This window comes from Burkholderia sp. FL-7-2-10-S1-D7 (assembly GCF_001524185.1).
Classification (GTDB): domain Bacteria; phylum Pseudomonadota; class Gammaproteobacteria; order Burkholderiales; family Burkholderiaceae; genus Burkholderia; species Burkholderia diffusa.
This window is the reverse complement of sequence record NZ_LOWY01000062.1, coordinates 1-56,310: the sequence shown is the minus strand read 5'-3', so window position 1 is coordinate 56,310 and position 56,310 is coordinate 1. Positions and strand designations below refer to the sequence as shown.

Below are 56,310 nucleotides of genomic sequence, written 5' to 3'. Positions count from 1 at the left end.
GTAGGTAATCGTCAGGCTCCCTAAGCCAGAAACCCCCGCCCGAAAGGCGGGGGTTTTTGCATTTGAGCGGCGGAAATACGAGCGGAATGGCGAGTGCAAGGCGACAGGAACTGGCATCCAGCAATAGTGCCGTGATGGTCGATGATGAGCGACATTGATCGATGATCGTCGAAAAATGTCACTTTCCGGCAAAATGCGCCCGAATTGATGTTCCCGTCCCTCGCCGTGTCGTGCTGACCTGATCACGTATGCCATTCGGTGACTGCAGCACGATATCGCTATAAAAATCTATGCGCATAAAGTCCATTCGCGCGCATGCCCGGCAGAGCGGACCAGCAGCCCTTCAGGGTACTATCACCATTCATCCCGATTCCCGGCGTTCATCTGCATAGCCGGCACTCGGTGTCCTTCGTACTTCGTTTCCCGCACCATTCATGATTGATAGCCCTGCCTACGGTGGTAGGACGACCGACTTCTTGCCGTATCTGGTCGCTGCAACATTCTTCATGGAGTATCTCGACACGACCGTGATCGCGACCGCGCTGCCGCAGATGGCACGCTCGTTCGGCGTCGGGCCGAACGCGCTGAGCCTCGGGATGACGGCCTACATGTTGGCGCTCGCGGTGTTCATCCCGATCAGCGGCTGGATTGCGGATCGTTACGGCTCGCGAACGGTGTTTGCCACCGCCATCTTCGTATTTACCGGCGCGTCGGTGCTGTGCGGGCTGTCCGAGGGCGTGATGACGTTCACGGCCGCGCGCCTGCTGCAGGGTGTCGGCGGGGCGATGATGGTGCCGGTCGGACGGCTGATCGTCGTTCGCAGCACCGAGAAGGCCCAGTTGATGCGCGCAATCGCGACGATCACGTGGCCGGGCATCGTCGCGCCGGTCGTCGGGCCGCCCATCGGCGGCTTCATCACGACCTACGCGTCTTGGCGATGGATCTTCCTGCTGAATGTCCCGTTCGGCATTGCTGCGCTCGTCTGTACCTGGCTGATCGTCCGGAACACGCGTGCCGACGAGCAACGACCGCTCGACTGGGTCGGCTTCGTGCTGGCAGGCGCTGCGCTGACCTGTCTGCTGATCGGTACCGAAGCGGCCGGCCAGCAGGACGTCGACTTCACGCGCGCGGGTATTCTGGTGGGCGCGAGCGTGCTGTTCGGCATCGCCGCGTGGATGCACGGGCAACGCTGTGCGCATCCGCTGCTCGATTTCTCGACGCTGAAAGTGCCGACATTCTCGGTGACGGTGATCACCGGCTCCATCACGCGGATGGCGCTCAACGCCGTGCCGTATCTGCTGCCGCTGCTGTTCCAGATCGGCTTCGGGCTGTCGCCATTCCAGTCCGGCCTGCTGCTGCTCGCGAGCGCGCTTGGCAATCTCGGGATGAAGGCGGGAACGTCGTGGATCCTCGACCGATTCGGTTTCCGGCGCGTTGCGCTCGTCGACGTGACGATCGCAGGTCTTTTCACGATCGCGTGTGGCTGGCTGACAGCGTCGACGCCGCTGGCGGTCACGCTGTTCGTCGTATTCGTCTACGGGCTCACGCGGTCGATGCAGTTCACGACGCTCGCGACGCTGGCATATGCTGACATTCCGGCTCGACAGACGAGCGCGGCCAGCACGCTGTGGAGCGCGGCGCAACAGATGACGATCGGGATGGGGATTGCATTCGGTGCGTTGTCGCTGCGGTTGGCGGCGTTGGTGCGTGGCGACGCGGCCGGCATGCATTACGTGCTCGACGATTTTCGCTGGGCGTTCGTTGCGGCGGGCGTGCTCGCGCTGCTGACGTTGCCCGGCTATGCGCGGCTGGCTTCCAATGCTGGCGATCACCTCCGGGCAAATGCGGCCCGCAGGTAAGCAGGATTTCTCATTGCATTGGCGTCGCGACGGGTGCGGGCTTCAGTTTATTGTCGCTCACTCGAAACGTCGATCCGTCATGGCGACGATCGTCTGAAGGACAGTGCGCCCCGTCGTCCGTTACCGCCGATGATGCGCAGACCGTGTGGCGGCGGCACGGCACAACGATCCTTGCGCAATGATGCGCGGTGCCTGTGGCGCAAACTCATTCGCATGCCGAATGGCGCGACAACATCACGTTGCACCCCGCAGGCCGTCACTGGGCGTTATGGAAGATGATGCCGATCGTATGGCGATGGCCGCTTCGGATTCTGCTCACGCCATGGCGCAAGTTGACGCGATAGACGCCGCGCGTTCCCTGCACGGGCCTGCCGTGGACGGCGAAGATCACCGCGTCGCCTTGCGTCAGCGGCACCACTTCCGCGCGTGACTGCATGCGTGGTCGCTGTTCCGTCAGCACGAACTCGCCGCCCGTGAAATCCCGATCAGGTACCGACAGCAGGATAGCGACCTGAAGCGGAAAGACATGCTCGCCGTACAGGTCCTGATGGAGGCAATTGTAGTCGTCGGGACCGTATTGCAGGATCAGCGGCGTCGGTCGCGTCTGTCCCGCCGCGTGGCAGCGATCGAGGAACGTCCGGTGCTCTTTCGGATAGCGGACGTTGATCCCAAGTGCCTGGTTCCAGCGATTGGCGATCGGCGCAAGATGCGGGTAGAGCGTCATGCGCAGCGCGGCGATGACCCCAGGCAGCGGATACGCGAAGTACTTGTATTCGCCGCGCCCGAAGCCGTGCCGTGCCATCACGATGCGCGAACGATAGAGCGCATCCCGCGGATAGAGCGAGGCGAGCGCATCGCACTCGCTTGCAGAAATCAGGCCCGGCACTCGCGCACATCCGTAGCGATCGAGCTCGACATCGACGGTCGGCCAGTCGATTGTATCGACGCGTTGCGCGATGTCCGTCGATTCGACGGCAGGTTGCAGATTGGCGATATTCACGGGCCTACCTCGGTTCGTCAGCGATGTGGCGCCGTACGGTCGCGCGGAATATTCGCACGCGTCGCATGCACGGTTGAAGCCACGATGAAAGTTGATGAACCCAGTCTAGCGGCGTCCGCGTGCCGGCGCGCTCCAGATCTTGCGCTTCAATCCGGAAAGGCGGAAAAAGCGAGGACGTGGCACGAACCCATCGAATGCCGAGAAGTGTCGAAGCGGAGAAGCGGAGAAGCGGAGAAGCGGAGAAGCGACGGCGAAATCTTCCACGGCAGGCGACCGGCTCTCACCGGCCACCCACCGTTCGCCCGATCACGCCACTGACCGGAACAACCAGTAGAGCCCGCCTGCCAGCACGATCGACGCGGGCAGCGTCAGCACCCACGCGAGCACGAGGCTGCGCACCGTGCTCCACTGCAGCCCGGATCCGTTCGCGGCCATCGTGCCCGCGACGCCCGACGACAGCACGTGCGTCGTCGACACGGGCAGCCCGTACACGTCGGCCGCACCGATCGTCAGCATCGCGACGAGTTCGGCCGACGCACCCTGCCCATACGTCAAATGCTGCTTGCCGATCTTCTCGCCGACGGTCACGACGATCCGCTTCCAGCCGACCATCGTGCCGAGGCCAAGTGCGATCGCGACGGCGACTTTCACCCACGTCGGAATGAACTTGGTCGCGTGGTCGAGTTGCTTGCGATAGTTGTCGATCGCGAGTTTGTCGTCGTCGGCGAGCGCGGGCTGCCCCGACTTCTCGATCAGGCGAATCGCTTCGGATACCAGATACATCGTGTTGCGCACATTGTCGACGTCGCGTTGCGGCACCGCCGCCATCGACCCCGAGGCGCCGACCGAGGTCGCGAGCAACGTGGACAGCTGTTGCACGGCAGGCAGCACGGCGGGCGTTAGTTCACGATGCTGCACGTAGTGTTCGACGTCGGCGCGCGGGTTCGCGGACGGCGCGACGCCGTTCGTATACTTCCCGAACGTCGCGGCAGCCTGGTTCGCGACGGCGACGAACGTCTGCGTTTCGGCCGGCGTGACGGCCTTGTTCAGCGCATACGCGGTCGGCACGGTGCCGATCAGGATCAGCATGATGAGGCCCATCCCTTTCTGCCCGTCGTTCGATCCGTGCGCGAACGACACGCCCGTGCAGGTCAAGATCAGCAGGCAGCGAATCCAGAACGGCGGCGGCTGATCCTTCGGCGGCTCCTTGTACAGATCGGGAATCCGCACGAGCGCCTTCAGCACGAGCAGCAGCAGTGCCGCGCACAGGAAGCCGACGATCGGCGAGAACAGCAGCGACTTGCCGACACCGAGCGCCTGGCCCCAGTCGACGCCGCTTGTGCCGGACGGCCCGTGCATCAACTGGTTCATCAGACCGACGCCGATGATCGACCCGATCAGCGTATGCGAGCTCGACGACGGTAGCCCGAAATACCAGGTCGCGAGGTTCCACACGATCGCGGCGATCAGCAGCGCGAACACCATCGCGAAGCCCGCGCCGCTACCGACCTGCAGGATCAGTTCGACCGGCAGCAACTGCAGGATGCCGAACGCGACGGCGCCGCTCGAGACCATCACGCCGAGGAAGTTCCACATGCCGGACCAGATCACCGCGACGTTGGGCGTCAGCGAGTGGGTATAGATCACGGTGGCCACCGCGTTCGCGGTGTCGTGGAAGCCGTTGACGAATTCGAAGCCGAGCGCGATCAGCAGCGCGGCGCCGAGCATGAGGTACGGGAACAGCGACCCTTCGCGGACCGGCGACAGATCGGCGATCAGGTGCGTGGCGATATACGCGGCGCCGAACGCGAGCACCAGCAGGAACACGGCATAGCCGACCTGCCTGGTGCGTTCGACTGAACCCGAATTGTTCTGTGCGGACGAAGCAGGATGATTCATGACGGCATCTCGTAATGGAACCGCGTCCGATCCTAGCTTTCGCTAGCAGTCAGTTTGATGACAGTACGGAGGGCGAATCATGGTCTTACGGCTGTGTAAGGGGGCGGTGCCGTAACGTCGTGACGCAACATGTCGTGCACGGCTCGCGTCGTTGTCCATATAGTGAACACCAGCCTGCGCACCGACATGCGGACTGCCGGAAGTGCATAGTGTGCGAGCTCGGCTAGCGCAGCATGCGTGGCGCGCTCCACGTCGATTCGCGCGCCAGCGCGACGAATGCGGCCAGATAGTCGATCGACGCATCCGCCTCGCGGATGCCGAGGAAGATCTGTTTCGCAATGCCCTTCTTGCCGAGCTTGACCGGCACGACCGGCATCCGGTCCGCATATTCATCGGCAAGCCACCTCGGCAGCGCGGCCACGCCCCGCCCGCTCGCCACCATCTGCAGCATGATGTCGGTCGTCTCGATCGACTTGTGGCGCCGCGGCACGATGCCGGCCGGCGTCAGGAACTGGTTGTAGATGTCGAGCCGGTCGGTTTCGACCGGGTAGGTGATAAGAACCTCGTCGGTCAGCTGCTCGGGCGTCACGTAGTCGGCGTTCGCAAACCGATGCGCATCCGCGACCACGAGCACCTGCTCGTAATCGAACACGGGATCGAATCGCAGCCCCGGCCTGTTGAGCGGGTCGGGCGTCACGAGCACGTCGATGTCATGGCCGAACAGCGCGCCGATGCCGCCGAACTGGAAGCGCTGCTTCACGTCCACGTCGACGTCCGGCCAGCGCGAGAGATACGGTGACACGACCTTCAGCAGCCACTGGTAGCACGGATGGCACTCCATCCCGATGCGCAGCGTGCCGCGCTCGCCCTTCGCGTACTGCTTCATCCGCTCCTCGGCGAGTTCGAACTGCGGCAGCAGTCGGTTCGCCAGCTTCAGCAGATACTGCCCGCCCTGCGTGAGCCGCAGGCCGCGTCCTTCCCGGTCCCAGATCGGCGTGCCGAGCTGCTGCTCGATTTTCCGGACGGTATGGCTGAGCGCCGATTGCGTGAGATGCAGCGCATTGGCGGCCGCGGTCAGCGAGCCCTGGCGCTCGACTTCGCGGATCACGACGAGATGGAATCGTTCCAGCATGGAGATCGTTCACCCAACAGATACATGAACAACTTTAATGGATGAATGAAATAATGCCATTTTATTTCATGAGATGAAATCCCTATGATGGCTGCCGGATCTTCAATTTCTTCTGGATGGCAGCTTCATGGTTACGACACACAACCTCGGTTTTCCGCGCATCGGCGCGAAGCGCGAACTCAAGTTCGGTCTCGAACGCTACTGGAAGGGCGAATCGTCGCGCGACGAACTGAAAGCCCTCGGCGCCGAACTTCGCCAACGCCACTGGAGCGACCAGCGCGACCTCGATCTCGTACCGATCGGCGATTTCGCGTTCTACGATCAGGTGCTCGACATGAGCTTCACGCTCGGCAACTTGCCGAAGCGCGTGCAGGACTTCCATGGCGACGCGCTCGACAACTATTTCCGCGTCGCGCGCGGCCGTTCGGCGCAGTCGGCGGAAGAACACGCGGCATGCTGCGGCGGTGTCGCGGCCGGTGAAATGACGAAGTGGTTCGACACGAACTATCACTACATCGTGCCGGAGTTCCACGCGGACACGAACTTCTCGCTCGATCCGTCGCGCCTGCTCCAGCAACTGGCGGAAGCGCAGGCGCAGGGCGTCGCCGCGAAGCCGGTGATTCTCGGCCCCGTCACGTATCTGTGGCTCGGCAAGGCGAAGGACGATTCCGATCGCCTCGCGCTGCTGCCGAAGCTGCTGCCGGTATATGGCGCGCTGCTCGACACGCTGACCGCGCAGGGTGTCGAATGGGTGCAGATCGACGAACCGATCCTCGTCACCGAGCTCGACGCCGAATGGCGCCTGGCGCTGCGCACCGCGTACGACACGCTCGAGACGCGCCGCATCAAGCTGCTGCTCGCGACGTACTTCGGCCAGCTTCAGGACAACCTGACGCTCGCGGCCTCGCTGCCGGTCGACGGCCTGCATATCGATGCGATCAACGCCCGCGACGAAATCGACGCGCTCGTGCGCGAACTGCCGGCCGACCGCATCCTGTCGGTGGGCGTGATCAACGGCCGCAACATCTGGAAGACGGACCTGAACGCGACGCTCGACTGGCTCGAACCGCTCGCGAAGCAACTGGGCGACCGCTTGTGGCTCGCACCGTCGTGCTCGCTGCTGCATGTGCCGGTCGATCTCGCGAGCGAGGAGAAGCTCGACGCGGAGATCCGTGCATGGCTTGCGTTCGCGCTGCAGAAGCTCGACGAACTGAAGGTGCTCGCGACCGCGCTGAACGAAGGCCGCGACAAGGTGGCCGACGCGCTCGCCGCGAATGCCGCCGCGATCGATGCGCGCCGTCGCTCGCCGCGCGTGAACAACCCGGCGGTGAAGGCCGCGATCGCATGCATCGACGCGCAACTCGGCAACCGCGCGAGCCCGTACACGCAGCGCGCGCCGAAACAGTCGGCGCGCCTGAATCTGCCGGCGTTCCCGACGACGACGATCGGCTCGTTTCCACAGACCGCCGAGATTCGCCTCGCGCGTAGCCAGTTCAAGGCGGGCGCGCTGGATGAAGCCGGCTACCGCAAGGCGATGCAGGCGGAAATCGAGCGCAGCGTGCGCGAGCAGGAGTCGCTCGAGCTCGACGTGCTGGTGCACGGTGAAGCCGAACGCAACGACATGGTCGAGTACTTCGGCGAGCAGCTCGACGGCTATGTGTTCAGCCAGTTCGGCTGGGTGCAGTCGTACGGTTCGCGCTGCGTGAAGCCGCCGATCCTGTTCGGCGACATCAGCCGCCCGAAGGCGATGACGGTCGAATGGATCGCGTATGCGCAGTCGCTGACGAACAAGCCGATGAAGGGCATGCTGACCGGCCCGGTGACGATCCTGAACTGGTCGTTCGTGCGCGACGACCAGCCGCGTTCGGTGTCGTGCTACCAGCTCGCGCTGGCGATCCGCGACGAAGTGCTCGATCTCGAGAAGGCCGGCGTGCGCGTGATCCAGATCGACGAGGCCGCGCTGCGCGAAGGGCTGCCGCTGCGCCGCGCGCAATGGGGCGAGTACCTGCGGTGGGCGGTCGAGTCGTTCCGCATCGCCGCGAACGGCGTGCAGGACGATACGCAGATCCATACGCACATGTGCTATTCGGAGTTCAACGACATCATCGCGTCGATCGCCGACATGGACGCGGACGTGATCACGATCGAGACGTCGCGCTCGGACATGGAGCTGCTCGACGCGTTCGACAGCTTCAGGTATCCGAACGAGATCGGGCCGGGCGTGTACGACATCCACTCGCCGAACATCCCGACGCAGGACCACATCGTCGGCCTGATGAAGAAGGCGGCCGAGCGGATTCCGGCGGAGCGCCTGTGGGTGAACCCGGACTGCGGGCTGAAGACGCGCCAGTGGGCGGAAGTGATTCCGGCGCTGACGAACATGGTCGCCGCCGCGAAGACGCTGCGCAGCCAGGTGCGATAACGCGCGAACGCTGGGCGTATGCCGTCGCGATCGACGATCGGATGGCAACAAGCGGCCCGCATGTGTGGGCCGCTTGTTCGGCGGGGCGGGGACGTTGCGGCGTACCGCGATACGCGCACCGCAAACGGGCAGGCGATGCCGCCTGCCCGCTGCGTGAGGTTACGCGGTGCGTGCGCCGCGCGGCAGCGCTTCGTCGGCCTTGCCGGGCGCGCCGGCATCGTCGATGCTGACGCGGCGCGAGATCAGCCACACGCACACCGACGACAGCACGGCGGCGCTCGTATACTGGATCGCGAGCGGCCACCATTGCGGCGCGGTGTTTTGTGCGATCAGCGTGGCGACGAGCGGCGTGAGACCGCCGGCGATCGCGCCGCACACTTGGTACGCGATCGAGATCGCCGTGTAGCGGATGCGCGCGATGAAGATGCCGCTGACGAAACCTGCGACCACCGAGTAGTAGCCCGATTCCGCGAGCGTCGCGAGGCCGACGCCGACCGTGATCGACAGCGGCGTGCCCATGTGCACGAGCGGCAGCATCACGAACGGCACGATCGCGGCCCACGCGCCGGTGATCAGCAGCACGCGCGTCGTGCCGAAGCGCTGCGCGATGAACGCGGCCGCGAGCTGCACGCCGAACTGCAGCACGGCGACGATCGTCATGCAATGCAGCACCATCGACCGGTCGAGCGACAGGAACTGCGTCGCGTAGCTGATCATGAAGATGTTGCTGAAATACACGCCGGCGATCCCGTACACGTTCGCGCCGATCGCGAGCAGCAGCAGCGGCCAGTACTTGAGCGCCTCGCGCACCGGGTTTTGCGCGGTGTTGCCGCTCTTCCTGACTTCCTCGAACTCGGGCGACTCGGACACGCTCGCGCGGATCACGAAGCCGACGGCCAGCAGCACGGCGCTCGCGAGGAACGGCACGCGCCAGCCCCAGCTCATCATGTCGTCCTTCGACAGCGTGCTGATCGCGCCGAACGCGAGCATCGACAGGATCAGGCCGCTCGCGCTGCCGAGTTGCGCGAACGACGCGAAGAACGTGCGCTTGCCTTCGGGCGCATGCTCGCCGGCGAGCAGCACCGCGCCGCCCCATTCGCCGCCGACCGCGATACCTTGCAGCACGCGCATCAGAACCAGCAGGATCGGTGCGATCACGCCAGCTTGCGCATGGGTCGGCAGCAGGCCGATCGCGACCGTCGACACGGCCATCAGCATCAGCGTCGCGAGCAGCGAGCGCTTGCGGCCGAAGCGGTCTCCGAGATAGCCGAACATCACGCCGCCGAGCGGCCGCGCGAAGAAGCCGACCGCGAACGAGCCGAACGACGCGAGCAGGCTGACGAAACGGCTTTCGCCGGGAAAGAACAGCGGCCCGAACACGATGGCGGCGGCGGTCGCGTAGCTATAGAAGTCGTACCATTCGATCGTGGTGCCGACGAACGAAGCGAGCGCCGCCCGCTTCGGTTGCTTGATGGCAGTCCCCATCTGTTATGTGCTCCTCTGGAATCCTCTGATTTTGAATAGGTTGTGCGCCGGGATCAGTCGCGGTACGCGACGCCGGGCAGCACGCACAGCAACTCGTACGCGAGATTCGCGCCGAGCAGGGCCGTGGTGCCGAATGGGTCGTACGGCGGCGCGACTTCGACGAGATCGCAACCGACGATGTTCAGCCCCTTCGCGCCGCGGATGATCTCGAGCGCCTGCGGCACCGTGAGGCCGGCGATTTCCGGCGTGCCGGTGCCCGGTGCGTAGGCCGGGTCGATGCCGTCGATGTCGAAGGTGATGTAGACGGGCGTGTCGCCGATGCGCGCGCGCACTTCTTCCATCAGCGGCGCGAGCGACTTGTTCCAGCATTCCTCGGCCTGGACCACGCGGAAGCCCTGCTCGCGGCACCAGTCGAAATCCTCGGCGGCGTAGCCGGTGCCGCGCAGGCCGATCTGGGTGACCTTGTCGCCGTGCAGCAGGCCTTCCTCGACCGCGCGGCGGAACGGCGTGCCGTGCGCGATCTTTTCGCCCATCATCGTATCGTTCACGTCGGCGTGTGCATCGACGTGGATCAATGCAACCTTGCCGTGCTTGCGGTGGATCGCGCGCAGGATCGGCAGCGCGATCGTGTGGTCGCCGCCGAGCGTGATCGGCTTGCAGTCGTGCGCGAGAATCGCGTCGTACGCGGTCTCGATGCGCGCGATGGAATCGTGCAGGTTGTACGGGTTGATCGCGACGTCGCCGATGTCGGCGATCTGCAGCGAATCGAACGGCGCGGCGCGCGTGGCCATGTTGTATGGGCGCAGCAGCACGGATTCCGTGCGGATCTGGCGCGGGCCGAAGCGTGCGCCGGTGCGATTGGAGGTGCCGAGGTCGAACGGCACGCCGACGAAACACGCGTCGAGGCCGGCGGCGCTCGCCACGTGCGGCAGGCGCATCATCGTTGCGATGCCGCCGCTGCGCGGCATTTCATTGCCGCCGAGCGGCTGGAAATGGGTGTGGTCGTTCATGGGCTTGTCTCTTCCGATGTGGGGTTGCCGTATCATTCGACGCGGCTTGGCGCATAGTTTTACGCGTCCGGCGGGAAAGAAGAATGCGAAGATATCGACGTAAACATCGATTTTCATCGATGTATGGAAGGGGAATAGCGTGCTGGGGAATCTGTCGACCCTCGATCTGCGGTTGATCCGCGTGTTTCTCGCGGTCACGGATGCGGGCGGCGTGTCGGCCGCGCAGGCGATGCTGAACGTCGGCCAGTCGACGATCAGCGCGCAACTGTCGTCGCTCGAGACGCGGCTCGGCTACCGGCTCTGCGAGCGCGGCCGCAGCGGCTTCCGGCTCACGCCGAAGGGCGAGCGGTTCCACGCGATGAGCCGCAAGCTGCTCGCCGCCCTCGACGAATTCGGGATGGCCGCGCGGCACATGGACCGCCAGCTGGTCGGTACGCTGAGTATCGGCCTGATCGGCCATACGCCGGTCAGCCAGAACGCGCGGATCGCGGAGGCGATCGCCGCGTTCCGCACACGCGACGAGGCCGTGCGCTTCTCGATCTCGGTGCGTGCGCCGGGCGATCTCGAGGAGAAACTGCTGAGCGGCGAGATCCAGATCGCGGTTGGCTACTTCTGGCATCGCGTGCCGACGCTGCACTACACGCCGCTGTTCATCGAGCGGCAGGTCGCGTACTGCGGTCGCGGCCATCCGCTGTTCGAACGCGCCGGCACGCTGACGCCGGCCGACGTCGCGGGATTCGAATGGGCCTGGCGCTCGTATCCGCTGCCGGAGGCGCAGATGTCGACGACGCCCGATCGCGTGAGCGCGACCGCCGACAACATGGAGGCGGTCGCGCTGCTGATCCTGTCAGGCCATCACCTCGGCTACCTCCCGCAGCACTTCGCGGCGCCGTATGTCGCGCAGGGGCTCCTCGCGCCGCTCAACCCGGAACAGCTGCAATACGAGGTCACGTTCCACATGGTCGTGGCGCGCGACGGGCGCGGCGATCCGCTCGTCGAAGCGTTCCTCGAGGATCTCGAGCGCGCGCACCAGTCTCCCGACGTCGTGTGAGGCCGGACAACGCCGGCAATGTGGACGAGCGTTACGCCGGAGCGAGCCGCTGTTCGCATCACGGCACCGGCAACCCCGCGTCGTGTTTCACCTCCCGCAGCGACAGCGCCGATTCGATCGACGTGACGCCAGGCAGCATCCGCAGCGAGTCGCGCAGGAACGTGCCGTAGTCGTCGAGATCGCGCGCGACCACTTGCAGCAGGTAGTCGGCCGTGCCCGCGACGTTGTGGCACGCGAGGATCCGCTCGATGCCGAGCACTTCCCGTTCGAACCGGTCGGCGACCTTGCGATCGTGCGTCGCGAACCGAACCAGCACGAACGCGACGACGCCGAAGCCGAGCGCCTGGCGTGACAACTGCGCGCGGTAGCGCTCGATGTAGCCGTCGTTTTCGAGACGTTTCAGGCGCCGCGCGCACGGCGTTTCGGACAGGCCGACGGAATCGGCGAGACGCGCGATCGGCAGGCGGCCGTCGCGCTGCACCGCGGCGAGAATCGCGCGATCGGTTTTGTCGAGTTCGGTCATGTTGGCGGAATCCTTGTCTAGATTCGGTGATTGTGGCGGATTCCGCTATGAATCGCTAATCCTGAGCCAAAGATGGCCAGTAATCCCTCTACCTTCAGCGGCAACATATCGTCATTGAAGGACGGGGGCAGACCATGATTTCCACGCATTTGCTGTTGATTTATCTCGCCGCGCTGGCGGCCATCTATGCGGTGCCCGGGCCCGACATGGCGCTCGTGCTGCAGACCAGCATCGGCCGTGGCGTGCGCCCGGGCATGGCGGCGGCCGCCGGCCTTTCGCTGTCGCGCACCGCGCACGTGACGCTCTCCGCGTGCGGCGTCGCGGCACTGATCCGCAGCGCGCCGTGGCTGTACGAAGCGATCCGTTACGGCGGCGCGCTTTATCTCGCGTACGTCGCGATCCAGGTGTTCCGCTCCCCCGTGTTCGCACTCGGCGACGGCGACGAGGCGGCCCCGGGCGAACTGCGGCAGTCGTTCTTCAAGGGTCTGCTGACGAACCTGCTGAATCCGAAGGCGCTGCTGTTCTGCTCGGTGCTGCTGCCGCAGTTCGTGCGTCCCGAGGCCGGGCCCGTCGTGTGGCAGATGTTCGAGCTCGGCGCGCTGCTGGTCGCGGCCGGCGTGTGCTTCGACCTCGCATGCGTGTTCGGCGCGTCGCACATCGCGGCGTGGATGCGCGCGCATCCGCTCGCGCAGACGGTCCAGCGCTGGACGTTTTCCGCTGCGCTCATCGGGTTCGCGCTGCGGCTGTCGATGGATTGAGCCGCATCGTCACGTCGCTGCGGCTCGGCAGCGACGTGACGATCGACAGAGGCCGCGTGCGATGCCGGCCGTCGTGGCCATGCCCCGCCGCAGAAGGGCGTGCGCGCAAATCGTCTGACTGATCTAAACTCCCTTTAACTCCGCGCATTCGCGAACCGACTGACCGAACGGAACCGACTTCCGCCGGCTATGTCCGATTTCCTGGCTGTTCCGTGCAACGCGGTACCAAGGAGGGTCTGAACATGGCAAGGCATCTTCACGCCGACCGTGAACCCCGAATCGTCGCCGAGTCCAAGTGCCTCGGCCCGTGCGATCCGGCAGAACGCATCCACGTCACGATCATGTTGCGGCGGCAGGAAGAAGGGCAACTCGATACGTTGGTCCACCAGCTCGCCGCCGGCGACGCGCAAGCGAAACCGGTGTCGCGCGAAACCTTCGCGCAACGCTTTTCCGCCAATCCCGACGACATTCGCAAGGCCGAGGACTTCGCGCGTCATCACCAACTGACGGTCGATCGCGTCGATCCCGTTGAAAGCGTCGTCGTGCTGTCCGGCACGATCCAGCAGTTCGAAGCCGCGTTCGGCGTCAAGCTCGAGCGCTTCGAGCATCAGTCGATCGGCCAGTATCGCGGCCGCTCCGGCCCGATCGCGCTGCCCGACGATCTCGGCGATGTCGTCACGGCTGTGCTCGGTCTCGACAGCCGCCCGCAGGCGCGGCCGCACTTCCGGCTGCGACCGCCGTTCAAGCCCGCACGCGGCGGCGCGGCGGGCGTCACGTTCACCCCGATCCAGCTGGCGTCGCTGTACGGCTTCCCGGCTGGCGACGGCGCCGGGCAGTGCATCGCGATCATCGAGCTCGGCGGTGGCTACCGCGCGGCCGACATCCAGCAGTATTTCCACGGGCTCGGCATCAAGACGCCACCGACGCTCGTCGACGTGAACGTCGGCACCGGCCGCAACACACCGACCGGCGACCCGAGCGGCCCGGACGGCGAAGTCGCGCTCGACATCGAGATTGCCGGCGCAATCGCGCCGGCCGCGAAGATTGCCGTGTACTTCGCGCCGAACAGCGACGCGGGCTTCATCCAGGCCGTCAACGCGGCCGTCAGCGACAGGACCAACAAGCCGTCGGTGATCTCGATCAGCTGGGGCGGCCCGGAGGCGATCTGGCAGGCGCAGTCCGCGCAGGCGTTCAACCGCGTGCTACAGGCAGCGGCTGCGCAGGGCATCACGGTATGCGCGGCATCCGGTGACAGCGGCTCGGGCGACGGGCTGCAGGACGGCGCCGATCATGTCGACTTCCCCGCATCGAGCCCGTATGTGCTCGGCTGCGGCGGCACGCAGCTCGATGCGTTGCCCGGGCAGGGCATTCGCAGCGAGGTCACGTGGAACGACGAGGCGGCCGGTGGCGGCGCGGGCGGGGGCGGTGTCAGCACGCTGTTCGACCTGCCGGCGTGGCAGCAGGGGCTGACCGTCACGCGCGCCGATGGCAGCAGCGCACCGCTCGCGAAGCGCGGCGTGCCGGACGTCGCCGGCGACGCGTCGCCGCAGACGGGCTACGAAGTGTCGATCGCGGGCACGGCCACGGTGATGGGCGGCACGAGCGCGGTCGCGCCACTGTGGGCCGCGCTGATCGCACGGATCAATGCGGCGGCGGGCGGTGCGACGGCCGGCTGGGTCAACCCGGTGCTGTACAAGAACCCGGGTGCGCTGCGCGACATCACGCAGGGCTCGAACGGCACGTATGCGGCCGCGCCGGGCTGGGATGCGTGCACGGGCCTCGGCAGCCCGAACGGCGCGCAGCTCGCGGCGATCCTGACGCGCAAGCCGTCGAGCTGACGGCCGCGGTACACGGCTTTTCGTATGGCGCGGGCTTCCGGCCCGCGCCTTTTTCTCACCTCCAGGAGCAGCACGATGGGCATCGATTCCGCATCCTCCGGCGGCGTGTATCCGCTGCATCACGGCGACCACAATTCGCATGGCGTGCCGCCGACCATCAATCCGGTCGCGCTGAGCCACGGCCGCGACCAGCCGTTCTTCGATCCGGTCGCGTACGGCAACGGCCCCGACGACTCGGTCACCGACACGACCGAAGCGGCCGCGATCACGCACCACACGATCCTGATCGACGGCAAGCGAATCGCGTACACGGCGACGGCCGGCCATCTGGTGACGGTCGACCCGAGCAGTTCGCAGCCGGCCGCGAAGATCTTCTACGTCGCGTTCACGGCCGACGGCGCGAAGGAGGAAACGCGGCCCGTCACGTTCTTCTACAACGGCGGCCCCGGGTCGTCGTCGGTGTTCGTGCTGCTCGGCTCGTTCGCGCCGAAGCGCATCAAGACCTCGATGCCGGGGTTCACGCCGCCTGCGCCGTACCAGATGGAAGACAATCCGGACAGCATGATCGACCACAGCGACCTGGTGTTCATCAACCCCGTCGGCACCGGCTATTCGGCGGCCGTCGCGCCGAACCGGAACCGCAATTTCTGGGGCGTCGACCAGGATGCGAATTCGCTGAAGCAGTTCATCAAGCGCTACCTGACAAAGAACAACCGCTGGAATTCGCCGAAATACCTGTTCGGCGAGTCGTACGGCACCGCGCGCAGCTGCGTGCTCGCGTACAAGCTGCACGAGGACGGCGTCGACCTGAACGGCATCACGCTGCAGTCGTCGATCCTCGACTACCGGCAGGCCGGCAACCCGGTCGGCGCGTTGCCGACCGCGGCCGCCGACGCGTGGTATCACAAGAAGCTCGGCGTCACGCCCGCGCCGACCGATCTCGGCACGTTCGTCGAGGAAGTCGCGCAGTTCGCGCGTACCGACTACCTGACCGCACTGCGCAACGTGCCGCATGCCGATCCGGCCGCCGTGCGGAAGCTGTCGGACTACACGGGCATCGACACCGCGACGCTGCAGACCTGGGGGCTCGACATCGCGGGCTACGACGCGCGTGGCAATTCGCTGTTCCTGACGACGCTGTTGCACGCGCAGGGGCTCGCGCTCGGTTCGTACGACGGCCGCGTGACCGGGATCTCGTCGGGCATCGCCGGCAAGATCGATCCGAACTCGGGCGGCAACGACCCGACGATGACGGCCGTCACGGGTGTCTACACGGCGATGTGGAACAGCTACCTGAACGAGCAGTTGAAGTTCACGTCGAATTCCGCGTTCACGGACCTGAACGACCAGGCGTTCCAGAACTGGGACTTCAGTCATATCGATCCGACCGGCGCGCAGCAGGGCATCGATGCGAAGGGGAACGTGATCCTCTATACGGCCGGCGATCTCGCCGCGGTGATGGCGCTGAACGTCGACCTGAAGGTGCTGTCGGCGAACGGCCTCTACGATTTCGTCACGCCGTTCTACCAGACCGTGATCGACCTGCAGCAGATGCCGCTCGAGGATCAGAAGGTGCGGCAGAACCTGTCCGCGCGCTTTTATCCGTCGGGGCACATGGTGTATCTCGACGGCGGTTCGCGCACCGCGCTCAAGCGCGATCTCGCGACGATGTACGACGCGACGGTCAGCGATACGGGTGCGCGGATGCGGATTCGCGCACTGCAAGCGAAGAAGACGGGCGGGCACGCGTAGCGTTGCCCGTCGTGCATGCGCCGCGCGTAACCGCCAGGTTCCGCGCGGCGCGGCAGGGTGTTGCGGCGACGGGGCCGGCTTACGCGGCCGGCCAGTCGAACGGCGTGTACGGCAGCGCGCGCTTGTGGCGCGAGCCGTCGTAGAAGCGCAGCACCGTTTCGTACACGCTGTCGGCCACGGGCTTGCCTTCGAGGAAATCGTCGATCTCGTCGTAGGTGACGCCATACGCGTGCTCGTCGGGGCGCAGCGGACGCAGTTCCTCGAGGTCAGCCGTCGGCACCTTCATCACGATCAGTTCGTCACCGCCGAGCGCGCGGGCGACCGCACGCACGCGGCGCTTGCTCAGGCCGGCGAGCGGCAGCACGTCCGCGCCGCCGTCGCCGAATTTCGTGAAGAAACCCATCAGCGATTCGGCCGCGTGGTCGGTGCCGATCACGATGCCGCGCCGCGCGCCGGCGACCGCGTACTGCGCGATCATGCGCTCGCGTGCCTTGATGTTGCCGTGCACGAAGTCCTGCTGTGCCGGGTTTTCGAACGCGTGGCCGGAGGCGATGAGCGATGCGAGCATCGCGTCGGCGGCCGGCTTCACGTCGACCGTGAACGTCTCGTCCGCGCGCACGAACGCGAGCGCGCGCTGTGCATCGGCTTCGTCGTTCTGCACGCCGTTCGGCAAGCGCATCGCGATGAAGCGGGCGTCGTAGTCGTCGGCGCGCAGCTGTTCGACCGCCAACTGTGCGAGCCGTCCGGCCGTCGAGGAATCGACGCCGCCGCTGATGCCGAGCACGTAGGTCCGCAGGCCGGTCGAACGAAGGTACTGCGCGAGGAAGTCGACGCGTCGGGCGATCTCGGCATCGACGTCGAAGTGCGGGGTGACGTTCAGTTCGGCGATGATCGCGCGTTGGCGGCTGGCGTAATCGGCGGATGTCATGGAGGGTGGTTCCGGAACGAAATGCAAGGCGCCCATCATAAGCGCAATCGCGGTCCGGCGCCGCGCCGGGCATGCGATCCGGCGACCGCGCGTTGCATCGGCGAGACGCGCTGCATCGTCATGGGGCAGCGCGCGGGGCGCGTCGACTCCGACGTGCACACGGATGCTTCGTTTCGGTGCGTGGAAGGGGCGCGGTGACGGACGCTTCCTGCTTTCGCTCGCCCGCGTCAGCGCCGCGCGAGCACGACGCCCGCCAGCGCGAGCCCGAAGCCGGCGAGCTGGACGGCCGCGAGCGTTTCGCCAAACAGCAGATAGCCCTGCAGGGCGGCGAGCGGCGGCGCGAGGAACAGCAACGACGTCGCGCGCGCGGCGTTGCCGCGCCGCAGCATCCACATCAGCATCGTGACCGCGCCGCCGGACAGGAACACGACGCCCCACACGAGCGATATCCACACCGCCGGCGCGCCGATCCAGCGCGTTTCGTGCAGCAGCGCGACGAAGACGGCCGCGATGATCGCCGCGCCGAGGTTCTGCACGGCGACGGCCGTGCGCAGGTCGTTCTGCGCGAGCTTGCCCTTCTGATAGAGCGAGCCGGCGGTGATCGAGCCGACCGACAGGATCGACACGGCCACGACGAACCACGCGGGCGCGGCGCCCGGTGGCGACGCGACGCCGCCCGCGACCTTTGGCGCGAGCACGAGCGCGACGCCGGCGAGCCCGAGCGCCATCCCGAGCCAGCCGCGCGCGGGCAGGCGCTCATTGAACAGCGGCACTGCGAGCACGGCGGTGGCGAGCGGCTGCAGCGCGCCGAGCAACGCCATCACGCCCGCATTCAGTCCCTGCGCGACGGCCCAGTAGCTGGCGCCGAGATAGACGCCTTGCAGCAGCGCGCCCGCGATCAGGTGGCGCGGCCATTCGCGGCGGGCCGGCCACGGCGCGCGCGCGGCGAGCGCCACCGCGCCGAACAGCACGGCCGTGCCGGCGAAACGTGCGAGCAGGAACAGGTTCGGATCGGCGTAGGGCTTGATTGCCCGTGCGACGATGAAGCCGGTGGACCACAGCGCGACGAACGCCGCGGCGACGAGCGAAGTAAACATGCGTGGCGGGCCGCGATACGGCCGGACGAATCGTGAAGTCGGCCAGTATCGGTCGAGCCGATGCCGCCGTCTTGTCGGATTCTGCACTTACTCGTGGCGCGTGCGCGCTGCATGCGGTTGCCATGTGCGGCGCGTTGGCCGCGGGCGTGACGTGCCGCGAGCGCGGCGGCGCGCCGGCCATTCCGTTACCGGCCGGCCAGAGGAAGGTGCTGCGGCATGAAAGCGCGCCGTGGCGCGCGGAAAGGATGGGCGATCAGTCGAGCGAGAACGTGTCGAGCGGCTGGTTCGCGCGCGCGTCGGTCGCGAAGCGCGCGGCGAGCTGTTCGTACAGCCGGCGCGCCTCGTCGAGCGTCAGGTCGATCCAGTATGGATCGCCCGCTCCATCGTTGAGTCGTTCCGGCGAAAACTGGATTTCGAGCACACTGCCTTTGCGATACATTCCCCAAGCCCCTTTATGGTCTGTCGTTCGGCGAAGCGCAAAGTGTAGCAACCGCTTGCCGTGCCGATTCGCGCGCATCGGGCAATACAGAATTTCGCTTTCGTGAAACGCGGCGACCGCCAGCCGCACCGCCGTCAAATGGCGGTCAAGCGGCCGTAATACAATGGTCAGCTTACCCATTACCAGTCGCCTCGGGCGCATTGCGATGCTGGCGGAACAACGTCATCAATACATTCTGTCGGAGCTCGGACGATCGGGCGCGCTGTCCGTAGCCGAACTCGTGCGCTCGCTCGACGTATCGCGCGAGACGATCCGGCGCGACCTGAATGCGCTCGCGGCGCGCGGCCTGCTCGTGATGACGCACGGCGGCGCGCTGGCGGCGGACCGCCGCGAGCCGAGCCTGTCCGAGCGTGAAGCGGCGAACGCCGAAGCGAAGCGCACGATCGGGCGGCGCGCGGCCGAATTCGTGCCCGACGACGCATCGGTGCTGATCGACTCGGGCAGCACGCCGCATGCGGTCGCGCTCGCGCTGGCCGACCGGCACCGGCTGTCGATCTACACGAACGACTGGCGCACGGCGTTCGTGCTCGCGCGGCGCAACGGCAATCGCGTGACGCTGCTCGGCGGCGAACTGTCCGACGACGAGGACGCGACGTTCGGGCTCGATACGATCCAGCAACTCGCGCAATACCATGTCGATTTCGCGTTCGTCGGCGCGGGCGGCATCACGGCCGACGGCGACTGCACCGACTACTCGCGGCTCGCCGCCGAAGTGCGCAGCCGGATGATCGCGGCCGCCGGCACGGCGATCATCGTTGCCGACCATTCGAAGTTCGGCCGCGTGACGCCGGTGCGGATCAACGGCACGTCGGCCGCGCGCTACCTCGTCACCGAGCGCGCGCCGGACAAGGCCGTGCGCCGCGCGCTGACCGCACGCGGCATCGAGCTGCTCGTGTGCGACTGACGCACGTCCGACATACAAGGTTCATCGAACCGTCATCGCACGGGAAGAACCACCGTCAACACTGACTCATTCATCTCGACCGGCCCGCCCGGCAGGAGCAACGAATGACTGTCAGCGTACGCAGCTATCTTTCTCCGACCTTGGTCCTGCTGGCCTTCGACTGGCCCGACGCGGCGTCGCGCACCGACTTCCTCGGCTTCGCGATCCGGCGCACGCCGGGTTTCTGGACGGCCGACGGCAAGACGCGGGCGCCGAACAGCTGGCTGCCGAACCGGCTCACGTTCGACGGCCCGGCCGCCGACACGCAGGGCGACGCACCGACCGACCAGGCGCCGATCCAGAAATTCATGTGGTGGGACGCGCGCATCGATCCGCAGGACCGCGATGCGTCATTCCGCTATGACGTCTATCCGGTCGTCGGCACGCCGGAGCACCTGCAGGTGCTCGATGCGGAGGCCGGCGTGTGCGAGGTCGTGTTGCCCGCTCATGTCGTGGATGGTGTCGGTACGTGGTTCAACCGTGCGGTCGTCAGCTCGCAGGCGTTCGCGAAGCAGGTCGCGGCACTGGGTCTCGCGCCGGATGCGGCGCCGAGCGCGGACCAGGCACTGAAGCTGCGCACGTGGCTCGCGAACGACATGGAACAGGTGTTCGCGGCGATGCTCGACCCCGCGTCGCGCGCGGTGTCGGCCGTCTATCATCTGACGGACACGCTGTGGGCGCTGCCCGCATTCGAGGCGTTCGGACGGCAACATGGCGAAGCGTCGCTCGCGATCGTCTACGACGCGCACGAGACCGCGCGCAAGGGCAAGCCGCCGCTGCCGTCGCCGAACCAGCCGGCCGTCGACGCGCTGCAGGGTCTCGCGACGCTCGCGCCGCGCGACCGGACGCACATCATGCACGACAAGTTCATCGTGACCGACGCACCGGCGAATTTGGTCACTGCGGTGACGCCCACGCGCGTGCTGACCGGTTCCGCGAACTTCACGACCGAAGGGCTGACGGAGCAGGCGAACGTGCTGCACGCATTCGACTCGCCGGCGCTCGCGGCGCTGTACAACGCGCGTGCGCACGCGCTGGCCGCGAATCCGACGATCGCGGAGACGGCGAAATTGTCGGCGGGCTGGTCGGCGCCGGTGACGATCGGCAGCGCGCAGGTGCGCGTCGCGTTTTCGCCGGAGCCGGCGGGGCAGCGCACCGAGATCGATACGATCGTCGCCGCGATCGCGGCCGCGAAACATTCGGTGTCGTTCTGCCTGTTCATGCCGACCGACGCAGCGCTGCGCGACGCATGCTTTGCAGCCGGCGACCGCGGCCTGATGATGTTCGGCCTGGTGAACCGCATCAACGTCGGTAGCGCGACGAAGGCTGATGCCGCGCAGCACGACGGGCAGTCGCTCGATGCGGCGACGCTCGCGAACCTCGAGCTTTACCATCGCCGGCGCGATCGGCGCGACGTGATCGATGCCGCCTATTTTTCGCCGGCAACGGTGCCGAAGGGTTTCGAGCCGGAGCTGCGCCTCTTTCCGGGCGAGCCGGCGCCGGCGTACCCGCCGGTCGTGATCCACCACAAGTTCATCGTGATCGATGCGGAAGGCGCGAACCCGATCGTCTATACGGGCTCGGCGAACATGAGCCGCAACTCCGAGCAGTACAACGACGAGAACCTGCTCGAGATTCGCGACACGCGGATCGCGGCGATCTATCTCGCGGAATTCCTGCGGCTCTACGAGCACTACCGCGCACGGGCGCTGTCGATCGAAACGAAACGGCATGGCGCCGGTGCGCAGCGACAGCTCGCGCTCGCACCGGACTCGAGCTGGGCGAAGAAATATTTCGTGGCGGGTAGCCCGGAAGCGAAGGCGCGGATCGCGCTGGCGTCGACCGTGCCGACGGACTCGCCCGCGACGCACGCGCAGCGTGAGGTGGCTTGAAGCAGCGCGCGGCGTGCGGTCGGCTCATGCCGGTTGCAGGCGGCGCGGCGACGTTCGGGAGGTGTGCCGGACGGCGAGCGGAATGCTCGCCAGCCGGCCTTCGGGCGGAATCGCGCGGTGCGCCTACGCGGCGACGTAGCGCAGCACGGAGTCGGTGATCGTCTCGCGATGTCGCGCGCGCAGTCGCGGCGCCGACGGATCGCGGCCGAACGCGGCGCCGAACGTATAACGGTTCGACACGCGGTGGAAGCAGAACGAGCTGATCAGCAGATGCAGGTCGAACGCGTCGATGTCCTTGCGGAAGGCGCCGCTCGCCGCACCGCGCTCGAGCAGTTCCTCGAGCGTCTTGATGATGCTGACGTTGCGGTTCTTGAACGACTTCAGCTGTTCGAGATACTTCGCGCCGTGGATGTTCTCGATCGACACGAGGCGGACGAAATCGCGGTGCTTGTCGTGATAGTCGAACGTGAATTCGACGAGCCGGCGCATGCCTTCGCGCGGCTCCATGTCGCCGACGTGCAGTTCCTGCTCGAGCGCGCGGATGTCGCCGTACACCTTCTCCAGCACGGCCTCGTACAGGCCTTCCTTGCTTTCGAAGTAGTAGTACAGCATGCGCTTCGTCGTGTTCGTACGCTCGGCGATCGCGTCGACGCGCGCACCCGCGAGGCCCATCGCGGAAAACTCCTGCGTGGCGACGTCGAGGATGTTGCGCTTGGTTTGCTCGGGATCGTATTTGCGCCGCGCATCGGTCGCAAGTGCGCGGCTTTCGGACGTGGCGGCCTTGCTTCCAGCTTTCATGTGACTTTGTTGTGGGTTCGCGGCGGCATGAAAAATCCATTCTAGCATGCGGGAAATGCCCGCCCGGCCGACCTTTCGTTCTAATCGGCCGTGCGGTTTCGGCTGCTGCCGCCGCTCAGCGCCGGCACGACGCGAGCGCGTCGCGGGCCTGGTACGCGGTATACGTGAGCTGCGCGGCGGCGAGACCCGCAAGCCCGAACGTGCGCGTGAGCCCGAACGCGGCGAAGCCCTCCGGCACGGGTCGCTCCCCGGCCAGCGCGGCGGCGAGCGCTTCGCCCGCGACGGTGGTGGGCGCCATCCCGTGACCGCCGAATGCGATCGCGTGCCACACGCCGTCCGCGTCGCGGCCGATCTGCGGCATCTTGTGCCGCGCGTAGCTCATCAGCCCACCCCAGGCGTAGTCGACCTTCACGCCTTCGAGCTGCGGATACACGCGCAAAAGGTCGCGTCGCAGCAGCCGCGCGATCGCGTCGGGGCCGCGGTCGAGCACCGAGATCCGGCCGCCCCACAGAATGCGCGTGTCCTTCAGCGGGCGGTAGTAGTCGAACGCAAACCGCGTATCGTAGATCGCGTACGGCGCGTCGATCGCGTCGGGCAGGCGCGTGCCGAGCGGTTCGGTCGCGATCACGTAGGTCGCGATCGGCAGCACCGCGCGCTCGATGCGCGGCGACACGCCGCGCGCATAGCCGCCACCGGCGAACACGACGTCCTTCGCGCGCACCGTGCCCTGCGCCGTGCGCACGACGTAGCCGGCGCCTTCGCGCGCGATGCCGAGCGCGGCCGAGCGTTCGTACACGCGCGCGCCGCCGCGCGATGCGGCCGCCGCGACGCCGAGCACGTACTTGAGCGGATGGAAGTGAAACGCGTTCGGCTCGAACAGGCCGCCGTAATAGCGCTGCGTCTTCAGCCGCGCGCGCAGCGCGTCCGTCGAAACGGGTTCCCAGTCGACGTTGAATTCCTGCTTCATCAGCGTGCGCACGCCGTCGAGCCGCGATGGATCGTCGAACCAGTTCGCGAGCATCACGCCTTGGTCGACGATGTCGCAGTCGATGCCGTAGCGGGCGATCCGCGCGCGGATCAGGTCGACCGCATCGACGGTGAGCCGGTACAGGCGGCGGCCTTCGTCGCGGCCGAGCGTGCGCAGCAGGTCGGCGTTGTCGAGGCTGTAGCCGCCGAACACGAAGCCGCCGTTGCGGCCCGATGCGCCGAAGCCGACCCGCTCTCCGTCGAGCACGACGACGTCCCGCACGCCGCGCTCGACGAGGCCGAGCGCCGTGCACAGGCCGGCGAGGCCGCCGCCGACGATGCAGACCTGCGTGTCGATGGTGCCGGTCAGTTGCGGGTAGGGCTGGCGGGTAACGGTGGCTTCGTAGAAGTTCTGCATGCGTTTTCGGTGATTCGTCACGACGGAAAAACGGACGGCGCGCGTCGATCTTGCCTGAACGCGCGCGTCGCGTCGAATGGGTTTTTCAGTGCAACGGCCGTGGCGGTCGGGCGGCGGCCGTTGCACGACCGGGCGTCAGGCACCCGGCGTCGGGTTGGGCGGGGCGGCAACATAGGCCGGATAGCCGGTACGGGCCTTTACCGCCGCTTCGGGCGTCGCGTTGCGCTCGATCCACGGCGCGATCTCCATGTCCTCGTAGCGGACGAGGCGGCATTTGCGCACCAGCGCGTAGCCGAGCCAGATCGCGAGGAAGAACGGCAGGCCGATGTAGGTCGCGGCGATGCCGGCCCAGTCGATCCTGTCGGCGAGGAACGCCTGGTAGTCCTGGCCGAGTGCGACGACCGCGCACAACGCGAATGCGAACAGCGGGCCGAACGGAAACCACTTCGACCGGTATGGCAGCTGGTCGAGCCGATAGCCCTGCTTGAGGAAGCCCTTGCGGAACCGGTAGTGGCTGACCGCGATGCCGAGCCAGGTGATGAAGCCGGCCATGCCCGACGTGTTCAGCAGCCACAGGTAGACGGTTTTGTCGCCGAACAGCGACGTGAGGAAGCACAGCGCGCCGACGGCGGTCGTCGCGTACAGCGCGTTGCGCGGCACGCCGCCCGGCGACAGCTTTGCGAACAGCTTCGGCGCGCGGCCTTCGACCGAGAGGTTGTAGAGCATCCGCGTCGACGCGTACATGCCCGAGTTGCCGGCCGACAGCACGGCCGTCAGGATCACCGCGTTCATCACGCCGGCCGCGAACGCGAGGCCCGCATGACGGAACACGAGCGTAAACGGGCTCACGCCCACGTCGGTGACGTCGCTCTTCAGCAGGCTCGGGTCGGTGTACGGAACCAGCACGCCGATCACGAAGATCGCGAACACGTAGAACAGCAGGATGCGCCAGAAGATCTGGCTGACCGCGCGCGGGATCGTCGTGCGCGGGTTCTCCGATTCGCCGGCCGCGACGCCGATCATTTCGGTGCCCTGGAACGAGAAGCCCGCGATCATCGCGACGCCGAGCATCGTTGCCCAACCGCCCACGAAAGGCGCGTCGCCGATCGTGAAGTTGCCCCAGCCCGCGCTCGGGCCGCCTTGCATGATCCCGAAGATCATCAGCAGGCCGACGCCAACGAACGCGAGCACCGTCAGCACCTTGATCAGCGCGAACCAGTATTCGGCTTCCCCGAAGCCGCGCACCGACAGCGCGTTGAGCGCGAAGATCAGCGCGAGGAAGATCGCGCTCCACCAGACGCCTGGCACGTGCGGAAACCAGTAGTGCATCACGAGCTGCGCGGCGACGAGTTCGACCGCGAGCGTCACGGCCCAGCTGTACCAGTAGTTCCAGCCGAGCGCGAAGCCGAAGCCCTCGTCGACGAATTTCGCGCCGTAGGTCGCGAACGAGCCGGACACCGGCATGAACGCGGCCATTTCGCCGAGGCTCGTCATCAGGAAGTAGACCATCAGGCCGATCACCATGTACGCGAGCATCGCGCCACCGGGGCCGGCTTGCGAGATCGACGCGCCGGACGCGACGAACAGGCCCGTGCCGATCGAGCCGCCGATCGCGATCATCCGCAGATGGCGCGCCTGCAGTGCGCGGTGGAGGGACGGCCTCGCGGGCGGCGAGCCGGACGGATGGGGCGAGTCGGGGCGGGCATCTGAATGCATGGCGGGTGCTGGGCGCTGTCTCCAGGATTGTTTTTTGGCTACGAAGCGTGACGCGTCGCCGGCCGCCAGGGCGGGCAGCAGCACTGCTGTGCGCGCTCGATCCGGATCGTCTGGAACGACCGGTGCACCGGGCCGCCACGCGTGTCGCCTTCGTCTGTCGTCCGGCCGCTGCTCGGCGGCCGTCGGCGCGCCGGGTGCCGGTGCACCTCGACGCCGTCCCGATCGTATGTGCCGGCCGCATGCGCGGCAAACGATATTTCCGCACAGGGTGATGCAACTTTGTCATCAACTTGTCGCGCACCGAAACCGGCCCGGCGGCCCGGCCACCGGCTCCGTACAGGTCCCGTCACCGTCCCGAATCAAGCGGCCTCGCCCTGCCCGGGTGTTGCGTTTTGGGAATGAAGTCGTGAGTTAATATCAATAGCGGCCCGACTTGTGGCCACCGACAATGTGTCTCATGGATCGTGCCTCGCGAGGCCGGGGCGCGCCGTCCGGCCGGGTTTCCGGCGGCGGCGGCGCGCGATGCGCCACGCGGCGCACCGGGCCTGCCGAGCTGCGCATCCGCTTGCACAGGGCGCGCGAACGCGCTCCAATCGAATCACGCGGGCGGCGTTGCCGCCGCACCGATCAATCTGTCCCTGAAGAGGAAGTGATGCAATTCAACGACATTCTTGCTGCGCTCGACATCGATCTCGCCCAGTGGAAAGGCAATGCGCTGACCGCGCGTTCGCCGATCGACGGCGCGACGCTCGCGACGCTGGCGGTTGACTCGCCCGCCGACGCCGAGCGCAAGATCGACGCCGCGCACGACGCATTCCTCAAGTGGCGCACGGTGCCGGCGCCGGTGCGCGGCGAGCTCGTGCGCGTGTTCGGCAACGTGCTGCGCGAGCACAAGGCCGAACTTGGCCGCCTCGTCACGCTCGAAGCCGGCAAGATCACGTCGGAAGGGCTCGGCGAAGTGCAGGAAATGATCGACATCTGCGACTTCGCGGTCGGCCTGTCGCGCCAGCTTTACGGCCTGACGATCGCGTCCGAGCGCCCGGGGCACCGGATGATGGAGACGTGGCACCCGATCGGCGTGTGCGGCGTGATCTCGGCGTTCAACTTCCCGGTCGCGGTGTGGGCCTGGAATGCGGCGCTCGCGTTCGTGTGCGGCGATTCGGTCGTGTGGAAGCCGTCGGAGAAGACGCCGCTCACCGCGATTGCATGCCACGTGCTGCTCGAGAAGGCGATCCGCGAATTCGAGAAGACCCACCCGGGCGTCGCGCCGAAGGGCCTGAGCCAACTGGTGCTCGGCATGCGCGATGTCGGCGAGGTGCTGACGTCGTCGAAGAAGGTGCCGGTCGTCAGCGCGACGGGCAGTGTGCGGATGGGCCAGGAAGTCGCGAAGGTGCTGAGCCAGCGCCTTGCACGCGGCATTCTCGAACTCGGCGGCAACAACGGGATGATCGTCGCGCCGAGCGCCGACCTCGACCTCGTGGTGCGCGCCGTCACGTTCGCGGCGGTCGGCACGGCCGGCCAGCGCTGCACGACGCTGCGCCGCCTGATCGTGCATCGCAGCGTCGTCGACCAGCTGCTGCCGCGCATCGAGAAGGCCTATGCGTCGGTGAAGGTCGGCAGCCCGCTCGAGGAAGGCACGCTCGTCGGCCCGCTGGTCGACCGTGCGTCGTTCGACGCGATGCAGAAGGCACTGGCCGACGCACGCGAGCAGGGCGGCGAAGTGAAGGGCGGTGAGCGCGTCGATGTCGGTCATGCGGATGCGTACTACGTGCGTCCGGCCATCGTGCGGATGCCGAAGCAATCGGCGGTGGTCGAGCGCGAGACGTTTGCGCCGATTCTCTACGTGATGGTCTACGACGACTTCGAGGACGCGATCGAAGTACACAACGCGGTGCCGCAGGGCCTGTCGTCGGCGATCTTCACGAACGACATGCGCGAGGCCGAGCAGTTCATGTCGTCGGCGGGCAGCGATTGCGGGATCGTCAACGTGAACATCGGCACGAGCGGCGCGGAGATCGGCGGCGCGTTCGGCGGCGAGAAGGAAACGGGCGGCGGCCGCGAGTCGGGTTCGGATGCGTGGAAGGCGTACATGCGCCGTGCGACGAACACGATCAACTACAGCCGTCAGCTGCCGCTGGCGCAGGGCGTGAAGTTCGACGTCTGACGGAGGGGCCCGCAAGGGCGCGTTGACGTTCGAATGACAAGGGCCGGTTGCCGCGAAGGTGGTAACCGGCCCTTGTCGTTTTCAGCGATGCGTGCGCGGCAGATGCCCGATCTGCGCCCGCCCGATCACGTATTCAATTGTGAGGGGCGGATCCGTCGATCGCCGGCATGTTCTGCACGACCAGCATCTGCGGCGTCGACAGCGTGATCTGCGACGCCCGCAACTGCTTCAGGATCTCGAACAGCAGGTCGCTCTTCGTCGCGCTCGCGATCCGCGGGCTCGCCACGTAGCCCGTGACGCTCAGCGTGATCCCGTCGGGCGCCAGCTGGCTGAACGTGACCGACGGCGCCGGCTTGTCGAGAATCGCCGGATGCTCGCGATACGCGTCGAGCAGCAGGTCGCGCACCTGCTCGGGGTCGGTGTTCAGCGGGAACGTCAGCATCAGCGTCGCGACGCCCTGCGTGCTGTTGCCCATCGTCACGTTGCGCACGTTCTGCGAGATCAGTTGCGAGTTCGGCACGATCACGGTCGAGCGGTCGCTGAGCTGGATCTCGGTCGCGCGCACGTTGATGCGGCGGATGTCGCCTTCGACGCCCGCGATGCTGACCATGTCGCCCACCTTCACCGGCCGCTCGGTCAGCAGGATCAGCCCCGACACGAAGTTCTTCACGATCTCCTGCAGGCCGAAACCGATACCGACCGACAGCGCGCTGACGATCCACGCAAGGTTGCTCCATCTGACGCCGAGCAGCCCGAGCGCCATCAGCACGAGCAGCACGTAGCCGACGTTGGTGAACAGCGTGATCAGCGACACGCGCATTCCCGCATCCATGCCGAGTGCCGGCATGAATTCGCTGTCGAGCCAGCGGCGCACCGAGCGCAGCAGGTAGAAGCCGATCGCGAACCCGATCACCGCGTTCATGATCCGGTCGGGCATGATGTTCAGGCTCTGCAGCCGCTGGCCGCCGATCATCGCGACCGCGCTGTCGAGCAGGTCGCTCGGCGTCGTGCCGAAGCCGCCCGTCAGCAACGCGATCGCCGCGACCAGCATCAGCAGGCTCGTGCCGAGGCCGGACACGACGGTATGGGCCTGGTCCAGATGCCGGTCGTCGAGCGCGAACAGATGCTTGATCTGCCTGCCGGTCGACAGGTTCGCGGAGAACAGGCTTTCGCTCGCGTCGCGCGTCAGCTGCGTCATGATGTAGACGCTGCACAGCACGATCTCGAACCACACAAGCTCGTACGTGATGAAGCGTGCGACCGTGATGTAGCCGATCAGCAGCGCGCCGAGCGACACGACGATCGCCAGCGTGACGCCCGCATGGATCAGCCCCGCGAGCGTCGAGCGATCCTCGGGTGCCTCGCCGGATGCCGCAAGCGCGCTGCGTACGCGATTCGCGCGCAGGATCGACGCGCCGACGGTCAGCGCGACGACGAGCGATACGATGCCGCGGCCGAACAGCGTGACGGACAGGCTGGTATCGACGATCCGGTTGATCGATTCGAGCGTGCCCGACATCAGCAGCAGCGCGGCCAGCACGCCGGGGAACGGCTTCATCGCGAGCGCGACGGGATCGGCGAGCGCGGGCAGCCGCCACGACGGATGCTTCGTGCAGAGCAGCGCGCGGCCGAGGCCGGCGATCAGCGCGCAGGTTACGGCGAGCTTCGCGAACTGGTCCCACAGATCGGTCATCGACGCCGTGAGCTCGGAGTGGCGGGCGAGCGCGAGATAGAGGATCTGGACGGCGACCGCGGTCGCGAGCAGCGTCGAGAGCGCCGTGGCCAGCGCCAGCGCACTGCGGCGCAGCCGGGTGGGCGGCAGGCGGTTCAGGCAGAACCACGCGAGCCCGCGTTCGACGATGCGGCGGCCGCCGAGCCAGACCGCGAGCGCCGTGATGATCAGCAGCGTGGTGAGCGCGCGCTGGCCGGGTGTCCAGGACGAGCGCAGCATGTCGCGCAGTTCGTTGTTGAAATCGTCGAGCCGCTGCACGTCGTCCGGCGACAGATGGAACAGCGGCAGCCAGAACTGCGCGCCGAAGATGCTGCCGGAACGGAACGCGAGCTGGTTCTTCAGCAGGCTGCGGTGCAGCTTCGAGAACTGGTCGTTCAGGTTCGCGAGGTTGGTCTTCTGGTCGGCGGCCTGCTTCAGCGCCGCGTCGATCTGCGCCTTGCGCGCGTTCAGCGTCGCCCGCTGCTGTTCGACGGCGGGTGTTTCGGGCGATGCGCCCGGGGCCGGCGGCGGGCCGAGCACGTCGAGCTGCGCCTGGACCTGCGTGCGCTGCGGCGCGAGCTGGCTCTGCAGCTTGTCGACGTCGGCGCTCAGTTCCTGGGTCGCGTCACCGAGCTCGTCGAGCTCCTTGCTGTTGGTCGCGTTCGACGTCTGCTGCTTGATGCGGTCCTGTTGCACCTGCATCTGCTTGAGTTGCGCAACGGCGTCGCTGAGCGAAATCGTCGGCACGGGGACGCCGACGCCGCTCGCGCCCGGTGCGGACGCGGCCGTCGGAAATGCCGACGCGGTCGCGATCGCCGCGAACTGCAGCAGTGCGAACAGCGCGATCCGGCGTGCGTACGTGGATAGTCGTTGTATGGACATGGAATGCTTACGTTTTGCCGACAATGTTGGGTGCCGCAAGGCGCCCGGAAGCCGGGAGTTGGCCCGGTAGCATGTTACCGGGGCATGGCGGCCGCGGCGCTGCCGATCGTGCGCCTTGCCTTTCGCGTACAGCGGTGCCCGCACGGGCATGCGATTGCCGCGCGGGCCCTTGCCGGCGGGGCCGTGACGGTCGCATTCGCAGTCCGGCAGCGCAACGTCGTGACGCCGGCGAACCTTACAGATCCGACAGAAGGTTACGCAATTTACACAAAATCCGGCGCGAAAGTGGGGTGTCCGAACCGGTTGACCATGCAACGCGGCCCGCGCGGCGTGCCGGTACAATGCAGCGAATCGCCCGACGGCGGCGCGCTGGCCGCCGGACAACAAAACACACGACACGATCAGGAGACACGACCAAGATGGTCTCAACGGACAGCATTCCACAGGCAGCCGCCTCGTCCTCTTCCATCGGCGCCGGCTCGATTTCGGCCCGCCTCGATCGCCTGCCGCCGACCCGCAGTGTCTGGAAGCTCGTCGTGCTGCTGAGCCTCGGCTTCTTCTTCGAACTCTACGATCTGCTGTACAGCGGCTACGTCGCGCCGGGCCTCGTGAAAAGCGGGATTCTGTCCGCGACGACGCACGGCCTGTTCGGCACCACGGGCGTCGCGAGCTTCATCGCCGCGCTGTTCTCCGGCCTTTTCATCGGCACGATCGCGTGCGGCTTCCTCGCGGACCGCTTCGGCCGCCGCGCGATCTTCACGTGGTCGCTGCTGTGGTACACCGCCGCCAACGTCGTGATGGCGTTCCAGGATACGGCAGGCGGATTGAACTTCTGGCGCTTCGTCGTCGGTCTCGGCCTCGGCGTCGAGATGGTGACGATCGGTACGTACATCTCCGAACTCGTGCCGAAGCAGATCCGCGGCCGCGCGTTCGCGTGCGAGCAGGCGGTCGGGTTCGTCGCGGTGCCGGTGGTCGCGTTCCTCGCGTACCTGCTCGTGCCGCACGCACCGCTCGGCCTCGACGGCTGGCGCTGGGTCGTGCTGATTGGCGCGCACGGCGCGCTGTTCGTGTGGTGGATTCGCCGCGAGTTACCGGAGAGCCCGCGCTGGCTCGCGCAGCAGGGTCGCGTCGACGAAGCCGATCGCATCATGCGCGCGCTCGAGGCGAAGGTCGAAGCCGAATACGGCCGGCCGCTGCCGCCGCCCGCACCGGCCGAGCCGGTGCCGCCGCGCGGCAGCTTCCGCGACATGTGGGTGCCGCCGTATCGTAGCCGCACGATCATGATGACGATCTTCAACGTGTTCCAGACGGTCGGCTTCTACGGCTTCGCGAACTGGGTGCCGACGCTGCTGATCAAGCAGGGCATCACGATCACGTCGAGCCTCATGTATTCGAGCGTGATCGCGCTCGCCGCGCCGCTCGGCCCGCTGATCGGCCTCGTGATCGCCGACCGCTTCGAGCGCAAGTCGGTGATCGTCGCGATGGCGGCGGCGATCGTCGTCTGCGGGCTGCTGTTCAGCCAGACGACGGTGGGCGCGTTCCTGATCGTGCTCGGCATCGGCCTCACGCTCGCGAGCAACATCATGTCGTACAGCTTCCACGCCTATCAGGCCGAGCTGTTCCCGACGTCGATCCGTGCGCGCGCGGTGGGCTTCGTCTACTCATGGAGCCGCTTCTCGGCGATCTTCTCGTCGTTCGTGATCGCGGCCGTGTTGAAGGGCTTCGGCACGTTCGGCGTGTTCGCGTTCATTGCCGGCGCGATGGTGATCGTGATGGCCGCGATCGGATTCATGGGGCCGCGTACCAAAGGCATCGCGCTCGAAACCATTTCGAAGTAGACGCAGGTTGCGCACGCACGTGCCGCATGCGGCACGTGCGTGAATTTCCGGCGCTTCGAGTTGCCGGAAACGCCCGGCGAAGCAACCTGCCATGCAGTGGCGCAGCAAGCGGCAACGAGTTGAAACAAAGCGTGACGAAGCGCAAAACCGCCGAGAAACCGGGGGTTCGGCCCTGCCGATTCGTGTCCGAGCGGGTAGAATGAAAGACCTGACGACTCATTAGCCGCCATTGGACCGAACGCGTTGTACTGCGAACGACTCCACCGGGAAGAGGCGTCGGCGCCGGGCGCATGCGTGCCCCCGGCATGTCGATGGCTCGCACGGGAGATGCGCCGTTTGCAACGTGCGGCGGCCGGATCGGCCGATGGCTTCGATCGCATGATGCTCTCCGACCTGACGCGGCGGTTGCACAAGCCGCGTTGCCGTACCCTGGCGGTCGCCACGTATGTGTGGCTCGCAGCCGCTCTCCCAATCTCCGTTCTCGTCGCACGGCCAGCCTTCGCTGCGTCCGACGTGCCGTCGGCCACTGCTACGTTTTCCTCATCAACGGCTTCGGCCGCGCATCCGGCTTCGCCAGCGCATGTGTCGTCGGAGGCTGCGCCGGCGTCCGCCGTGCATCATGCGTTACCCGCCAGCGGGGCATCGCCGGCATCCGCCGCGTCCGCGGCCTCTCCGGCTTCCGCGGCATCGGCAGCATCCGGCACACCGGCAAGCGAAGCCGAAGCACCCGCACCGACGCCGCCGCGCCGGCACCCGCCGCTGTCGGCTGAGGCGGCGAAGGACGCAACCGCGCGTGCGATCGACATGCGCAAGCGCTTCACGCAGGAAGTCAAACGACGCCTGAACGTGCCCGCGAGCGAGCAGCGCGCGTATGGCGATCGCCTTCAGCACGCGCTCGCCGATGCGGATCTCGGCGACCTGGCCGGCGAATACGTTGCGCTCGTCGACCGCGCGCCGAACGTGCAGGCGCTGTTCATCTACTTCCGCGCGACGCCGTCCAATGCGTGGCTGTTGATCGGCGCGTCGCCGGTCGCCACCGGCTGGCCTGGCCAATACGATCACTTCCTGACGCCGCTCGGCGTGTTCCACCATTCACCCGACAACATGGACTTCCGCGCGGAAGGCACGACGAACGACAACGGCATTCGCGGCTACGGCATGCGCGACATGCGCATCTACGACTTCGGCTGGGTGGACGGCGAGCGGGGCTGGGGCAAGGGCGGCAAGTCGCCGATGCGCTTCCAGATGCACGCGACCGACCCCGATCGCCTCGAGCCGCTGCTCGGCATCCGGCACTCGAAAGGCTGTGTGCGGATTCCTGCTTCGCTGAACACGTTCCTGGACCGGCACGGCATTCTCGACGACGACTATCAGGCGCGCGTCGAGGCTGGCAAGTCGTTGTGGGTGCTGCGCCGCGATCGCGACATCACGCCGATCGCCGGCCGCTATCTCGTCGTGATCGACAGCGCGCGCAAGACGCGTCCGGCATGGTCGCCGGCGCCGGGACGCAAGGCCTGGTCGAAGCTGCCGAAAAGCGGCGACACGGCGGACTGAAGACAGCCGCTCCGACGAAGGCGTTACGTGCCGGGATCGCTTCGTCCGGGAGGACGAAGCGTCGTTGTCGAGCAGTGCTCAGCGGAAGATTTTCAGCCAGTCGAACAGGCCGGGATGCGGACGCCGCCTCGGTGCGGGCGCCGGTGCACTGCGCGGCCGGAAGTCTGGCGAAAACTGCGCGTGCGGATCGATCGCGCGCGCACGCAGCGCGGCATCATAGAACGAGCCGACGATCGGCAGCGCACTGTGCGCGCCCGCGCCCCAGTAGTCGCTGCGCAGCGTCACGCTGCCATCGTCGAAGCCGACCCATGCACCGGCCACCAGTTGCGGATGCATCAGGATGAACCAGCCGTCCGTGTTGTCCTGCGTCGTGCCGGTCTTGCCCGCGACGTCGACGCGAATCCCGTAGCGCGAGCGGATGTCGGCACCCGTCCCATAATCGACGACGCCGCGCATCACGTCGACCAGCGTCTGTGCCGCGGCCACTGGCAGCGCGCGTTCGGGCGGCGCGCTGCCGAACGCGGCGAGCACCTTGCCGTCGCGGTCCTCGATGCGCGTGATCATCTGCGGTGCGACGTACACGCCGCGGTTCGCGATCGTCCCGTACGCAGACACCATTTCCTTCAACGTGACGGGGCTCGTGCCGAGCGCGAGCGACGGCACCGCGTCGAGCGCGCTGTCGCGCACGCCCATCGCGCGCGCGAGCTGCGCGACCCTGGCCGCGCCTTCGCGCTGCATCACCTGCGCGGTGATGCGATTGCGCGACAGCGCAAGCGCGTCGCGCAGCGTCATCGGTGCGTCGGTCGGCGGCTCGACATCGGTCGGGTGCCACACCGCGTGCGCGCCGATCGGGATTGCGACGGGGCGATCGACGAACGTATCGCCCGGCCGCATGCCGTCCGCGAACGCGGCGCCATAGACGAACGGTTTGAACGTCGAGCCCGGCTGGCGTCGCGCCTGCACGACGTGATCGAACGGCTCGCTCCCGAAATCGGGGCTGCCGACCCACGCGCGAATCGCGCCGTTGCGCGGATCGATCGCGACGAAGCCCGCCTGCACCTGCGTCTTGCGCTCGCACAACGCGTGGATGAACGCGCGATTCGCGCCGAGCTGCTTCAGCGCCGCCACATCGGCGAGCCCCGCGTCGCGCGCGGCGCGATAGTCGGGCGTCTGCCGGATGAAGCCGCGGAACAGGTCGTTGCGCAGCCCGCAGCCGGACGGGTTGTGCCACGCGCTGTCGGCGATCGCCTGCAGGCGATCGGTCTGCTGCGTCAGCGCTTGCGTCGCCATGTCCTGCAGCTGCGCATCGAGCGTCGTGCGCACGACGAGGCCGTCGGCGTAGAGATCGTAATTGTTGCGGTCGGCCCATGCGATCAGCCACTTGCGCAGCTGCACCGCGAAGTGCGGGGCGGGGCCGGGTTGCGCGGTCTGCGGCTCGAAGTCGACCAGCAGCGGCCGGCGCTGCAACTGCACGAGCTGCCGCGGCGACAGCATGCCCATCGCCGCCATCCGGGCGAGCACGATGTTGCGGCGCTGTACCGCGCGCTCCGGGTTCAGCACCGGGTTGTAGTAGCTGTTGCCCTTCAGCATCCCGACGAGCGTCGCGCTTTCGACGATGTCGAGCTGGTCCGCCGACTTGCCGAAATAGGTGCGCGCGGCCATCTCGACGCCGTACGCGTTGTACAGGAACGGCACCGTGTTCAGGTACGTCTCGAGAATTTCGTCCTTGCTGTACACGGCCTCGATCTTGAATGCCGTGATCAGCTCCTTCACCTTGCGCGTGAGCGTCGGCGCGCGGCCGACTTCGTCCGGATACAGGTTGCGTGCGAGCTGCTGCGTGATCGTCGAGCCGCCCTGGCGGCTGCCCGAGAACGTGTGCAGCCCGGCCGCGAGCGTGCGGCGCCAATCGATGCCGTGATGCGCGTAGAAGCGGTGGTCCTCGGTCGCGATCAGCGCGTCGACCATGTGCGGCGATATCTGCTTGAGCGGCACCCATTCGCGATTGACGGGCCGAAATTCGGCGATCAGTTGACCGTCGGCCGACAGCACGCGCGCGGGGCGGTCGATGCGTGCCTTGCGGATGTCGCCGATGCTCGGCGTGAACGGGACGAACGCGAGCAGGACCAGCAGGCCGAGCACCGGTATCGCGGCGAGCGTCAGGGCGACACCGCGGCGCGTCGGATGGCGCAGGCGATGCCAGGCGCCGGCGCCCAGCAAGCGGGCGCCGGTGCGGCAGCGAAGCCACAGGTCTCGAAGAAACGGCACGAAGCGATTCACGGCGGCAGGAACGCGAGCGGAAAAGGCGCGATCCTAGCAAACCGCGCACCGTTGCCTGCCGCCAGACAGCCCGTTTTCTTGCAGGATTTACAGACGATTACGTTTGTTTCCCGCGGACAACCTTTAGTCGTATGCGTCGCCGCGATTCTTCCGATGAAACGGTGCCGGCCGCTTCGCCGACCACATCCGCGAGGCGCTGCGCGGCCGCTTCCATCCGTGCGCGATCGAACCCGCCGAAGCCGAGCACGAGGCCCGGGCGCGCGGTGCCCGGCGCGAACATCGGCGACACCGCGCGCACCGCGACGCCCGCCTGCGCGGCGCGCGCCACCACGTCGAGATCGTCGATCCCTTCCGCGAGCCACAGCACGACGTGCATCCCCTGATCGCCCGGCTGCACCCACGCGCGCTCGCGCGGCAGCCGCTTGCCGAGCGTGTCGATCAGCAACGCGCGCTGTTGCGCGTAGACGCCGCGCACACGGCGAATGTGGCGGTCGAGATGCCCTTTCGCGATGAAGGCGGCAAGCACGTGCTGATCGGCGGTCGGCGCGTGCCGATCCATCAGCACGCGCGCACCGCAGAACGCGGGCACGAGATCGCCGGGCGCGATCACGTAGCCGAGCCGCAGCGACGGGAACAGGATCTTGCTGAACGTGCCGAGATAGACCACGTGTTCCGGATCCAGCCCTTGCAGCGACGGAAACGGATAGCCCTCGTAGCGCAGCTCGCTGTCGTAGTCGTCCTCGACCACCCACGCGCGATGCGCGCGCGCCCAGCCGAGCAGCGCGTTGCGCCGCGCCATGCTCATCGGCATCCCGAGCGGGTACTGGTGCGACGGCGTGACGAACGCCGCGCGTGCGTTCGGCGCGAGACGGATGCCGGCCTCGACGTCGATGCCGTCCGCGTCGACCGGCACGCGGACCATCGCGTCACGCCGCCCGGTGCTCTCGAGCAGTGCAGTGATGCCGCGATAGGCGGGATTCTCGACCCACGCGCGATCGTTCGGGCCGAGCAGGACCTGGCTCGCGAGGTGCAGCCCTTGTTGCGTGCCGCTCGTGATCACGACCTGATCGGCGCTGCAGCGCACCGAGCGCGAGCGGCGCACGTAATCGGCGATCGCTTCGCGCAGCGGCAGCGCGCCTTGCGGATCCGCATAACCGGACGGCGCACCGGCGCCGCGGGCGCGCAGGCGGTTGCCGAGCCGGCGCCAGATGTCGTCGGGTGCGGTGAGCCCGACCGGCACCGAGATCGCGAACGGCACGGCCGGCAACGGACGGAATTCGCGGGCGATACGCGCGAACGTCGCGGCCGGTTCGGGCAGCCCGGCGTGTGCGGTACGCCGCCGGGCGGCGGGTGGTTCGACGGCCGGCGGAGAAGGCTCGGCGAGCGCGTTCGCGACGCGCGTGCCGGCGCCGCCGCGCGACGCCAGGAAGCCTTCGGCGACGAGCTGCGCATACGCGTCGACGACGGTGCCGCGCGCGACCTGGAGCGACGTCGCGAGCAGCCGCGTGGACGGCAGCGTGTCGCCGGGCCGCACGTCGCCGCGCCGCACCGCTTCCCGCAACGCCTGCGCGAGCTGGCGGCTCAGGTCGCCGGCCGCACGGTCGAGCACGCCGAGCGACGGGATTTCGACGATCCGGGCGGTTCTGGCCATGATTCTGGTCTGCTGAAATTGTTCGAAACCGGCTCTACAGAATAAACCAGTTAGCGGTCACAATCTGCGCATGAGGGGCCGATTTCGGCCCGTTCCCTGCGAACCCTGTCCGACCGTGGAGCCGCCATGTATGTCCCTGCCGATTTCGCCGAATCCCGCCCCGACGTGCTGCGCGAACTGATCGTCGATCATCCGTTCGGCACCCTGGTCACGCACGGGAAGAGCGGGCTCGACGCGAACCATCTCCCGTTCGAGTTGCTGCCGGGCGACGGCGGCCTCGGCGAACTGCATGCGCACGTCGCGCGTGCGAATCCGGTCTGGCAGGAGGTCGCGAACGGCGACGGCGTGCTCGTGATCTTCCGCGCCGGCGACGCGTACATTTCGCCGAACTGGTACCCGAGCAAGCACGCCGCGCATCGGCAGGTGCCGACGTGGAACTACGTGGTCGTGCATGCGCACGGCCGCATCACGGTGCGCGACGACGAGAAGTTCGTGCGCCGCGTGGTCGCGCGGCTGACGCGCACGCACGAGGCGTCGCAGCCGGCGCCCTGGAAGATGGCCGACGCGCCGAAGGACTATCTCGACACGATGCTGCAGTCGATCGTCGGGCTGCAGATCGAGATCACGCGGCTCGTCGGCAAGCGCAAGCTCGGCCAGAACAAGGCGGTCGACGATATCCGCGGCGCCGGCGACGCGCTGATCGCGGACGGGAATCTCGCGATCGGGGAGGCGATGCTGGCGGAGGCGGATGCGAAGCGGGGGTAAGAAATGGGGGTGAGAAACGCGGTGCGCGGTCGCAGTGTGACGGTCGCGCGCATTGCGGCAAGCGCCGGCAGTGGCGCGCGACGTCCGGTTCGTCGCACGTCGAAGGGGGGCGGACGACGTTGCTCGGGGCGGGGTGGTTTGTGTATGGTGTGGTCGCCTGGCCGCGCATGCCATTGGCACGTTCACCTGGACGGCGGCGCAGCAGACGAGGCGGGTGCGCGGCGATCGGACCTCGGACATCATCCAACGCCATGACCTTACTCACGAACGCACTGGAAAAGTGGAACCGGAAGTCTCTTTCCGGGAAATGCTACACCGCGGGCACGTCGGTGCTGATGCTTGTTGCCGGTGTGCTGATCCTGCTTCCGCGGACGACCCCCGGCACGCTGTCGCTGTTTGCCGCCGGGCCGCTGTTGCTGTTCATGGCTGGGTTCCTGATCTGGATCGTACCGAAGCTGCTCGCGATCGGCCGGTCGCAGGTCGGCACCGCGCCGCTCGTCGTGGTAAGCGCGGTGCTGGCGCCGCTGTGTCTCGGATGGGCACGGCAGTGCGTCGGCAAGGACCTGCAGCTGCCGCCGCAGTCGTTCGACGTGACGGTCGGACTGTTGACGGTGCTCCTGATCCCGATCGGGTGGGCGGCCGTTGCCGCGTCGATCCTGATACTCGTCTTCGTGATGTCGGTGTTCGCCGCAATGACGAGCCAGGTGTTCCGTCCGCTGGTCGCGATGTTCGCGCTGACCCCGACTGGGTGGCTCGCACGGTCGCTGGAGAAAGTCGAGGCGACGGAGCGAAGCGCGTTCAATCACGGAATGGGCGCCTTCGTTTCGGCGGCCGTCATTACGCTGTTGGTCGGGTCTTACGCGTCCGCGGTGCTGGATCGGGACGTTGTCCGGCTCGCTGCATACGGTCTCGACTTTTCGTATGCGGACAAGTACCCGGACATCGAGCCCGGCCGCCGCATCCGCCTGCTCGACAACGGTTACGTCGCGTACGCGGAGCGGCAGGGCCTCGACGTGCAGTTCGACGTGAAGCCGCTGCCCCCGGCCGACAAGCCGAAGTGAATTGGCCCGCCGCCTACTGGGTGCGCGTGGCCCCCTGCGCTGCCTGCGCCAGCGCCCCCCGAATCGCCGCTTCCGTCTTGTCGTACCCGCCCTCGCCATACCGCGTATAGACGACCTTCCCGTTCGCGTCGAGCAGGTACAGCGCGGGCCAGTACTGGTTCCCGTACGCACGCCACGTGTCGTAGCGGTTGTCCTGCGCGACCGGATACTGGATGCCGAAGCGCTTGATCGCATCGGCGACGTTCTTCGCGTCGCGTTCGAACGGATACTCGGGCGTATGCACGCCGACCACGACGAGCCCCTGGTCGCGATACTTCCGATACCAGTCGTTCACGTACGGAATCGTATGAATGCAGTTGATGCACGAGTACGTCCAGAAATCGACCAGCACGACCTTGCCGTGCAACTGGTCGAGCTTGAGCGGCGCGCTGTTGTGCCAGCGCTCGATGCCGGTGAAGTCGGGCGCGGGCGTGCCGGCCAGCGAGGTGGTCGTGCCCGCGTCGTCGCGGGTGCCGGCGAATGCGGCGAGCCCTGCCGTGGCGGCGAGGGCGATCACGAGGGCGGCGGTCCTGAGTCTGGGCAGCATGACGGTTCTCCGGTTCGGCCGGCCGCCGCGCGAGTGCGCGGGCCGGACAGGTTTCGACAGCCTTCATTGGGCCGCGCCGACGTATCTGCGGTGTGTCCGGCAAGCCGCGCGTGTGCAATGTTGTGTGTCGTCGCGGCGGCGCGATACATTGGGATACAAACGCGCACCTGCGATGCGGTATAACAGCGGACATCGCCAGCCGGAACGTCACGCCAACGACATCGACTCATGGACAAGATCGACCACGTACTGATCGTCGACGACGATCGCGCGATCCGCGAACTGATCGCGGACTATCTGGAGAAGAACGGCATGCGCGTGTCGCTTGCCGCGAACGGCCGCGAGATGCGCAACGCGCTCGACGACGGCGCGCCCGACCTGATCGTGCTCGATTTGATGATGCCCGGCGAGGACGGCCTCACGCTGTGTCGCGACCTGCGCGCGGGCAAGTTCCGGACGGTGCCGGTGCTGATGCTGACCGCGCGCGGCGAGGAAACCGATCGCATCATCGGCCTCGAGATGGGCGCCGACGACTATCTCGCGAAGCCGTTCGCGGTGCGCGAACTGCTCGCGCGGATCCGCTCGGTGCTGCGCCGCGCGCGCATGCTGCCGCCCGGCATGCAGGTGACGGAGACGGCCGCGATGCTGGCGTTCGGCGAATGGCGGCTCGACACGACGGGGCGTCACCTGCTCGACACCGAAGGCACGCTGGTCGCGTTGAGCGGCGCCGAGTATCGGCTGCTGCGGGTGTTCCTCGACAATCCGCAGCGCGTGCTGACGCGCGACCAGTTGCTCAACCTCACGCAGGGCCGGCAGTCCGATCCGTTCGACCGGTCGATCGACCTGCTCGTGAGCCGGCTGCGGCAGCGCCTTCGGGACGGCGCGCGCGAGCCGCGCTACATCAAGACGCTGCGCAACGAGGGCTACGTGTTCTCGGCGGCGGTGACCGCGGTCGAAGGCGACGCATGAAGACGCTCACGCTGTGGCACTGGCCGCGCTCGCTGTTCGCGCGGCTCGCGCTGATCCTGTGCGTGGGCCTCGCGCTCGCGCAGACCCTGTCGTTCTGGCTCACCATGACCGAGCGCGATCAGGCGACCACCAATCTGATGATGGGCTACATCGAGCGCGAGGTCGCGAGCTCGGTCGCGCTGCTCGACCACCTGCCGCCCGACCAGCGCGCCGCGTGGCTGCCGCGTCTCGCGCGGCGCAGCTACGCGTTCATCCTGGGGCCGGGCGAGACGGGCACGCCGCCGGAGGCGCGGCTCTCGGCGCGCGTCGAGCGCTCGATCTCGGACGGCATCGGCGGCGATTACCCGCTGACCGCGAACGCGCTCCCCGGCGATCGCGAGCATCTGCAGGTGCATCTGCGCCTGACCGACGGCTCGCCGCTGACGATCGATATCCACCCGATGTCGACGGTGCCGCTGTCGGGCTGGCTGCCGGTCGTGCTCGCGCTGCAGCTCGCGGTTCTGGCCGCGTGCTGCTGGCTCGCGGTGCGGCTCGCGACGCGGCCGCTGAAGCAGCTCGCGCAGGCGGCCGACGCGCTCGGCCCCGACCTGAAGGGCGAACGCCTGACCGAGGACGGCCCGTCCGAAGTCGCGCGCGCAGCCCGCGCGTTCAACGCGATGCAGGACCGCATCGCGCAGTACATGGCCGAGCGCATGCAGATCCTCGCGTCGATCTCGCACGACTTGCAGACACCCATCACGCGGATGCGGCTACGCGTCGACGTGATGGACGACGGCGCGCAGGGCGCGAAGCTGCGCCAGGATCTGCTCGAGATGGAGCATCTGGTGAAGGAAGGCGTCGCGTATGCGCGCACGCTGCACGGCACGGAAGAGGCCGCGCGCCGCATCGATCTCGACGCACTGCTCGACAGCATCGTGTGCGACTACACGGATGCGGGGCAGGACGTCGCGCTGCACAGCGGCGGGCCGCTCGCGCTCGTCGCGCGGCCGAAGGCGCTGCGCCGGATCGTCGGCAACCTCATCGACAACGCGCTCAAGTTCGCGGGCGCGGCCGAGATCGACGTGCAGCCGGCACCGGGCGGCGGTGCGGTCATTGCGGTGCTCGATCGCGGCCCCGGCATTCCGGACGATCAGCTCGACGCGGTGTTCGAACCGTTCCGGCGCGTGGAGACGTCGCGCAATCGCGAGACGGGTGGCACGGGCCTCGGCCTCGCGATCGCGCGTCAGCTCGCGCTCGCGATGGGCGGCACGCTCACGTTGCGCAACCGGCCGGACGGCGGCGGGCTCGAAGCGCGGTTGACGCTGGCGAACGCCGCGTGATGCGGCGTCAAGGGCATTGCGGGCTTCGCGTCGAAGCGGCCCGCGTCACACGCGCTGCAAATGCGCGTCGACAAGCGGTGCAAGCGTATCCGCATGCACCGCCGCCAGATCGTGGCGGCCGCCCGGCACGACATGCAGCCGCGCATCGGGCAGCCGTTCGAGCAGGCGCCGGCCGGCCGCGACCGGACTGATCGGATCGTCATCACCCCACAGCAGGAGCGTCGGCTGCGCGATGCGGCCGAGGTCATGCGACAGGTTGGCGCGAAACGTCAGGAACCAGTCGGGCAACTGCGGGTTCGCTTCCGCGAAGGCGGCGCGCCAGTCCTGCGCGCCGAGCCCCTGCATGTCGAGGCCGCCGGACGTGACCGTCAGCACCAGGTGCGTGACGAGCGCCGCACGTTCGAGCGCCGCGCGCATCGCGATCACGCCGCCCATCGATTGCGCGATCACGGCGGTCGGCTGGTCGATCGCGGTCAGCACATGGCGCACGAGGCCGTCGAAGTCGTCGACGGTCGAATCGCGAGGCGTGTCGCCGAAGCCCGGATAGCCGACGATCCGTCGCGCGGCCGGATGCGCGAGGCGGCTCGCGAGCGGGTGCCAGAACGCGGTGCTGCCCGACGCGCCGGACAGGAAGAGCAGTTGCGATGGAACGGGCATGACGGAGTGGTTTTCCGGGAAGCGAAGCGGGTTGAACAACGCGTGACGCTGCGTCAGCACCGGCCGGTGCGCAGCGCGACGGCCCAGTCGTCGCGGCCGCGCGATGCCGCGGTGGCGGCGGCCGTATGCCAGTCGTATTCGACCGCATGGAACTCGGCGTGCCAGCCGGCCGACGTGCGCGACACCATGGCATAGCGTGCATGCGGCGAACCGGTTTCGATCCGGTGCGGATGCGGAAGATCGTCCATGTACGCCTGCAGCCCGACGCTGCCCGGGTTGACGATCACACGGCCGTCGTCGAGCTTCGCGATGCGCGGCATATGCGTGTGGCCGCACAGGATCAGCGACGCCGGCGCGTCGCCCGCGCGCTGCGCGATTTCATCGGGCGTCGCCGCGCGGCAGCCGTCGGGCGTCACCGTTTCGAGGAAATAGACGAGGTCGCTGGCGGGTGTGCCGTGCACCATCAACACGTCGTCGTCGAGCGTCAGGCGCTCGGGCAGCGCGGCGATCCACGCGCGATGGTCGTCGCGCAGCGCATCGTGCGCCCAGCGATCGGACAGCCGCATCGTGTCGCGATCGCCGGTCAGCAGTTGCCGTTCGTGATTGCCCTTGATGGTTGGCAGGTCGAGCGCGATCAGGCGGTCGGCCGTTTCGGCCGGATGGAGCGCGCCCGACACGATGTCGCCGAGGTTGACGATCACGTCGGCGCCGCGACGACGCACGTCGTCGAGCACCGCGTCGAGCGCGGCGAGGTTGCCGTGGATGTCGGACAGCGCGGCGATTTTCATGGTGAGCAAATCGAGGCGGGGAACGGCGATTGTCGCGAATTCGGTGCGGTTCGTCCAATCGCGTCGGTGACGCGACGCGCGGCGAGTTTCAGTCGGTCGCGATGCGTGCGTACATCGCGAAATCGCCCGGCACGCCGCGCACGATCCGGTACGCGCGCAACAACCCTTCGTACCGGTAGCCGCATTTCTGCAGGACGCGCGCGGAGCCGGTGTTGCTGCTCAGCACGACGCCCTGGATGCGCATGAAGCCGCCTTCGGCGAACGCCCACGCGGTGACGCTTGCGCACAGCGCGCTCGCGATTCCGCGCCCCCAGTGCGACGGTGCGAGGTCGTACGCGATCTCGGCCGAGCGGTTCGCGGTGGACACCGTATGCAGTCCGATCGTCCCCGTGAGCGCGCCTGACGCGTCGTCGACGATTGCGAGACGGCGGATCGAATCCGGATGAGTCGACTCGATATCGTCGAACAGCGGCAGCAGATCGTCGCGCGCATGCAGGTTCCAGCTCGTGTGGCGGACGACGTCGTGTTTCGACAGGTACGCGTACCACGCGTCGAGATCCGCGCGGTCGAGCTGCCGGAGCGACAGGCCGGGGAAACCGGAGCGGGGCGGCGCGGCGATCCTCATCGCGGACCCATCACGCACGATGCGGCGCGCATGCCGACGCGCCTGCGCCTACGCAGCATGACGCCGGTACAGCGCGAGCGAACCGGCCAGCGCGAGCAGCGCGGTCGGGCCTGGCGTCGCGATTCCGACGAACGCGACGGCGGCGAAGATCAGCAGGGTCATTTGATGCACGCCGAAGGCTCCCTGTGGAACGCGGGTGCTCGATTATCGGGCGCGCGTTGTCGCGCTGTACAGCGGCGTTCGCTGCGCGACCGATTATCTCGATTCTCGCAAAAAGTTGTTTTCATTATTGCGCTGTTGACGGGAACCGGTTCCAACTACCATGGCGGCCGTGGCGGGCATGCTCGCCGCGACGTCGCGCGCGCGTATCGCACGCGCGCGTTCCCGTGTGCGGACGCGGCCAGCGTCGCATGCCGGCGGGGCTTCCGGCCGCACACGCTACTCGCATAGAACAACGGGTTCACCGCCCGGAGACGCTAAAAAACCATGAACAAGCAACTGATCGCAGCACCGCTGCTGCTCTCGCTCGCGGGCATCGCATCCGCGCAAAGCTCCGTCACGCTGTACGGCATCGTCGACGCGGGCGTGACCTATCGCAGCAACGAACGGGTCGGCTCGCCGGGCGCTTATACGGGGCATTCGAGCGTCGGCCTGACCACCGGCAACCTGTCCGGCAGCCGCTGGGGCATCAAGGGTTCCGAGGATCTCGGCGGCGGGATGCGCGCGCTGTTCGTGCTCGAGAACGGCTTCGACATCACCAACGGCACGTCGGGTCAGGGCGGTCGCCAGTTCGGCCGGCAGGCCTTCGTCGGCGTCGGCAGCGACCGCTACGGCACGGTCACGCTCGGCCGCCAGTACACGTCGCTCGACGACTTCGTGAGCCCGGTCGGCCCGTCGTCGTTCATCGGCGGTTTCGGCGCGCACCCAGGCGACATCGACGACCTCGACCAGACCGCGCGCGTCGACAGTTCGATCAAGTACACGAGCGCGAACTACTCGGGCTTCACGTTCGGCGCGCTGTATGGCTTCGGCAGCCAGCCGGGCAGCATGAAGCAGCGCAACACGTGGAGCATCGGCGCGGCATACGCGGCGGGGCCGCTGCGCGTGGGCGTCGGCTACGAGCGTTCGGACAACAGCAAGACGGGCGCGACCGACCCGACGGCCGGCAAGTGGCAGAGCACCGACGACGGCCTGTTCAACTCGTCGATCAACGAAGGCTATGCGAGCGCGCAGTCGCAGCAGATCATCGCGACCGGCGCGACGTACGACTTCGGCCCGGCCGTTGTCGGCGTGAACTACAGCAACGTGCAGTACCGCAGCGGTGCGCAGTCGCTGTTCAACGGCCACGCGACCTTCAACGTCGCGGGCGTGTTCACGCGCTGGAACGTGCAGCCGCAGACGCAGCTGTTCGCGGGCTACAGCTACACGCGCGGCAGCGACGTCGACGGCATCGACAACCGCGCGCAGTATCACAACGTCACGCTCGGCGCGGTCTACGACCTGTCGAAGCGCACCAGCGTGTACCTGCTCGGCGCGTACCAGCATGCGTCCGGCACGACGCTCGACGCGCTCGGCCGGCCGGTGGCCGCGACCGCATCGGTGTCGGACAAGGCGAACAGCCACTCGTCCGACTCGCGGTCGCAGGCGATCGTCAGCCTCGGCCTGCGCCAGAAGTTCTGACGGCTCACGTTCGATGCGGGCCGCCGGTTGCGTGGCCCGCTGCTGATCGATGTCTGTTTCACCGGCAGCGCGCGATCGACGTCGTCGCTGCGCTGCCCAGGTACCTCGACGGTTGGGACGGCGCGACGCCCGACAGAGCGAGCTGACCTGAACCGCCGCCCGCCCGGGGCGCGGCCTTCCTCATCATCGCTGTCCATCTCTCCTTCGCCGCACCCGCGGTATATCTCGCTCCTCATCCGCATCTTCATCGGCAACGGCATTGCGCCGCACATCGCCTTATTTCATATATTCACGATTTCCCGGCAATGCAGTGCGCGCGGGACAATATTTTTTTCTTTCATTTTAATTTCGATTTGTAATCATTTAATCGATTCGAAGGCAATGGAAATTCAATGCGCGCGAATCAGGAAAAATGACGCATTCTGATTAGGTGTTTCGGAAGAAAATGCCGGAAGACGTGGCTCGCGAGAGCTCTGTCCGGCGGGGATCTGCGATATGAAGCCCGGAGCGATGCGTCTTCGGTCAACCGCCATCGCGCGGTAAAGGAACGTAATGAATCATTCGCAGCGCAATTGAATCGGTTTTTGAAAAGATCACCAATATTTCATAGGTGGCGAATTAGAGTGTCAAGAAAGGATCGTCCGGGAGCATCATTCATGTTATCGAAACAAATTCGTGCGGCATTGCTCGGGCTGTGCATGGCAATGCTGGCGCCGGTCGGTCACGCACAAGTGCAATACACGACGGACTGGCTCGCGAACACGTTCGGCACGCTCGCCGCGCACGTCGGCAACGATGCGCGCTCGCTTTGGGTCGCGCCCGAGGGCGTGATCTATACGGCGTCGCGCTGGGACGAGAACGCGGGCGGCGTCGCGATCTACCAGAACGGGCAGACGCTCGGCACGATCGGCATCCATGACGAATTCCAGGGTGGCGCGATCACCGGCAACGCGAACTCGCTGTTCGTCGCGCTCGGTTACAACCGCACGTTCGGCAGCGGCTCGGTCGGCCGCTACAACCGCAGTACGAACCAGCGCGACCTGCGCATTCCTGTCAGCACGTGGACGGGCATCCAGTACGCGGACGTGATCACGGGCCTCGCGACGACCGGCAACCTGCTGTACGTGAGCGACTTCTACGGTAACCGCGTGCGCGTCTACACGACGGACGGCGTGTGGCAGCGCGACATCGGCGTATCGGGCCCCGGCGCGCTGGCGCTCGATGCGGGCGGCAATCTGTGGGTCGCGCGCAAGAGCGCGGGTGTTGTCGCGCAGTTCAGCCCGACGGGCACGGCGATGAGCACGATCCAGATGGCGGCCCGCGCGCGGCCGGCGTCGCTGTATTTCGACGCGCCGAACGGGCAGTTGCTGGTGGGCGACGAAGGCCCCGACATGAACATCAAGATCTACACGCTCGTGGGCCAGCCCGTGCAGCTCGGCACGTTCGGCGTGCAGGGCGGGTATCTCGACACGACATCGGGCATCAAGGGGCAGGTCGGCGACAAGCGCTTCACGCGCGTCGCCGGCATCGGCAAGGACGCGGCAGGCAACCTGTACGTGCTGAACAACGCGTGGGGCGGCGGCTGGGATCTCGGACGCAACGGCAGCACCGACCTTCATTCGTACAGCCCGACTGGGGCGCTGCAATGGAAGCTGCAGGCGCTGAACTTCGAGGGCGCCGCCGCGCCCGATCCGCTAACCGACGGCGCGTTCTTCTATAGCGGCAACACCGTGTACACCGGCACCGCGGGCGGCACGTTCGTCGCGAACACAGTCGATCCGTTCAGCTATCCGAAGGACCCGCGCCTCGACATGAACGACTATCAGCGCGGCCAGCATTTCGGCCAGCTCGCGCTGGTGAACGGCACGCGGATGTTGGTCGCGACAGGACAGAATCCGGGCAACTACAACATCTATCACTTCAACGGCGCGAGCGGCTACATCGCGATTCCGGACGGCTCGATTCCCGGCAAGCCGTTCAACACGACGCTGCAGGTCACGGCCGGTTTTGCGCTCGACGACAACGGCGACGTGTGGGCCGGGCTCGATCGCACCAACAACATTTCGCACTATCCGATGACGGGTTTCGACGCGATCGGGAAACCGACATGGGGCAAGCCGGTGCAGATCCCGATTCCGCGCACCGTGCTGCCGCTCACACGAATCATCTACCAGGCCGACAGCGACACGATGATCCTCGCGCAGGGCATCTCGGGCAGCTGGGACTGGACAGCGATGAACGGGCACATCGAGGTCTATCGCGGCTGGAAGGCCGGCAACACGAGCACGCCGAACGTCGCGATCAACCTGACGAGCGCGAACCCGAAATCGATGGCGGCTGCCGGCCACTACCTGTTCGTCGGCTACGTGCACACGGTGCCGAACGTCGACGTGTTCGACCTGAACACCGGCAGCCTCGTGACCACGCTGACGAATTCGAACACGTCGGCGATGGACGTCGGCAACGACGTCGACTCGATGTACGGCATCCGTGCGTACCTGCGCTCGACCGGCGAATACGTGATCACGAAGGACAACTACAACGGGTCGAGCCTCGTCGTGTATCGCTGGCATCCGTGATCAGGCATGCCGCGCCGCTCGGGCCAGCCGGGTCTCATGGCGCGCCGAGCACGCGGCCGTTCACCTCGCGCCCGTACATCGAGTCGGGCGTGTCGTGGCATTTCGCGCACGTGTCCTGCAGCGAGCCGGTGAAGCGGGGGGCTTGCGGGCGCTCGTGATTGTCCATGAAGGTCGCGACGTCCCACGCTTGCTGATCGGTCAGCGTGCCGCCGAGCCCGAGCGGCATGTTGGCCTTCACGAAACCGGCCGCGTTGCAGATGTCGCCCATGCCCGCGCCCCAGTTGAACGAGCGTGCGCCCTAGAGCGCCGGAAAGAGCGGCTTGCCGCTGCTCGATTGCACCTGGCCGTCCGCGCCGTGACAAAGCGCGCCGGCTTCGGGCGCGGCGGCGTGAGCGGGGCGCGCGGCGGCGAGCAGCGCGGTGCCGGCCGCGAGGCCGAGTGTCTTGAGCGCGCCTCTGCACGCATGCCGGTCGGACATGGCTCATCTCCCGGAATCGTTTGTGTGAGGGCGTGTCGCGTTGCCGTACGACGATGCTGCGTCGCGAATGCGTCGCCGGTCTAGCCGCGCGCGCTCAATACGGAAAATCGCGATATCGGATCGGAGATATTCGGGGGCTAGCGCCGTGCGGATCATAGTACCGATACCGGTTGTAGTGCAGTCCCGTCTCGTGGTCATGGTACTGCCCCTGGAACCGGATAGGGTTAGCGATCGGCGCCTTCCCCGAGGTCTTTCTGATTGCCTTCTGCGCAACACCCCACGCACGGTACTCCGCACTCCACGCAATCTCGCTGTGCTCATCAGTCAGCTCCTGCGCCGTGCCGAGGTGATCGCACTGATACCACGCCAGGCAGTTGATGGCTGGTGCGGGCGGCGGCGGCAGCCATAGCGGGTCTTCATCCTGCCGGTAGTAATCGCCGTACTCGGGCTGGTCGAGCAATTCGACGGCTTCCTCGCGCACCGCCTGCGCCGCCGGCACAAAGCTGCCGGGCTCGTAGACGTAGTGCGTGCGCCGAAGCCGTCCTCGTCGGCGATCTTGCTTTCCCACGCCGGCGTGTCGCCATCCCACCCGTCCTTCCAGCAGGCATGCGCTCTTGACGGCAGTCTCCCGCAGCTTCTGTAAGCCTCCATCGTCCATGATCACACTCAATAACACTTACACGTGTAATTTGCGACGGTGCTCCTAGTCGAATTTGGAAAAGGTGCCTCCAAGATCCCAAACATGCCGCGGTCGCCACACGCCTTGAGGCATTGACCCTCTCGCTCATTTATGTTTGGCTCGCTAAATTTTGCCACGACAAACAGCACCGCCAAAGCAAAAAGAAAAATGTATAAAAAAATCTTCGCCATTTGCTTCATCTCAATGCCTTTTTCGTGAAATGAATTCCCTCTTGTTCGTGCCTCTCACTGAAAATTCCCGTTTTAAATGTTGTATTCTTTTCTTGCGTATCAAATTTTAATCGTCGATTGCCTTGTCATTCTGAAATGCGTCGCCCTCGTGATATCTTGAATGGCAATATGTCTGCGGCTCCTGCCAAGGGAAGTTTCCCCTCCCCCCCCAACCATTGTCCTGGCGGAAGTGCGTCGGATGCGAAGGGAGGATCTGTTACATAGTTAAGCACGCCCGCCATGTTGGGATTTTTCGTTGACGCCACCGACGGAGGAGCGTGGCGGCCTAATTTACATGTCCAACTTCACGGGGTCAGCCCACTGTTGTCCTGCTTTCCTTCACAAGTGCGTCGGGTAATCCTGGGTAAGCTAATTTAATGTGAAATTTAATAGCATTTACACTCATAGTTCAGGGCGGTCTGTCGCGGAGAATAACTGGCAGGGGCATTCAAGCGACCGAACATTCCGCGCTTGCCACAATCATCTATGCATCGCTGTCTGGCATCCTGAAGGCTTGGTATGCCGCATTTTGTTGCGATAAAAACCATAACCAGCAAGGATGAACCTGTATACAAAATAATATTGATATAATTTTTCATGAGTTTAATTCGTAGGAATTTTTACTTTTTGTGGGTAAATTTTCTGACATCTTTTCCTTTGATGAAAAAGTTATTGTTCTTTTGGGGTTTGTTTTTGTGGCTAAATCCGGAATTATCAGTTGGGCGAAAATCTCCTAACCGATCGTCGCCATAGTAGCCCGCGGTGCAATATGATTCAGGCATCGTCCATGCCATGTTTACGCCGACCCATTCGCCGAGGACTTGCTGAAGGGGGCAAGGGAAATTGGATATCTCTCCCAATGCGCTTCTGTCGGTAGAGTTTTATGGTATCGATGGAGTTTCGGGTATCGTTATGATGCAGGTTGCCCATTCCGTGTGGCGCTGCCCCAGTTTTCTGTAAGTCGAGTAGATCAATTCGGGTGTCAGGTTTTTTGATATTGGCATATGAGATTATGCTGCTATCCAATTTGATCTGATCTTGCGATGTTGGTCTGCCGCGTTGGAGGATGAAATGGCGATGGCGGTTGTAGACGCATCTTCTTGTTTTGTCGTGTGGTTAGTAACAGCGGCATTCAAGGCTATTTGAAATCTTTCTTCCGTATTGGGGATGGTTTGGCTCTAATTTCCCAAACATGTCTATCTTTTTGCATTTTTCAACACAATGATGCCATTTTTCCTGGTAGGTTTGCCGCCCACTCATTGTGATAAAGAAAATAAAAGAAAGTGCCAAAAAAATAGTAAATAAATTTAACCTTACGATGCGCGGCATTACAGTCCTCCCAGTGCGGTGCACGTAAATTTACGGGAATTATCTCCAAATACAGAATACGATTGATTGTAATGTTTGGGACGTGCCTTGCAAGTAAGGCCGGAATCATCCGTCGGCCTAAGATCCGAAAGAGGATCATCGCCATAGTAGCCCGCGGAACAATAGGATTGCGGAGCATCTATAGGGATATTTACTCCAGGCCAAACACCCGCGTAGTAAATCTGCTGGAATTGGGTTGTCGGAAATATCAATCAGTAGAAGTCTTGCTTGAGGATGGTGGGCAAGCGCAGGTCTCGGTGGCGTCGCATTAGCTTTGTATAAATGTCCCATCCCAAGGAGAACTGTCCCCCTCGCCTGAAGACCGAGCGGATCGACTCGCGCGACAGGATTACTTTGGCCGTATGCGTATAGATTTAGCCCGCCTCGTAAGCCAATTGGATCCAGGCTGATATACCGCGCCGCCTCCGGATCATAATGCCGACATCGGTTGTAATGCAGCCCCGACTCATGGTTATGGTATTGCCCCGGGAACCGGATGGGATTGGTGATCAGTGCCTTCCCCGATGCCTTGCGGATCGCCCCATACGCGACGCCCAAGAACGGTACTCCGCGCTCCACGCAATCTCGCTCTGCTCGTCCGTCAGTTCCTGCGGTGGACCAAGGTGATCGCACTGATACTTCTTTCTCCATCGACGGAGAACTAAATCTGACTCATTCGGCCGATCAAGACAAGTACATTAATCCTGAATCTGACCAGGAGGCTCTATCTGTGCGGCAAGATATTTATCAACCTCATCGGAGAGTTTGATCTTTTCTCGTATCTCGGAAAGTGCGTGTTTGGTAACTAAAAACGGAACGTCATCGGGTAAAATTTTTACTTTAGGATTGCCAATGGCATCTGCCAAAATCATTGCGTACCCTCTGTTTTGTCCCTTAATCGGAAAGCCGACGACCGTTCTCTCGGTTTGTAGCGCCCCAGGCAGAAGAATGTAGGGTGCACTGTTCTCAACATCTCGATAGTTATACTCGACAGCTTGCACGATAGAGTACTCGTGTTTATTGATGGCTTCGTTCTTCATTCCGAGAAAGTCACACCCTGCAAGAATGGAGGCAATAAAGACCCATATATTTCTACGCCTGAGCATATGGACTCGCTATTTGTTGAAGATGAACATTTCTTCAGGAACTCCCGATCCCTTTGGGATGTCAATTATTGATATTGAGTTTCTGCGGGCAATTGCCCCGGTGTCTATAGGGAAAGGGCTCGTATATGGAACAAAAATAGATGTAATGCCGCCTGCTTCAAGGGCATTTTGAGTTCGTGTTGCGCATGTGTCTCGGGCGGCTGCGCCTGGATTTTTAGTAGGGTCGGGAAGCGGCTTCCCTGTGTATCTTTTTATTTCATCCAGCATATGAGCCTCTTGCTCTGGCGTTGTCTTAATTATATATATCGTAGTATCTCGATACTTGGCTTGCTTTGCAAGATAATCAGTTACACCGCTTCCTTCTCGAGTTCCAGTGCCGAAACTATAGACTCCCTGACCAGTAAATCCAATTGCAACATGGCCAAACGGATTGCTTAATATGCCTCGACCATGAATAACAACAGTGTCCAGCCCCAGTGGGTCAAGTGAAGTTAGCGGATTCCCGCCCGCGTAGAGATAAAGATTGAGTCCGCCAGCAAAACCAAGCAGGTCTTTAGTTACATAACGAGCGCCGTGCGGATCATAGTACCGATGCCGGTTGTAGTGCAGCCCCGTCTCATGGTCATGGTACTGCCCCTGGAACCGGATGGGATTGGCGATCGGCACCTTCCCCGAGGCCTTGCGGATCACCTCCTGCGCGACGCCCCAGGCACGGTACTCCGCGCTCCACGTAATCTCGCTGTGCTCGTCGGTCAGCTCCTGCGGCGTGCCGAGGTGATCGCACTGGTACCACGCCAGGCCGTCGATGGCTGGTGCGGGCGGCGGCGGCAGCCATAGCGGGTCTTCATCCTGCCGGTAGTAATCGCCGTACTCCGGCTGGTCGAGCAATTCGATGGCCTCCTCGCGCACCGCCTGCGCCACCGGCACGAAGCTGCCCGGCTCGTACACGTAGTGGGTGGTGCGCGCACCGAAGCCGTCCTCGTCGGCGATCTTGCTCTCCCACGCCAGCGTGTCGCCATCCCAGCCATATAACGTGAAGCCGCATTGCAGCGCGCGGTTGCGTTTCACACGCTCGGCGCGGTTCCAGTGTGGCCCCGCTTCGCTTCTTTCCTCGTAGTGCGCCTGGCTGTGCTTGGACAGGCGCCGCCCGAGCGCATCGTAGGTGTAGTCGACCTTCAGGCGCTCGTCCTCATAATGCGTGAGCCGGTCGAACAGGTCCCAGGTGAAGCGACCCTCCTTGCCGTTGTGCCAGCGCTGCGTGAGGTTGCCGCGCGCGTCGTACTGGTAGTGGGTACCCGCGTATTGCTTGAGCAGGTTATCCAGCGCCTTGATGCGCGGCATGCGCTGGCGCTCGGCTTCGCGCAGGGTTTCCGGGTCGATCAGGTTGCTGGCCGGATCGAAGTCAAACGTCTCGTGGCCGAGCCGGCTGTGCGCTTCGAGCAGGCGGCCCACCGGATCGTAGCGGTAGGCGAGCTGGCCGCGCCGCGTGTCGTTGATGTCGGTGAGCTGGCCACTGGCGTCGTAGCGGTAGCGACGCACCAGCAGGCGGTTGCCGCCTGCGGTTTGCCCGACCGGGCCTTTGGATTCGTGGGCAAGCACCTGCTCGCTGAGCCGCCCCATGGCGTCCCACTGCTGCGTTTGCAGCAGCCGGTTGCCTTGCAGCCGTGCGACTTCGCGATGCAGGTCGTCGCGCTCGTAGCTCACCAGTTCTCGTTCATCCAACTGGAGAGCCAGCAGGTGGCCGCTGCCGTAGGTGAGCCAGCTGACACGGTGGCCGTCCGGGCGCACGGTGGCGATGCGCTGGTTCAGTGCGTCGTATTCGTGCTGCCACACACCCACCAGCGGCTGGCCCAGGCGGGTGTAGTGCTGGTGCTCACGCACCAGGTTGCCAGCCGGGTCGTGGAACCATTGCAGGCGGCTGTCGGCGTTGCTGGCCAGTGCCAGGTTACCGTTGAGGTCGTAGGCGAAGGTCTCGACCTGCCAGTCTTGCTGGCGCGGGCTCGCGTCGCCGGTTTGCAGCGCAGCGCGCCGCTCGGTGAGGCGGCCCATCGGATCGAAGGTATAGGCGGTGATGCGCTGCCCGTCGATGGCTCGCGCCAGTTTGCCGGTCGCCTCCTCGTACTCGTAGCGCGTGATGGCGCCGTCAAAGCCGGTTTCCGCCAGCAGACGGCCCACCGGGTCGTAGTGGAACTCGGCATCGCGGCCGTTCTCGTTGCGCAGCGCGGTGAGCTGGCCGAGCTTGTCCCACTGGTAGAGCAGGGACTGGCCGGCGGCGTCCACCCGCTTGGCCAGCAGGCCGGCCTCGGTGTAGTCCCATTCGGTACGCCGGCCCAGCGCGTCGATGTGGGTTAGCAGCCGGCCCTCTGCGTCGCGCTCGAAGTGCTCTTCGGTATCGTCCGGGTAGCGGATCGCGGCGAGTTGGCCGTGCTCGTGGCGGTAGCAGGTGACGTGGCCTGCCGCGTCGGTGAACTGCACAAGCTGGCCGCGCGCGTCGTAGGCCCATTCGCTGGCTTTGGCCGAGCAGTCCACGTAGCGGGTGAGCTGGCCGCTGCTGTTGTACTCGAGCTGCTTGGTCTTGCCGTTGGCATCGGTGATGCCGATCGGCAGGCCCATCAGGTTGTACGCGTACTCGGTCTTGTTGCCCAGCGGGTCGATGGCCTCCGTGAGCCGACCGCGGGTATCGTAGTCGCGCAGCCAGAGGCCGCCCTCAGCGTCGCTGATCTTGATGAGCTGGTCTTTGCTATCCCACGCGTAATGAACGGTGGTGCCGTCCGCACGGATGTGCTCCAGCAGGTTGCCGTTCTCATCATGCGCAAAGCGATTGACATGACCTGCGCTGTCGATGTGTTGGACAACGTTCTTGGCACTGTCCCGGAAGAACCATTCCGAGCGCTGGCCCGGGTGAACAATGCGGTAGGTGTAACCAAGGCTGTCGTAGTAGTGCCGGGTCTCCTGGCCGTGAGCATCGATCACGTAGGTAAGGCGAATGTTCTCGTCCCATTCCAGGCGGGTGTCGAAGCTGCCGTCATCGGCCCACTCGCGCACCGCTTTAGCGTCCGCGCCGTCTCCCTGCCACACCAGGTTCATGCCGCGGCCGGTGCGGTCGGTGTAACGGGTGATCAGGTGGTGCTGGTACTGGTACGTCCACGCGGCGGCATTCTCGTCTTGTGCCAGCGTGAGGTCTCCCGCTTCGTCATAGCGGTACAGGCTCAGACGGCGCAGGGGTTCGTGCTCGCCCATCAGCCACAGGCCGGTGATGCGGCCCGCTTCGTCCACCAGGGTGCCCAGGTGGGTATGCGGCTGACTGGGATCGTCCTGGTAGGTGATCAGGTCCGACAGCACCGCGCGATTGCCAAC

General features: G+C 65.9%; 41 protein-coding genes and 1 pseudogene. 17 read left to right on the top strand and 25 right to left on the bottom strand.

Annotated features, from left to right (window positions below; genetic code table 11):
* Positions 1-434: 434 nt before the first annotated feature.
* Positions 435-1,859 carry a DHA2 family efflux MFS transporter permease subunit gene (locus WS75_RS20040; protein WP_059682438.1) on the top strand — a complete coding sequence of 475 codons (1,425 nt, stop codon included), beginning with the start codon at positions 435-437 and terminating at the stop codon, positions 1,857-1,859.
* Positions 1,860-2,115: 256 nt separating this feature from the next.
* On the opposite strand, the gene WS75_RS20035 is transcribed toward WS75_RS20040, so the two are convergent.
* The 3 genes from WS75_RS20035 to WS75_RS20025 form a co-directional block, all read right to left on the bottom strand.
* Complete coding sequence (locus WS75_RS20035; RefSeq protein WP_059682436.1) at positions 2,116-2,859, bottom strand: 2OG-Fe(II) oxygenase; 744 nt, start codon at positions 2,857-2,859, stop codon at positions 2,116-2,118.
* 306 nt (positions 2,860-3,165) lie between these two features.
* Entirely contained in the window at positions 3,166-4,758 is a 1,593-nt protein-coding gene (locus WS75_RS20030) for an inorganic phosphate transporter (RefSeq protein WP_059682434.1), read from the bottom strand.
* A gap of 223 nt (positions 4,759-4,981) precedes the next feature.
* A complete protein-coding gene (locus tag WS75_RS20025; protein WP_059682432.1) occupies positions 4,982-5,890 on the bottom strand; it encodes a LysR family transcriptional regulator in 909 nt (302 codons plus the stop codon).
* A 127-nt stretch (positions 5,891-6,017) separates the two neighbouring features.
* Between WS75_RS20025 and metE the strand changes: the two genes are divergently transcribed.
* The gene (gene metE / locus WS75_RS20020) at positions 6,018-8,312 is read left to right on the top strand and encodes a 5-methyltetrahydropteroyltriglutamate--homocysteine S-methyltransferase (RefSeq protein WP_059682430.1); all 2,295 of its coding nucleotides are present in this window, start codon (positions 6,018-6,020) and stop codon (positions 8,310-8,312) included.
* Between the two features lie 159 nt (positions 8,313-8,471).
* Here the strand turns inward: metE and WS75_RS20015 are convergent, their stop codons facing one another.
* Together WS75_RS20015 and speB are read right to left on the bottom strand one after the other, a co-directional pair.
* Positions 8,472-9,797: an MFS transporter gene (locus WS75_RS20015; RefSeq protein ID WP_059682428.1), complete on the bottom strand. Its 1,326-nt coding sequence runs from the start codon at positions 9,795-9,797 to the stop codon at positions 8,472-8,474.
* Between the two features lie 53 nt (positions 9,798-9,850).
* Complete coding sequence (speB, locus tag WS75_RS20010) at positions 9,851-10,807, bottom strand: agmatinase (RefSeq protein ID WP_059682426.1); 957 nt, start codon at positions 10,805-10,807, stop codon at positions 9,851-9,853.
* Positions 10,808-10,946: 139 nt separating this feature from the next.
* Here speB and WS75_RS20005 point away from each other — a divergent pair, with 139 nt between their 5' ends.
* Positions 10,947-11,858, top strand: a complete 912-nt coding sequence (locus tag WS75_RS20005; RefSeq protein WP_059682424.1) for a LysR family transcriptional regulator — start codon at positions 10,947-10,949, stop codon at positions 11,856-11,858.
* Positions 11,859-11,916: 58 nt separating this feature from the next.
* Here WS75_RS20005 and WS75_RS20000 read toward each other — a convergent pair whose 3' ends face one another.
* Positions 11,917-12,381 carry an Lrp/AsnC family transcriptional regulator gene (locus tag WS75_RS20000; protein ID WP_044848788.1) on the bottom strand — a complete coding sequence of 155 codons (465 nt, stop codon included), beginning with the start codon at positions 12,379-12,381 and terminating at the stop codon, positions 11,917-11,919.
* Between the two features lie 134 nt (positions 12,382-12,515).
* On the opposite strand from WS75_RS20000, the gene WS75_RS19995 reads away from it, so the two are divergent.
* The 3 genes from WS75_RS19995 to WS75_RS19985 all read left to right on the top strand — a co-directional run bounded on the left by WS75_RS19995 (position 12,516) and on the right by WS75_RS19985 (position 16,729).
* Complete coding sequence (locus WS75_RS19995) at positions 12,516-13,139, top strand: LysE family translocator (protein WP_059682422.1); 624 nt, start codon at positions 12,516-12,518, stop codon at positions 13,137-13,139.
* Between the two features lie 242 nt (positions 13,140-13,381).
* The gene (locus tag WS75_RS19990) at positions 13,382-14,977 is read left to right on the top strand and encodes a S53 family peptidase (protein ID WP_059682420.1); all 1,596 of its coding nucleotides are present in this window, start codon (positions 13,382-13,384) and stop codon (positions 14,975-14,977) included.
* 75 nt (positions 14,978-15,052) lie between these two features.
* On the top strand, positions 15,053-16,729 hold the full coding sequence (locus tag WS75_RS19985) for a S10 family peptidase (RefSeq protein WP_059682417.1): 1,677 nt from the start codon (positions 15,053-15,055) through the stop codon (positions 16,727-16,729).
* 79 nt (positions 16,730-16,808) lie between these two features.
* Here WS75_RS19985 and nadE read toward each other — a convergent pair whose 3' ends face one another.
* The 3 genes from nadE to WS75_RS19970 form a co-directional block, all read right to left on the bottom strand.
* Entirely contained in the window at positions 16,809-17,657 is an 849-nt protein-coding gene (nadE, locus tag WS75_RS19980; protein WP_059682415.1) for an ammonia-dependent NAD(+) synthetase, read from the bottom strand.
* Positions 17,658-17,884: 227 nt separating this feature from the next.
* Entirely contained in the window at positions 17,885-18,754 is an 870-nt protein-coding gene (locus WS75_RS19975) for a DMT family transporter (RefSeq protein ID WP_059682413.1), read from the bottom strand.
* A 253-nt stretch (positions 18,755-19,007) separates the two neighbouring features.
* On the bottom strand, positions 19,008-19,193 hold the full coding sequence (locus tag WS75_RS19970; protein ID WP_006752380.1) for a hypothetical protein: 186 nt from the start codon (positions 19,191-19,193) through the stop codon (positions 19,008-19,010).
* 205 nt (positions 19,194-19,398) lie between these two features.
* Between WS75_RS19970 and WS75_RS19965 the strand changes: the two genes are divergently transcribed.
* Positions 19,399-20,157 (top strand): DeoR/GlpR family DNA-binding transcription regulator, encoded by a 759-nt coding sequence (locus WS75_RS19965; protein WP_059598728.1) that lies wholly within the window; start codon positions 19,399-19,401, stop codon positions 20,155-20,157.
* 104 nt (positions 20,158-20,261) lie between these two features.
* Complete coding sequence (locus WS75_RS19960; RefSeq protein WP_059682411.1) at positions 20,262-22,088, top strand: phospholipase D-like domain-containing protein; 1,827 nt, start codon at positions 20,262-20,264, stop codon at positions 22,086-22,088.
* A gap of 123 nt (positions 22,089-22,211) precedes the next feature.
* Here the strand turns inward: WS75_RS19960 and WS75_RS19955 are convergent, their stop codons facing one another.
* From WS75_RS19955 to WS75_RS19945, 3 genes are all read right to left on the bottom strand, one after another.
* Positions 22,212-22,886: a TetR family transcriptional regulator gene (locus WS75_RS19955; protein WP_059464545.1), complete on the bottom strand. Its 675-nt coding sequence runs from the start codon at positions 22,884-22,886 to the stop codon at positions 22,212-22,214.
* Between the two features lie 115 nt (positions 22,887-23,001).
* Positions 23,002-24,270, bottom strand: coding sequence for an NAD(P)/FAD-dependent oxidoreductase (locus WS75_RS19950; RefSeq protein WP_059682409.1), 1,269 nt, complete (start codon positions 24,268-24,270; stop codon positions 23,002-23,004).
* Positions 24,271-24,405: 135 nt separating this feature from the next.
* Positions 24,406-25,986, bottom strand: coding sequence for an amino acid permease (locus WS75_RS19945; protein WP_059682407.1), 1,581 nt, complete (start codon positions 25,984-25,986; stop codon positions 24,406-24,408).
* Positions 25,987-26,638: 652 nt separating this feature from the next.
* Between WS75_RS19945 and amaB the strand changes: the two genes are divergently transcribed.
* The gene (gene amaB / locus WS75_RS19940) at positions 26,639-28,150 is read left to right on the top strand and encodes an L-piperidine-6-carboxylate dehydrogenase (RefSeq protein ID WP_059682405.1); all 1,512 of its coding nucleotides are present in this window, start codon (positions 26,639-26,641) and stop codon (positions 28,148-28,150) included.
* Positions 28,151-28,283: 133 nt separating this feature from the next.
* Here the strand turns inward: amaB and WS75_RS19935 are convergent, their stop codons facing one another.
* Positions 28,284-30,743, bottom strand: a complete 2,460-nt coding sequence (locus WS75_RS19935) for a DUF3772 domain-containing protein (protein WP_059682404.1) — start codon at positions 30,741-30,743, stop codon at positions 28,284-28,286.
* Positions 30,744-31,162: 419 nt separating this feature from the next.
* Here WS75_RS19935 and WS75_RS19930 point away from each other — a divergent pair, with 419 nt between their 5' ends.
* Entirely contained in the window at positions 31,163-32,581 is a 1,419-nt protein-coding gene (locus tag WS75_RS19930) for an MFS transporter (protein WP_059682402.1), read from the top strand.
* Positions 32,582-32,908: 327 nt separating this feature from the next.
* Positions 32,909-34,135 (top strand): hypothetical protein, encoded by a 1,227-nt coding sequence (locus WS75_RS19925; RefSeq protein ID WP_059682400.1) that lies wholly within the window; start codon positions 32,909-32,911, stop codon positions 34,133-34,135.
* 78 nt (positions 34,136-34,213) lie between these two features.
* Here WS75_RS19925 and WS75_RS19920 read toward each other — a convergent pair whose 3' ends face one another.
* Both WS75_RS19920 and pdxR read right to left on the bottom strand, forming a co-directional pair.
* Complete coding sequence (locus WS75_RS19920) at positions 34,214-36,412, bottom strand: penicillin-binding protein 1A (protein WP_059682398.1); 2,199 nt, start codon at positions 36,410-36,412, stop codon at positions 34,214-34,216.
* 97 nt (positions 36,413-36,509) lie between these two features.
* Positions 36,510-38,063, bottom strand: coding sequence for a MocR-like pyridoxine biosynthesis transcription factor PdxR (gene pdxR / locus WS75_RS19915; RefSeq protein ID WP_059682396.1), 1,554 nt, complete (start codon positions 38,061-38,063; stop codon positions 36,510-36,512).
* Positions 38,064-38,189: 126 nt separating this feature from the next.
* Here pdxR and WS75_RS19910 point away from each other — a divergent pair, with 126 nt between their 5' ends.
* Positions 38,190-38,828 (top strand): FMN-binding negative transcriptional regulator, encoded by a 639-nt coding sequence (locus WS75_RS19910; RefSeq protein ID WP_059682393.1) that lies wholly within the window; start codon positions 38,190-38,192, stop codon positions 38,826-38,828.
* Positions 38,829-39,079: 251 nt separating this feature from the next.
* Positions 39,080-39,889, top strand: a complete 810-nt coding sequence (locus tag WS75_RS19905) for a hypothetical protein (protein WP_059682391.1) — start codon at positions 39,080-39,082, stop codon at positions 39,887-39,889.
* A gap of 13 nt (positions 39,890-39,902) precedes the next feature.
* Here WS75_RS19905 and WS75_RS19900 read toward each other — a convergent pair whose 3' ends face one another.
* Positions 39,903-40,475: a thioredoxin family protein gene (locus tag WS75_RS19900; RefSeq protein WP_059682389.1), complete on the bottom strand. Its 573-nt coding sequence runs from the start codon at positions 40,473-40,475 to the stop codon at positions 39,903-39,905.
* A gap of 228 nt (positions 40,476-40,703) precedes the next feature.
* Here WS75_RS19900 and WS75_RS19895 point away from each other — a divergent pair, with 228 nt between their 5' ends.
* A complete protein-coding gene (locus tag WS75_RS19895) occupies positions 40,704-41,444 on the top strand; it encodes a response regulator (protein WP_059682386.1) in 741 nt (246 codons plus the stop codon).
* Positions 41,441-42,763, top strand: a complete 1,323-nt coding sequence (locus WS75_RS19890) for an ATP-binding protein (RefSeq protein ID WP_059682383.1) — start codon at positions 41,441-41,443, stop codon at positions 42,761-42,763. The genes WS75_RS19895 and WS75_RS19890 overlap by 4 nt, the downstream gene beginning before the upstream one ends.
* Before the next feature lie 45 nt (positions 42,764-42,808).
* Here the strand turns inward: WS75_RS19890 and WS75_RS19885 are convergent, their stop codons facing one another.
* The 3 genes from WS75_RS19885 to WS75_RS19875 all read right to left on the bottom strand — a co-directional run bounded on the left by WS75_RS19885 (position 42,809) and on the right by WS75_RS19875 (position 44,833).
* Complete coding sequence (locus WS75_RS19885) at positions 42,809-43,420, bottom strand: alpha/beta fold hydrolase (RefSeq protein ID WP_059682381.1); 612 nt, start codon at positions 43,418-43,420, stop codon at positions 42,809-42,811.
* A gap of 53 nt (positions 43,421-43,473) precedes the next feature.
* Positions 43,474-44,208: a metallophosphoesterase family protein gene (locus WS75_RS19880; protein ID WP_059682379.1), complete on the bottom strand. Its 735-nt coding sequence runs from the start codon at positions 44,206-44,208 to the stop codon at positions 43,474-43,476.
* A gap of 88 nt (positions 44,209-44,296) precedes the next feature.
* Positions 44,297-44,833, bottom strand: coding sequence for a GNAT family N-acetyltransferase (locus WS75_RS19875; RefSeq protein WP_059682377.1), 537 nt, complete (start codon positions 44,831-44,833; stop codon positions 44,297-44,299).
* A gap of 486 nt (positions 44,834-45,319) precedes the next feature.
* On the opposite strand from WS75_RS19875, the gene WS75_RS19870 reads away from it, so the two are divergent.
* Positions 45,320-46,513, top strand: coding sequence for a porin (locus WS75_RS19870; protein WP_059682375.1), 1,194 nt, complete (start codon positions 45,320-45,322; stop codon positions 46,511-46,513).
* A 656-nt stretch (positions 46,514-47,169) separates the two neighbouring features.
* Complete coding sequence (locus tag WS75_RS19865; protein ID WP_059682373.1) at positions 47,170-49,092, top strand: SMP-30/gluconolactonase/LRE family protein; 1,923 nt, start codon at positions 47,170-47,172, stop codon at positions 49,090-49,092.
* Positions 49,093-49,126: 34 nt separating this feature from the next.
* Here the strand turns inward: WS75_RS19865 and WS75_RS19860 are convergent.
* The 6 genes and pseudogenes from WS75_RS19860 to WS75_RS19845 form a co-directional block, all read right to left on the bottom strand.
* A pseudogene (locus WS75_RS19860) lies at positions 49,127-49,459 on the bottom strand (c-type cytochrome); the annotation flags it as partial.
* Between the two features lie 205 nt (positions 49,460-49,664).
* Positions 49,665-50,228, bottom strand: coding sequence for an RHS repeat domain-containing protein (locus WS75_RS19855; RefSeq protein WP_156429833.1), 564 nt, complete (start codon positions 50,226-50,228; stop codon positions 49,665-49,667).
* 1,715 nt (positions 50,229-51,943) lie between these two features.
* Positions 51,944-52,345: an RHS repeat-associated core domain-containing protein gene (locus tag WS75_RS34960; RefSeq protein ID WP_306453409.1), complete on the bottom strand. Its 402-nt coding sequence runs from the start codon at positions 52,343-52,345 to the stop codon at positions 51,944-51,946.
* A gap of 11 nt (positions 52,346-52,356) precedes the next feature.
* Entirely contained in the window at positions 52,357-52,452 is a 96-nt protein-coding gene (locus WS75_RS34660; protein WP_257129420.1) for a hypothetical protein, read from the bottom strand.
* A gap of 93 nt (positions 52,453-52,545) precedes the next feature.
* The gene (locus WS75_RS33715) at positions 52,546-52,887 is read right to left on the bottom strand and encodes a hypothetical protein (protein ID WP_156429832.1); all 342 of its coding nucleotides are present in this window, start codon (positions 52,885-52,887) and stop codon (positions 52,546-52,548) included.
* Positions 52,888-52,962: 75 nt separating this feature from the next.
* Positions 52,963-56,295, bottom strand: a complete 3,333-nt coding sequence (locus WS75_RS19845; RefSeq protein ID WP_082729672.1) for an RHS repeat-associated core domain-containing protein — start codon at positions 56,293-56,295, stop codon at positions 52,963-52,965.
* Positions 56,296-56,310: the final 15 nt, after the last annotated feature.

Excerpts from the sequence above, each read along its gene's own strand:
- WS75_RS19885 (WP_059682381.1), bottom strand. The coding sequence starts at position 43,420 with ATGCCCGTTCCATCGCAACTGCTCTTCCTGTCCGGCGCGTCGGGCAGC.
- WS75_RS20025 (WP_059682432.1), bottom strand. The coding sequence starts at position 5,890 with ATGCTGGAACGATTCCATCTCGTCGTGATCCGCGAAGTCGAGCGCCAG.
- WS75_RS19870 (WP_059682375.1), top strand. The coding sequence starts at position 45,320 with ATGAACAAGCAACTGATCGCAGCACCGCTGCTGCTCTCGCTCGCGGGC.
- WS75_RS19935 (WP_059682404.1), bottom strand. The coding sequence starts at position 30,743 with ATGTCCATACAACGACTATCCACGTACGCACGCCGGATCGCGCTGTTC.
- WS75_RS19995 (WP_059682422.1), top strand. The coding sequence starts at position 12,516 with ATGATTTCCACGCATTTGCTGTTGATTTATCTCGCCGCGCTGGCGGCC.
- WS75_RS19865 (WP_059682373.1), top strand. The coding sequence starts at position 47,170 with ATGTTATCGAAACAAATTCGTGCGGCATTGCTCGGGCTGTGCATGGCA.
- nadE (WP_059682415.1), bottom strand. The coding sequence starts at position 17,657 with ATGACATCCGCCGATTACGCCAGCCGCCAACGCGCGATCATCGCCGAA.
- amaB (WP_059682405.1), top strand. The coding sequence starts at position 26,639 with ATGCAATTCAACGACATTCTTGCTGCGCTCGACATCGATCTCGCCCAG.
- WS75_RS19960 (WP_059682411.1), top strand. The coding sequence starts at position 20,262 with ATGACTGTCAGCGTACGCAGCTATCTTTCTCCGACCTTGGTCCTGCTG.
- speB (WP_059682426.1), bottom strand. The coding sequence starts at position 10,807 with ATGAACGACCACACCCATTTCCAGCCGCTCGGCGGCAATGAAATGCCG.
- WS75_RS19945 (WP_059682407.1), bottom strand. The coding sequence starts at position 25,986 with ATGCATTCAGATGCCCGCCCCGACTCGCCCCATCCGTCCGGCTCGCCG.
- WS75_RS19985 (WP_059682417.1), top strand. The coding sequence starts at position 15,053 with ATGGGCATCGATTCCGCATCCTCCGGCGGCGTGTATCCGCTGCATCAC.
- WS75_RS19895 (WP_059682386.1), top strand. The coding sequence starts at position 40,704 with ATGGACAAGATCGACCACGTACTGATCGTCGACGACGATCGCGCGATC.
- WS75_RS19975 (WP_059682413.1), bottom strand. The coding sequence starts at position 18,754 with ATGTTTACTTCGCTCGTCGCCGCGGCGTTCGTCGCGCTGTGGTCCACC.
- WS75_RS19990 (WP_059682420.1), top strand. The coding sequence starts at position 13,382 with ATGGCAAGGCATCTTCACGCCGACCGTGAACCCCGAATCGTCGCCGAG.
- WS75_RS19905 (WP_059682391.1), top strand. The coding sequence starts at position 39,080 with ATGACCTTACTCACGAACGCACTGGAAAAGTGGAACCGGAAGTCTCTT.
- WS75_RS19910 (WP_059682393.1), top strand. The coding sequence starts at position 38,190 with ATGTATGTCCCTGCCGATTTCGCCGAATCCCGCCCCGACGTGCTGCGC.
- WS75_RS19875 (WP_059682377.1), bottom strand. The coding sequence starts at position 44,833 with ATGAGGATCGCCGCGCCGCCCCGCTCCGGTTTCCCCGGCCTGTCGCTC.
- pdxR (WP_059682396.1), bottom strand. The coding sequence starts at position 38,063 with ATGGCCAGAACCGCCCGGATCGTCGAAATCCCGTCGCTCGGCGTGCTC.
- WS75_RS19950 (WP_059682409.1), bottom strand. The coding sequence starts at position 24,270 with ATGCAGAACTTCTACGAAGCCACCGTTACCCGCCAGCCCTACCCGCAA.
- WS75_RS20030 (WP_059682434.1), bottom strand. The coding sequence starts at position 4,758 with ATGAATCATCCTGCTTCGTCCGCACAGAACAATTCGGGTTCAGTCGAA.
- WS75_RS19955 (WP_059464545.1), bottom strand. The coding sequence starts at position 22,886 with ATGAAAGCTGGAAGCAAGGCCGCCACGTCCGAAAGCCGCGCACTTGCG.
- WS75_RS19965 (WP_059598728.1), top strand. The coding sequence starts at position 19,399 with ATGCTGGCGGAACAACGTCATCAATACATTCTGTCGGAGCTCGGACGA.
- WS75_RS20000 (WP_044848788.1), bottom strand. The coding sequence starts at position 12,381 with ATGACCGAACTCGACAAAACCGATCGCGCGATTCTCGCCGCGGTGCAG.
- WS75_RS33715 (WP_156429832.1), bottom strand. The coding sequence starts at position 52,887 with ATGAAGAACGAAGCCATCAATAAACACGAGTACTCTATCGTGCAAGCT.
- WS75_RS20040 (WP_059682438.1), top strand. The coding sequence starts at position 435 with ATGATTGATAGCCCTGCCTACGGTGGTAGGACGACCGACTTCTTGCCG.
- WS75_RS19930 (WP_059682402.1), top strand. The coding sequence starts at position 31,163 with ATGGTCTCAACGGACAGCATTCCACAGGCAGCCGCCTCGTCCTCTTCC.
- WS75_RS19855 (WP_156429833.1), bottom strand. The coding sequence starts at position 50,228 with ATGGACGATGGAGGCTTACAGAAGCTGCGGGAGACTGCCGTCAAGAGC.
- WS75_RS19900 (WP_059682389.1), bottom strand. The coding sequence starts at position 40,475 with ATGCTGCCCAGACTCAGGACCGCCGCCCTCGTGATCGCCCTCGCCGCC.
- WS75_RS19970 (WP_006752380.1), bottom strand. The coding sequence starts at position 19,193 with ATGTATCGCAAAGGCAGTGTGCTCGAAATCCAGTTTTCGCCGGAACGA.
- metE (WP_059682430.1), top strand. The coding sequence starts at position 6,018 with ATGGTTACGACACACAACCTCGGTTTTCCGCGCATCGGCGCGAAGCGC.
- WS75_RS20015 (WP_059682428.1), bottom strand. The coding sequence starts at position 9,797 with ATGGGGACTGCCATCAAGCAACCGAAGCGGGCGGCGCTCGCTTCGTTC.
- WS75_RS19890 (WP_059682383.1), top strand. The coding sequence starts at position 41,441 with ATGAAGACGCTCACGCTGTGGCACTGGCCGCGCTCGCTGTTCGCGCGG.
- WS75_RS19925 (WP_059682400.1), top strand. The coding sequence starts at position 32,909 with ATGCGCCGTTTGCAACGTGCGGCGGCCGGATCGGCCGATGGCTTCGAT.
- WS75_RS19880 (WP_059682379.1), bottom strand. The coding sequence starts at position 44,208 with ATGAAAATCGCCGCGCTGTCCGACATCCACGGCAACCTCGCCGCGCTC.